Below are 57,671 nucleotides of genomic sequence, written 5' to 3'. Positions count from 1 at the left end.
GACAAGGTTGAAGGCCGGCCCCCTACAAGGCGGCTGCGGGCCTTACGACGCCCAGCCTGCTTTGACGCAGTTCTGGTAGTGCTCGTCTGCGGTCTTGGCGTAGAAATACTGGCCTGCGACGTCGGTGTCAGGGTGGCCTGTGACGAAGAAGAAGTAGCCCTCGTCCAGATACTCCTGGTTGGGGTTCAGCGCGGCCTCGATGGCGGCATAACCCGGGCAGGAGATGGGGCCCGCTGGCAGGCCGCCGATGGCGTAGGTGTCGTACAGAGCCAGCACATCGTCGGGAATTGCGCCATCCTCCGGCCAGCCGAAATACTCAGCCGTCGGGGAGTTCCAGAGATAGTTGTTCTCGCTATCCTGCATGATATAGCTGCAGGCGTTGGATTCCAGCTTATGCTCCGACCACTGCGGGTCGCTGGATTCCAAGCGGTTGTGGAAGCAGGCGCTGACCTTGGCATCCTCGCTCTCCAAACCAGCCTCCTCCTGGATGAAGCTGGCCAGCTTGACCACATCGTCCAGGCTCGTACCCTTGGCGGCAATCGTGTCGGTCAAGTCAGCAGTCTTGTTGGCGAACTCCCCGTAGAGCTGGTCTACATAATAATAGACGTCCTCGTCGGCGTAGAGGTTGTAGGTGTCCGGGAAAAGGTAGCCCTCGCACTTCATGAGGCGGTCATTATCGGGGATGGCGTTCCAAAAATCGTACTTGCTCCAATCTGAGCCGTCGTTGCCATTGGCGCAGGACAGGAAAGTATCCACATCGTCCACCAGGCCTGCATCCACAAAAATCTGTGCCACACCGACGGCAGTCGTGCCCTCGGGAATCGTGACGTTGACGGTGGCGCGGCGGGTCACGACGGACAACGCCTTGATGATATCATTGTAGGCCATACCGGACTGAACCTCGAAGTCGCCGTACTGAATCTCACCCGCCTTGCCGCTGTACTTGACATACTGCTTGAACAGCCAGTCATACTGGATAACACCTGCATCTTTCAGCTGGGTGGCAATGCTGGCGACGGAGGCTCCTTCCGGCACGGTGATGGTCTGGGCCGCGCCCAGCGTGCCCTGGCCGTCCAGCTCCGCATAGAACTGGCTGACCTTGTAGCCGCCAAAGCCCACCAGCGCCAGAAGAATGAGCACAATCAGGCAGCCAAACGGGAAACGGCGCTTGCGCGGCTCTTCTTCGTCGTCCTCATACTCGTCATATTTTTCGTGCTTGGGTTTCTTTTTGGGCTTTTCCTTTTTCGGTTTGGGCGGCTCCTGCTTGGGCGGCTCACGCTTGGGGGCCGGTTTGGGGGCCGCAGGCGCAGCCTGGGGCTGTGCCTGCGGCTGCTGCATCGCGGGCTGATCCGGGTTGGAACGATTAATCCTCATGGGATACTCCTAACTTTTTGATTCCTGGTTGATTTTTTAACGCCGGGTAGGGGCCGCATATGTGCGGCCCTCAACGAAACGAGAAACGTTCTTTATGGTTGAGCTGCGGGCCGGGCGTGCCCGGTCCCCTTTACAGCAGCATCCTAAAATACGCATCGGTGACCGGGAACGGCTTGCCCAAAAAGGCAAGCATACCGTAACCGCAGCGGCGGCCTGCGCCGAGGTAAAGGGTCTGGCTTTCAGCCAGCAATATGCGCGCGTTGGCTGCGCCGGTCTTTTCCCGCGCGGCCTGCAAAAGGCGGTCGGCGCAGTGATCGTTGTCGGCCTGCAATTCCAGAAATTGCAGCGTATCCCCGCTGGTATAGTATAACCCATATCCGCGCCGATTGGACACTACGGTCAGCCCGCGCCGGTACAGCTGGGTCATGATCTCATTCATGGCCGGCTCCGGCAGGGTGATACAGCCGGGCTGGTAGATATGGCGCATTTCCAGCAATTTATGCACGGTCAAGCTGTCGAAGGATGCCTGGGCCAGCAGGTCGCGGCGGATGGGCGTTTGCAATACCCGCAGCGGCAGCTGGGCGGTGAATCCCAGCTGCTTCAGTGCGTCGGCGTGCTGCGCACCCTCCGGCGTCATGACGGCAAAGTCAAAGCCGCTGGCCCCATAAGCCCGCAGACAGCTTTCCAGCAGTTTGGGCAGCAGACGGTCGAGCGGGACGCCCTGCTCCCCTGCCAGGCCGCAGAGCCAGACGCCGTGATGCTGGCCGTATTCCACCGGCACAGCCGCCAGCATAGCCGCGGGCGGTGCGCCGGATTTTACCAGCAGCAGGATATTTTCCAGCCCGGCCACATTTTGCAGCCAGCCTGCGGCGTCGGTGCGGTTGGTCCTGGCAGCCTTGCAGCGCAGCGCCACCAGCGCAGGCAAATCATCTTGTGTCGCTTTGCGCAGCATGGGGTCACCTCTTTTTTTCGGTTCGTTTTGCAGGTGCAATATCTACACTATTTTACAGGATGCTGTTCAATTTCGCAAGTATCTCGGCGTTGATATCCTCGACAGAGCGCATGGATTTTGCGCCGTTTGCCTCGACGGTGCATTCAATGCGGTGCCAGCCCAGCGTGCGGGCGCAGTACTCGGCGGCGGCGCGGCTGCGGGCCATGTACTCGGTGTCCTTCTCTTGGATATCTTTCTTCGTCTCGTCGCCGTGGTAGCGCTCGGTGATGAGCTTCTGGGAGACATCCGGGTCGACGGCAAGGTAAATCACAGCGTCGGGCGCGGGGATGCCGAACTTTTTATATTCAAAGTCGAACAGCCAGTTCAAGAATCCGTCCCAGTGCATCGGCGGCAGCTTGGAGCACTGATGCACGGCGTTGGAAGTCGTATACCGGTCGGACAGCACCAGGCCGCCCTCGCGGTAGAACTCGCCCCAATCGGTCTTGTAGCTGGCATAGCGGTCGACGGCGTAGAAGCTGGACGCCGCGTAGGCATTGACGTCGTCGGGCTTGTCGCCGAACGCGCCGGACAGGTACATCTTGACCAGTGCTGAGGAATCGCTCTCGTAGTTGGGGAAGGTGACCTGCCGCAGGTCTTTTCCCTGCTCCTGTAAGCGCTGGGCCGTCAGTTTTGTCTGGGTACCCTTGCCGGAGCCATCCAGCCCTTCAAAAATGATAAGCTGTCCCATTTACACTGCCTCCTCTTTGAGTTTGGCGTATTTGGCGCGCACCTCGGCCTGCTGGCCGCAGCACATACGGCCCTCCGGGCAGGGGCCGACCAGGCAGCGCGGGCCTGCACTTGCAAAAATGTGGGGCGCAATGGGCATGACCAGCCGCAGCATCTCATCGGCGACGGCGCGAATTTCCCACTGGGCGCGGTTGCAACAACGCAGGTTGAAGAAGTTCTGCAGACTGCGGCAGTTCATTGTCATGACCATTTTCGTCTCGCAGGCGTTGGGCAACACAAAGCGGGCGTCCTCGTTGGCCTGCTTGCTTGCCTTGGCACGGGCGGCTTTCTCGTTCAGACCCTCAGCCATCAGGCGGGCGGTATGGGCGTTTTCCAGCGTCTGGACCAGTTCCAGGTATTTTTTAGCGTCGTCGTTCATCGAGGCGATAAACTGTGCCCTTGCCTCGGGGATGGCCTCGATCTCCGGCGGGATGACGTAGCGAAAATCTTCCAGCCGCACATAGCGCTGGCTCTGCACGCTGAAACTGCCGATGCGGTGCCGCGTGACCTGCGCAAGAAACGTGCGGGAAACACCCTCAATACCGAAGGTGAAGCTGGCGTGTTCAATGGGGCTGGCGTGGCCTACATCGTTGAGACGCTGCAAAAATGCCTCGGTCTTTTCGGGCGTCAGACCGTCCAACAGCGTTTCAATGTGAGCGTCAGAGTAGCAGAGCTTCGCCGCCGCGGCGATGGTTTTTTCCGGGTCGTTCGTATGGGCAATGAGCTGGACTAACATATCATTCCTCCACTTTTTTCAGCGGTGCATAGTTGGCCATCGTCTTTTTGACGCCGACGCGGTCGAACTGAATCTCAACGATACAGTCCCCTGCAATGGGTGTGGCTTTCAGCACCTTGCCGCGGCCAAAGACGCGGTGGTCCACGATATCGCCGGGCGCATAACTGACGGTCTTTTTCACTTCCGGCTTTTTAGGGGCGGCACCGGGCGCACCCGCCAGTGTGGATGTACCCGCACCGGCCGGGGCGGTATTGCCGCCAGCGCGGCTGCGGCCATAGCCGGAGCCGAACCCGGTGGACTGTACTTGATGGCGGCCGCCGTAGGAGTTGGGGCTTTCGTGCCCGCCACTGACAAAGCCGCTGCTGTATCCGCCGCCGAAGCCGCGGGGGGCGGCGTTATACTCGCTGTTGAGGTACCCACGCGACGCACCGGAGTAACCGCTGCGTCCGCCCGGGACATTGGTGCTGTATGTGCCGTACCCTGCACCGAAGCCGCCACCATAGCCGGCAAGCTCGGGGCTTTGGCTCTCGTCCAGCAGGTCCGGGTCGATCTCGCTCAGGAAGGTGGACGGCGGGTTGCGCCGCGTCTGGCCGAAGATCATCCGCGTGCGGGAAGTAGACAGGTACAGTTCCTTTTTTGCGCGGGTGATGGCGACATAGCAAAGGCGGCGCTCCTCCTCCATGTCCTCCTCATTATACTTGGCCATATCACCGGGGAAGATGCCGTCCTCCATACCTACGACAAAAACGTAGGGGAACTCCAGGCCCTTGGCCGAGTGTATCGTCATCATTGTGACGCTGTCCGCGTCGTCGTCATAGCTGTCCAAGTCGGAGATCAGCGCGACTTCCTCCAAGAAGCCAGAGAGTGTCGCGTCCTCGCCGTTCTGATCGGCGTAGGTCTTGATGGAGCTGACGAGCTGACCCAGGTTCTCGCGCCGGGTCTCGCCCTCCTCCTTCATAGCTTTCAGCATAGCCTCGTAGCCGGTCTTGGCAATGACGTCGCCAACAAACACATCCAGCGGCTCACTAACCGAGAGGTCGCACAGCTCACGGTACATCTCGTAAAAGCGTTCCAGTGCGGCGGCGGCCCGCTGCAATTCGGGATACTCGCGCACATGGGCGATGACCTCCATCATCGGCACACCCTTACCGGCAGCCAGCTCACCGATCTTTTCAATCGTTGTTGCGCCAATTTTACGTGCCGGTTCGTTGATGATGCGGCGCAGGCGCACATCGTCGCGGGGGTTGACGATGACGGCCAGATAGCTGTTGATGTCCTTGACTTCCTTGCGGTCAAAGAAGCGCTGGCCGCCGACGATGCGGTACGGGATGCCCGCGCGGGCGAAGTAAGTCTCGATGGGGTTGGACTGGGCGTTCATGCGGTAGAGCACGGCGTGGTCTTTCAGGGAAGCACCCTCGCGCAGATGCTCGCCGATGATATCCGCGATATGGCTGGCCTCGTCCTGCTCATTGATGGCGGTATAGTGGTGGATTTTCTCGCCGTCGCCGCTCTCGGTCCACAGGGTCTTGCCCTTGCGGCCCATGTTGTTCTTAATGACGCTGTTGGCAGCATTCAGAATATTAGCGGTGGAGCGATAGTTTTGCTCCAGTCGAATTGTCTTGGCACCGGCAAAGACCTTCTCGAAGTTTAGAATATTTTCAATCGTTGCACCGCGGAATTTGTAGATAGACTGGTCATCGTCGCCGACGACGCAGACATTGTTCGTGCCGCCCGCCAGCAGACGCACCAGATGGAACTGCGCCACACTCGTGTCCTGATACTCGTCCACGACGACATAGCGGAAGCGGTTCTGGTAATATTCCCGCGCTTCTGCGTCATTTTGCAGCAGCTTGACCGTGTGGAAGATCAGGTCGTCAAAGTCCATTGCACCTGCGGTTTTCAGACGGTTGGCGTAGGTGGTATAGATTTTGGAGATCAGCTGCGCCTTGGTATTGGCAGGGATCTCGGCAGCCACTTCCTCAGCGGACATGAGCTTATCCTTATAGGAAGAAATCTGCCCGATGGCCGACTTGACCGGCAGGAATTTGTCGTCAATCATCAAATCTTTATAAATCTGCTTGATGACGCGCTGCTGGTCGTCCGAGTCGTAGATGGTAAAGCTTTTGGGAAAGCCGATGCGCTCGGCGTCACGGCGCAGCATCCGCACACAAGCAGAGTGAAAGGTCGACGCATTGACGTCGCCGCCCAGGGTGTCCCCCAGCATGGCGCGCAGGCGCTCTTTTAGCTCCCCCGCCGCTTTGTTCGTAAAGGTGATGGCAAGCACGTTCCAGGGGCGTGCCGGGCGCACGGCCAGATAGGCGGTCTCCCGGGGCAGGTCACGGCCATTGGCGACGGCAGTGCGCAGGTCGTTGAGGTCAGCTTCGGTCACAGTGCGGGGCAGCTCACGGCTGCCGTGGGCCGAGCCAAAACGGATGATGTTGGCAATGCGGTTGACCAGCACGGTGGTTTTGCCGGAGCCTGCGCCCGCCAGAATCAGCAGCGGACCTTCGGTGGCAAAGACAGCCTGCCGCTGTACCGGGTTGAGCCGGGCAAAGCGGGCCTCGATATATTGATCGCGCAGGGCGAGATATTCAGCGGTGATGTCAGGCATGGGAAATCCTTTCGTGGGGTGTTCGCCCCCTTACTTTGTAGGGGCCGGGTATGCCCGGCCCTGCCGTGGAGGGAAAACGACTGCTTATGGGAAGGCCGAGAGCCGGGTATGCCCGGCCCCTACACGGCGGCGTTGTCTCCACAGAGGATATTTTTTATTATACCACACCTCACTCCGCGGTGAAAGGGTCGTGGGTGTGGTTCAGGCGGCGGTTCCAGCTTTTGGGCGTGGCATCGCGGAAACCTGCGGTCAGATATTTTCCTTCGCTCAAACTGATGGCCGTGCCGCGGGCAACGCAGTTCAAGGGGTCGGGCGCAATGGCTACATCGGTGTGCAGCTCACCCGCAATATAACTTGCCAGCCCGCGCAGCAGCGAGCCGCCGCCGGTCAGCAGCACGCCGGTACTGGATACATCGGCTGCCAGTTCGGGCGGGGTGCTTTCCAGCACATTGCGGGCTGCCGTAGCAATGCGGGCGGCCAACTCCTGCACAGGCTCGTAAAGATCGCGGGTGTAGATGAGCCGCCGCGCGGGCAGGTTTGTCTCCCACGAATGGCCGCGCACCTCCATAACACCCTCAAACTCGCTGCGGGTGCAGCAGGCCACCTGCTTTTTCAGCTGTTCGGCAGTCAGCGGCCCAATGGCAATTTGATACTTTTCCTGGATATACTGGGCGATGCAGTTATCAAAGGCGTTGCCCGCCACAGGCAGGCTGGCGGCCTTGACCCGGCCGCCCATGCTGATGACGGCAATATCGGTGGAGCCACCGCCAATATCAACGACCATGCAGCCGTGGGGCTGGCGAATCTGCAGCCCGGCCCCCAGTGCGGCGGCTACAGGCTCATCCACCAAAAACACCTGCTTGGCTCCCGCCGCCATGACGGACTCCACAACGGCATCCGCCTCAATGCCGGTGATGGCCGCCGGCACGCAGACCGCAATGCGCGGTTTGAAGATGCGGGAGCGGCAGACCTCATTGACGAACCGCACGATCAATTCGTTCGTCATGCGGTGATCCTGGATGATGCCATCCCGCAAAGGGCGTACCAGGTCGATATGGGCGGGCGCGCGGCCCACCATTTTCAGGGCTTCGTCCCCCACTGCAATGATGGAGTTGGTGCGGGTATCCACCGCGCCGATGGTCGGCTGGCGGAACACAACGCCCTGCTCCTCCGTTGCAATAATGATGGAGGTCGTCCCCAAGTCGATTCCGATGTCATATTGTTTCATGGGCTTTTTCCTCCGTCGGTGTGGCGGCATCCTTCAGCAAATAGCGCAGCCCGCTGTACCGCATATTCTGGCGCACATTCTCCACCATAGCCTGCTCGGTGCGGGCCGTGCCGGTCAGCACACAGAGCTTGCGTGCGCGGGTCACGCCGGTATACAAAAGGTTGCGGTAGCACAGCCTGGCGGGCACATCGGCCACCGGCAGCACCACGGCCGGGAACTCCGAGCCCTGGCTTTTGTGTATGGTCACAGCGTAGGCAGGTTCCAGTTCATTGAGCTGGTCGGCGGTGTAGGTATACTTGCGGTCGTCCATCATCACGGTCACGGCGCGGGCATCCACATCCACAGCGGTGATGATGCCTAGATCGCCGTTGTACGCGCCGACGCCAGCCTCGGCACCGTCGCGCTCAAAGGTGATGTCGTAGTCGTTTTTCACCTGCATAACTTTGTCGCCCAGACGCAGAATTTTTGCACTTTCGGCGGTGCCGATCTGGGCGCGGCCCTTGGCAGGCGGGTTCAAAATTTCCTGCAATTTCTTGTTCAGCTCCACGCTGCCGGTAGGGCCGACTTTGGTCGGGCAAAGCACCTGAATGTCCTTGACCGGGTCAAAACCGTAGGCCTTGGGCAGGCGCTTACTGACCAGGTCGCAGACGAGCTTTTGGCAGGCAAGGCCGGTGGATTCGATCAAGAAGAAGTCATCTTTGGCCCCACCCTTCTGGGGCATCCGGCCCTCGACAATGCGGTGGGCGTTCTGGACAATGAGGCTTTGCTGCGCCTGGCGGAAGATATCCGTCAAGCGCACCGTAGGCACAACGCCCGCGCGCAAAATCTCGCCCAGAATGTTGCCCGGGCCGACGCTGGGGAGCTGGTCGGCGTCTCCTACCATAATAATACGGCAGTGATACCGCGCCGCCGCCAGCAGCGCCTGGAACAGCTTGACGTCCACCATGCTCATCTCATCCAGGATGATGACATCATATTTTAAAAGGTTTTTTTCGTTATGGATAAAACGCACATTGCCGCTGCTGTAATCCACTTCCAGCAGGCGGTGGATGGTCGAAGCTGCGTGCCCGGTCAGTTCGCTCAACCGCTTGGCGGCGCGGCCTGTGGGGGCGCAGAGTGCCACGCGGTCATACAGGGCCTCGTACAGGCTCAAAATCGCGTTGACCGTCGTCGTCTTGCCGGTGCCGGGGCCGCCGGTCAGCACCATCACGCGGCTGGACAGCGCCAGCTTGATGGCCTGCTTTTGCAACGGCGCGTACTCAAAGCCCTGGGCCATTTCCAGCACGCGGATATCGGCGTCCAGCGTCTTGGGCACCTCTGTCGGGAAGGTGGACAGCTGCCCCAGCCGCGCGGCGATATCTTCCTCGGCACTGAGCAGGTCGGGCAGGTAGATGTACTCGACGCCGTCAAACGTGCGGGTGCGCAGTTCCTCGGCACTGAGCAGTTCGTCCAGGCCCGCTTCAATTTCATCGGGCGGCACGCGCAGGAATTTTGACGTGGAATCTAGCAGTTTATCCCTTGGCAGACAGGTGTGGCCATTGCCCGCATTGTGGCGCAGCGCGTAGAGCAGTCCCGCCGCGACGCGCAGGCGGCAGCCGGTTTCAAATTGCAGCGCGGCGGCAATGCCGTCCACCTGGCCGAATTTTAATTGCAGCGGCTCGCCACAGAGCAGATAGGGGTTCTGAGTCAATGCCTCAACGGTGTGCGGGCCAAAAGCGCGGTAGGCGGTCACGGCCTGCTGGGCTGTCAGGCCATAGCGGGCAAACCAGGCCACGACCTCCCGCACGCCGTACATCCGGCGGAACTCGTTGGAGATGATGGCGGCTTTCTGCTCATTGATGCCCTTGAGCTCACAGAGTTTTTGCGGGGTCTGGGCGATAACGTTGAGCGTATCTTCGCCGAATTTAGCCACCAGCTTTTTGGCGGTGGAAGGCCCGATGTAGGGCAGCACGCCGCTGGACAGGTAGCTTAAAATGGCGCTGGTATCCTCTGGCAGGCTGGCCTCGATAGTCTCGGCCTTGAACTGTTCGCCATAGCTGGGGTGATTGACCATATGGCCGTAGACGGTCACGGACATACCGTTATCCACGCCGCCCACGTTGCCCGCAACAACGACGTCGGTGCCGCCTGCATCGACCTCGAACACGGCATAGCCGGACTCGGCGTTTTCATAGATGACGTGCTCGACGACACCTTCCAGCTTCATCAGCTGCTGGTTCTGTTTTTCAGCCATGGTCTGCCCCCTTTCCTCCAAAATCGCCGCACTTTCACAGATAAAGATATTATACCCCATATGGGGGCGTTTGGCAAATCCCCAAAACACAAAAAATGTCCCTGCACCGTTATGGCGCAGGGACAAAAATATTTTTTATTCAGCGACAGCAGCCTTCAAGGCGTCGGCGCGGTCGGTGCTCTCCCACTTCACGCCCAAGTCCTCACGGCCCATGTGACCGTAGGCAGCCAGCTGCCGATAGATGGGCTTGCGCAGGTCAAGGTCGCGGATGATGGCAGCGGGGGTCAGGTCAAAGACCTTCTCGACAGCCTGCTCGATCTTCTCATCAGCCACCGTGCCGGTGCCGAAGGTATCGACCATGATGGAAACCGGCTTGGCAACGCCGATGGCATAGGCCAGCTCGACCTCACACTTGGTAGCCAGACCTGCGGCAACCACATTCTTGGCGACCCAGCGGGCAGCGTAAGCGGCGGAACGGTCGACCTTGCTGGGGTCCTTGCCGCTGAAAGCACCGCCGCCGTGGCGAGCATAGCCGCCGTAGGTGTCAACGATAATCTTGCGGCCGGTCAGGCCGGAGTCGCCCTGCGGGCCGCCCACAACAAAGCGGCCGGTGGGGTTGATGTAATACTTGGTGTTCTCGTCCAGCAGCTCGGCGGGGATGACCTTCTCGATGACCTCGCGGCGGATGTCCTCATGCAGCTGCTCCTGGCTGACGTCGGGGCTGTGCTGACTGGAAATGACCACGGCGTCGATGCGGACCGGCTTGCCGTCGTTATACTCGACCGTGACCTGGCTCTTGCCGTCCGGGCGCAGATAATCCAGGGTGCCGTTCTTGCGGACCTCTGTCAGGCGCTTGGCCAGCTTGTGGGCCAGGCTGATGGGCAGCGGCATCAGTTCGGGCGTCTCGTTGCAGGCGTAGCCGAACATCATGCCCTGGTCGCCCGCACCGGCAACCTCATCGTTGGTGCCAAGGGCAATGTCCGGGCTCTGGCCGTCGATGTTGGTGATAACGCCGCAGGTATCGCAGTCGAAGCCGTACTTGGCACGGTCGTAGCCGATGGAGCGGATGACCTCGCGGGCGGTGCCGGGGATGTCAACGTAGCAGCTCGTGGTGATCTCGCCCATGATGTGGACAAGGCCGGTGGAGCAGGTCGTCTCGCACGCTACACGCGCACCGGGATCCTGGGCCAGGATGGCATCGAGGATGGCATCGGAAATCTGGTCGCAGATTTTGTCGGGATGCCCCTCGGTGACAGATTCGGACGTGAAAAGAACTTTGGACATGGGAAAAAGCCTCCTATAAAATATTCGGCAGAAACGCAACCCTGGAAACAAAAAAGCGCACAGCCGGAAAGACTGTGCGCGTAAACGCTTATCTTTCGGTTTCCCGCAGGACTTGGCACCTTGCGTTTGCACGCAGGTTGTCGGGCTTCATCGGGCCTGTTCCCTCAGCCGCTCTTGATAAGTTGCTATTCTGTTGTTGTGTAGTTAGTGTACCATAGACTTTAGGCAAAGTCAACGATAATTGGTTGTGCAGTTCGGCAGGTTTGCACAAAAGTGGGGCAGATTGCGTGGCGTGTGTGGTTTTTACTTTCTGCCATGCAAAATCGGCGACAAGGGCTTATAAATAAGGAAGCAGAGCGCCGCATCCAGCAGACCCTTAAAAAGGGTGAACGGCAGATTGAAGGTCAGCAGGCAGGCCAGTAGGCCGTCCACGCTGGGATTGATAGCCTGGTACATCCCGATGATGGCCTCCAGCGGCAGGTGGTACATGACCACATAGGCCGGGTAAACGATGAAATAGTTGTACGGCACGCTGACGACGGCCATAACCAGCGCGCCCAGCCCTGCGCCGATGAGAGCACTTCGGCGGGTCTTGCTGCGCTTGTAGACAAAGCCCGCCACGCCGACGAACAGCGCACCCATGACGAAGTTGAACAGCTCACCGACAGCGGCCGTGCTGGTGCTGGGCAGCTTGATCAGGTTCTTGATCAGGCAGACCGCGATGCCGGACAGCGGGCCGTAGGCATAGGCCGCCAACAAGGCGGGCAGTTCGGATACATCCAGCTTGACGAAGGACGGCATGATGGGAATGGGAAATTCCAGGTACATCAATACGGCAGCGACAGCACCCAGCATGGCGGTACCGGTGAGTTTGCGGACATTGGTTGTAGAGTTTTGCATGAGATTTACCTCCCGAAAATAGTGTGAAAGTCAGCTCACGAACCCGGGAGGCTCTGCCCTGCCCTTTGCAAAAGAAAACGCCCTGCCGTACAAATATACAGCAGGGCGCAGAAAAGCAAAGCAGTCAGCTTTCCGTTTCTTTCATCCGGACTATACCGTCGGCCCCGGAATCGCACCGGGTCAGCGGCTGCCAAAACAGCCGGTCGCGGGCTTACGGCTTGCGTCGTTTACCGCCGGTGGGGAATCACACCCCGCCCTGAAACAGACTTTCTGTGCAATAGTATAGCACAGTTTTTGCAAAATGCAAGAGGTTGTGGTATAATCAGCGCAGAAACTTATGCGCGAGGTATCCTATGTTTGATTTTTCGTTTGATTTGGGCTCGCTGGTTCCTTCTCTGGTGCTGGCGCTTCTGGCCGTTGTGCTGCCGATGCTCTTCCGCCGCATTGCCGATGGCTTTCTAAGGCGTACCAAGTCCCACATGGCATCGTGGCTGCACATTTTGCTGGAAAGTTACGTTTTTCCGCTTGCTATGATACTGCGTGTTTTTCTTTTCTTGCTGGCTATTTCCATGCTGCCATTTGTATTTGTCACAGATGCCAAATTCCAGAATGTATTGGATGTCGGCTCCGATCTGTTGGTCATCTTTTTTCTTGGGCTTGGCAGCTGGCGCGCTGCGCCGGTTTCCCGTTTGCTGCTGCACAGTGCGGAGAATCGTCTTGACTTGCAGACCCACCAAACAATGGGCCACTTTTTTGAGAATATCTTTCACGCGCTGGTCGTGGTGTTCACCGGCATTGCGACGCTGGACCGCCTGGGTGTGCCGGTCAGCGGTCTGCTGACCGGTGCCGGGGTTGCCGGCCTCGCTGTTTCACTGGCTGCGCAGTCCACACTGTCCAACCTGATTGCCGGCATCACGCTTGTGCTGGAGCATCCTTTTGGTATTGGGGATTATGTGGTTTTCGGAGACTATGAAGGAACCGTCGAGGATATCTCCTTCCGCTCTACACGGATACGTACCCCGGATAATGTTGTTATTACGATAGAAAACTCGAAGGTTGCCGCCGAGTATATTCAAAACTGTGATTGCCGCACAAGCCGCCTGTGGAGTTTTACCATCGGCCTTACCTATGATACCCCCCGCGAAAAGCTGGAACATCTGACAACAGACTTGACAGGTCTGCTGCTTGCCCAGCCTGATGTGAAGGAAAACGGCGTAAGTGTCACGCTTGATAAATTCAATGATTACAGTATCGACCTGCTGTGCCGCGTGTACATAACTAAAACTTCTCTGCGCGATTATTTGCAGGTCAAGAACCGCCTGAACCTGCTGATTCTTGATAAAGTCCGCGCGGACGACTGCGAGTTTGCTTTCCCCACCACGACGCTGGATATGCCAAAATCTTAATGTATAAAATACCTGCCGCAAGTGACATCGTTCACTTCCCCTGCGGCAGGCATTTTTTATTGAATATCGCTTCTCCGGCTCACGACCAGATATTGATCCTCACCCTTATCCGTCGTGACCGTAAACTCAAAATTGTACGCGGTGTCCAGCTTGTAGGAGACATAGCCGTCGCCGTCGATGCGCACGTAATCCAGCTTTTCCTGCGGTGCCACGCGGTCGTAGTCCACATAGAGGTAGTCGCCGATGTTTTCAAGATAAATCAGCTTCACCTCGTCCGCCGTCACGCCGTAGAAGGTGACGACCGGTGCCCCTTCCGCCATGACAGCGGATATCTCGTGCAGGTTGTTGTAAAAGGCATCCTCCCGCGTCTGCGCGTAGTAGGCAGGGTCAAAGCTGATGTCATCGGTGTTGCTCAGTTCCATATGTACGCCGGTGGTGGGCAGGTCAGTCTGCCACACCGGGGTCATATCTGCTTTTTGCTGGCAGCCGCACAGCATAGCCGCCAGCACCACCGTCGCAGCGGCAGAGAAACACTTCATAAAAACCTCTCATTCGTATGGGTCGTAGGGCGGCGTCGGGAGTTCCTCACTCACCTTCAAAATGCGCGGGCAGAGGCCGGTCTCGGCCTCGACAAAGCCCATCAGCATTCCCATGTGCATATATAAGTGACGATACTGCGATAAAATCAATGTGAACCGTGTCCACTCGCAGTTCTCGGGCCGCTGCAATAGATCCTCATCATGCAGCGAAGTCAGATAAATAGACAGTTTTGCTTTTATCGTATAAAAATAGTCATCCATGTCCCGGCGCGACAAGTGCGTGGCCGGGTAGATATCCAACTCCTGCAAGTGCGGCGTGTGGACCGGCGGTTCTACAAAATCGTTGTCACGCGGGTTGATGAACCACTGATCCAGGTGGTGCAGCGTGTGGTACAAATGCTGCCACAGCGGTGCGCCGCCGTAACAGTGATCCCACAGTTCGTCGGGGATGCAGTCCATGACGTTCTGCATCTCCCACAGTGCTCGCACGGTCATCTCCCCGATGACCGCATGATACGATGTTTCCCGCACGGCACAGCCCCCTTTCAGGGGCTAGTATACCCGCAGCATCGTCGATTATTCGTTATAACTTTCCGTTTCACGGATGGTTTTCCGTTTCATGACCAGTGCCATGAAGGGATCCAGCAGGGCGCGTTCCTCCTGGGAGGGTGTGCGGCTGCGGGCCTGCATCAGCAGCCAGGTCAGCTCACTGCTGATGGGCTTACCGTAAGCCAGCGCGTTGAAGCCGTCCTTGCAGACCGCCAGCTTGGCCGTGGTGATATCCAACGTCGTGATGCCCGCGTAGTGCCGCAGCACGTTTTGCAGCGCGGCCGGGCTGCCGAACACAGATTTGACCAGTTGGGCGTAGGCCGCAATATAGCGCGGCGGCATGCTGTCGGCGGCACGGAGTTCAATGCGGGATTTAAGCCGCACATCGTAAAAGAAATTGGACAGGATTTGTGCGGCTTCCCTCTGGCTGAGGTGGGCGGCGTACAGCTCCGGGGCCGTCTTGCTGCCCACAGCCTTTACCCTGCCGGTGCGCCAGGCGGTAATTTGCGGCTTGGTCAGCACATTTTCCGCATAGCGGGCAAAGCCGAAGTCCAGGTCCATCAGGTGCGGCACAACGCCACAGCGGTCGTGGTCCACATCCTGCCAGATACGCGTGCGCACACTGCACATGGAATTGCGGCTGCCCTGGTAGATGGGCGCATTGTCGCAGAGCAGCGCAAAGAATGGTGTAAGCAGGCTGGCCACACGCATTTTGCGCACAAAATCCATCTCATCAAAATAGTCAATCGAGAGCAGTGTCGCCGCTGTGCCGCGCATCACCTGCGTTCCACAGGAGCCGGTATTTTTGAAATACCGGTCCATGGCTTCATCCCGGGTGCGCGGCACCAGAGGCAGGGCCTCGGCGCGGGTGGTGGGGTGGCAGCCCAGCGCCCAGGCACGCAGGCCATGCGCCGCCAGCGCCAGCCCTATTTGCAGATACAGGCGGTTGTACAGGTCCATCATGTCCTGCACGTCCCGCTGCGCGGCCAGCGTCAGGCAGAGCTGGCACGCAGGCCCCATCGTGACCGACGCGGCCAGGCCGCTGTACCCCATGTAGGTGCCGTCTACGATGATTGGCGCGTCGGCCTGCTGCTGCATATCCTGCACGGCTGCCTGCACGGCAGCAAAGTTTGCCGCGCGGCCATCTGAACAGGTGATGAAGTGCTCCACTTCCAGCACAAGCGAAAGTCTACCGTCAGCCTCGCAATCCGCCGCGAAGTAGCCCGCCATGGTCTTGATTTGTTCATCCAGCTTTGCCATAAAAGTGATGGTTCTCCCCTGTCGATTCTCGTGTTGGATTTATTATACCGCGAAATCGGGCGGTGTGCAATGGCTGCGGGAGAGCGGGTTTTCTCTATTCCGTGTATATCTACCATATATGGTGGCCAGTCTCCTGGCCACCGTTGGTATCGCCCTGTTGTAGAGGCTACGTCCCCGACGCCCCGCCTTACGCCGGTAATTTATCTTATGGCAATACCGCATAATTCTAAGTGCCGATACGGCGAGCGAGGTGCGGCAGTTGCTAAGCCAAAAGCGCAGATAATACTGGATGTCTTATCGAGCATTTTGGCAACGCAGATGCCGTGCCGCAGCCGCCGGAGCGGTGCTTAAGCCGTAAGGTGGGAATTGTGCGGTGTTGCCTTATAGATCCCGCGCTGCCGGGAATCCGTAGGCTCCCTCAGCCGCCTGCACGCCGCGCAGAATTGCTTTAGCCATTACCCGGGCCGCCAGCACGCCCACTGCATCCTGGTCAGCTGCCACATCCCCCAGCGAGACCGCGTAGATGCTGTCCCCATCTGCCGAGGTGTGTACCGGGCGGATAGCGCGGGCGTAACCGTCGTGCGCCATGCCTGCGATCTTGCACAGCCGTGTTTTGTCAAATTTAGCGTTGGTAAATACCACGCCTATCGTTGTATTGCCGACGAATTTATTCTCCTGCACGTCGGTTTTTTCCAGCATCAACTGCTCAGAGTCCAGGAAAGTCTCGCCATCGTCTGCCCGCAGACCTGCGACCTTGCAGCCGTTTTCGTAGTCATAAATGTCGCCTGCCGCGTTCACGGCCACAACCGCACCGACTTTCAGCGGGCCGACCTGCACGGCATAACTGCCGATGCCGGATTTCATGCAGTGATCCATGCCCAGCAGTTTGCCCACAGTCGCGCCGGTGCCCGCACCATAGTTGCCGTCGCAATAGTTGCCGCCGTTCTCGGCATTGGCACAGGCTTGGTACGCCATGGCGGCATCGGGCCGGGTGCGGGCATCCGCCACGGTCAAATCGAAGAGATCTGCCTGACAGACAAGTGGCACTTTCGTCACACCTACGTCATAACCGATATTGCGTTCTTCCAGATAGCGCATCACACCGCCCGCGGCGTCCAGCCCGAATGCGCTGCCGCCCGCCAGCACAATGGCGTGGATGACCTGCGCCGCCGCCAGCGGTTTGAGCAGCTCGCTCTCCCGCGAAGCAGGCCCGCCGCCGCGAACATCCAGTCCCGCCGGGGCACCGTCTTTGCCCAGCAGGAACACCGTGCAGCCGGTCCCCGCTGCTGCGTTCTCTGCCTGGCCGATTTGGAGATTGTCAAAGGATGTGATGGAGATTTCTTTCATGGTCGTGCCTTCTTTCCGCTTTTATTTTATTGTACATCATCCGCCCCAGCCGCGCAACAAAAATTCCCGCCGGGCGGGCACCCGGCGGGTAGAGGAATCATTCAAATTCGAAGGTATAGATATTTTATAGCCGTTTTCTGTTCACTGCATAGCAGAATCTCAATATTTTTGTCAAACTCACAATATGCTTTCTTCGGCGTCCTCCCTGTTCACCTTAGTCGAAGAAGGAAATCACCAGCGCCACAAGAAATCCAACGCCGTCGACCAGCGTTTACGATAGGCATCATCAACGCCATAGGTCATCATTGGCAGTGGACCACGCTTGCCTAAACGATAGTATTATCCCATATAATCCGTTCGCAGTGCTTCTACCAGATCACATTTCAAAATTTTCTTGCCACCCAGGTAATATGCCAGTGCGACAAAGCCAAAAAGTGCCGCGATAAAAAGCAGGATAGGAACAATGGGAGCCACTGCTAAAAATTCCATTGGATTCAAGTAGCTTGCCGTTATCATCAGCCACACAAACACAACCGTAATCGGCAGCGCAATCAGAACGGGGCGGCCCGCTATAACGAGGGCTTCAATCCAAAACATTTTTCGCATACCTTCTGGCGTCATGCCAATGGACATATATCTCGCAAATTCTCTTTTCCTTTGCCGGATAAATCCCAACGTGTTGGAAAATACGTTAGCAATCCCGATGAAGGCCAGCAGTACACATAGCGCCCCAATTATCAGTTTGTATCCGTTCAGCATGGCATCATTGTCTATCTTTTCCTGAATCCGGTTTTGCACCTCGAAAGAAATATCATGCCCCAGCACATTCGTCAGCTCGGTTTCAATCATACTCAGTTCTGTCAGGGTTCTTTCTTTTTCTGAGAGAATGCGGATATAGGTATCTGGTTCAGCATTTCCAATCGTCTCTTCGATTTGTTTCCAGGTGGAAAGGGACACAAATTGAACTAAAGCATAGTTATCATATTCTTCTCTCAAAACCGGCGGCTCCTGTGTAAAGCCCAAAACCGGAATTTCCACAGTTGCAGCCGCATCTTCCGGGTTTTGTAAAGTCATCGTGTCCTGGTTTTCTGACAAAAACGGAACATATTCTTTGTATCTGAAATTGCTGTTTATGTTGTCCCAAATACGGTTCAAAACAACGCTCCCGTTTTCCGCTGAGGAAACGCCGATCTGCTCACAATACGTGGCAAAGCTGCTGTCGTCCATGATTACAATAGGAGCCTGAATGGTATAAATCCCATCTGCCATACTGACATCACTTCCGGCGACTGTTTCAAGACCACCCAGACTTTTTACTTCTTCGCTAACAGCGTCCGCCCCAATAGAACAAACGGCGTTTGCCCTTTGATAAATCACACTGTCTGTATCAGGCAAAGCATGGATTTCATCCGTATGAGAAAAGTCCTCGATCCTTGTGTCCTCAAGAGTTGCCATCACATCCCAGGCATCCTGGTAGCGTTCAAAATAGGTATGGTTTGTACTGATTCCAGAGAGAGTAAAAAAGCTCAGCATTAGAGCGAAGCCCAAAAAAGAAAGAGTCAATGACAGCGTAGCGGTTCGCAGAGATTTCTTCTGTGCTTTCAGCGCATTCCCGGCAAGCTCTCCTTCGATTCCAAACAAAAGCGCAAGAATAAGGGATTTTTTTCTCCGTTTTAGCTGCAATTCCTCCGTATTTTTTATGGCTTCCAGTGGGGTCATTTTGCTCAATTTCCTGGCTGGCAGCCAGGTGGAAATCAGCACCGTCAAAAACGAGGTTAGAATCGTGACTGCAAATACCAGAGGATGATAAGTAAAGACAGCTTCATGCCTGCCGACAATACCCTCTGCGAGGACATTGGCTGCCTGGATGGTTCCAAACGTCAAAGCGATTCCGAAAAAACTTCCAAGCAAAATAGGAATGACGCAAAGCATCACCGCTTCCTGTAAAAGACAGATCCGAATTTGCCCCGGCGTTGCCCCAATGCTGGAAAAGATACCAAACTGATGTACACGGGCATTCATAGATACAGCAAACGAGTTATGAATGATTAAAATCAAAGACACCGACACAAGCAGGAGTACAAAGAGATAAAAAGCCATCAATAATGGCGGATTGCTGTCCTGCGGATCGTTGATGAAATAACTTGACAACAGTGATTCATGATACGATACGGAAGTTTCAGGAATACCTAACTGCTGGGCGATAAGAGGCATATCCTGATACACAGCCTTCATGTTATCAAAGCAAATATCAACTACAAGAGTTTGATCGTCTGATAAATCCTCATTGATTATAGCCGTTTTTACATTGGCGAAATTTTCAATTTCGGACACTTCATCTTCTTCGAACGCCCCGCTGATGCGTCCCTGCCAGTTTCCTTCTTCTAAAACAACAGATTCTATTTCATAATTCCAGAGGTTATAAAACAAACCGCACAGCAAAGAAAGAAATAGAGTAGAAATAAACGCCGCAACCATAACGGATACGCTGGAAGCCCGATTCTTTTTGATGAATCCTATCGAATAGTCTTTCCACATATTCTTACCTCCGTTTCTGATCGCCGACAATTTTCCCGTCCTCTATGGTAATAACGCGATCCGCCTCCAATGCGATTTTTTCATCATGGGTAATCAAAAGAATCGTCTGTTCCAGGTTACGGTTAGATAATTTTAGCAAGTCAATAATTTCCTCTCCGTTTTTCCGATCCAGGTTGCCGGTCGGTTCATCAGCAAGCAACAGCGCCGGGCGATAGATCAAAGAACGGGCGATAGCAACACGTTGTTGCTGTCCGCCAGATAGTTGGCTGGGCAGTGCTTCCAGCTTATCTTCAATCCCCAACGAATGTACGATCTTCTCAAAGTATTCCTTATTGGGGTTGCGCTTATCTAGCAGAAGCGGCATGAGAATATTTTTTCGGACAGTAAGGGTGGGGATGAGATTATAAAACTGATAGACCAGCCCGACCTTCCTGCGCCGAAAGATGGCTGCCTGTGTTCGGTTCATGGTGGAAATATCCGTTCCCTCTATCAGGACTTTCCCATCTGTCGGCTTATCCACACTTCCCAAAATATGCAATAGGGTAGATTTCCCGGAACCGGATGCTCCTACGATTGCTACAAATTCTCCTTTTTGTACGGACAGGTTAATGTGATCCAGCGCCACGACCTGATTGTTTCTAGCGCCATATACTTTTCGGACATTTTCACATTTTAGTATTTCCATGTCACTTTTTCCTCTCTGCTAAATGGTCTTGCGTACAGTATAACAAGCAGCGCTGATGTCGTTGTTATTGTTCCATCTTCAATACCGTTTAGAACCTGTTCACAAGATTCCTGTGCCTTTTCTATTTTAGTCATCTTCGTGTTTTCTCCACATATATCCTTATTTATTTTGGTCGTGCTGCAAATAGAACATTTCTTTCTGCGTTTCAATCTCTGCGCGCAGTTCTTCTTCTGTGGGCAAGTACAGCTTGTACTTGCTGGCAAAAAGCTGCTCATTGCCATGCAGGACGGAGTATTTAGCAATATCCTCGTCCGTATCGGAGCAAAGGACGATGCCGATGGTCGGGTTATCACCCTCGCCGCGCTTCAGTTCGTCATACATACGAATATACATATCCATCTGACCTACGTCCTGATGGGTAATTTTGCTGGTTTTCAGATCCACCAGCACAAAGCACTTAAGGATATAGTTGTAGAACACAAGGTCGATATAGTAGTCCTCTTTTTCTGTGTGGATATGCTGCTGGCGGGCTACAAAGGCATAGCCCTTGCCCAATTCCATGAGGAATTTCTGAATGTTCGTGATGATGCAGCTCTCCAGCTTGCTTTCGGTAAAATCTGTGCTGCCGGAAAGTCCCAAAAATTCCGTAATCATCGGGTTCTTGATGAACTCCAGCTTGTCCGCTTGATAACCGGCTGTCAGCTTTTCCATTTCCTGCTTGACCGGCTCTTGGTTCTGGGATTTCAGCAAATGGTAGTAGTATTGGGAGGAAATATTGCGTTGCAACGTACGGACGCTCCATGTTTGATTGGCCGCTTCTTTCGTGTACCAATCGCGGGCTGTTTTGTCCTCAACTTGCAATAATACACGATAGTGCGTCCAAGATAGTAGCGCACCAGATTGTGGACTCACTGAGTCCACAATCTCAGGGTACAATTTATAGAAACGAAAATACTTATACAGACTGCTGTAATCAAATCCTTTACCATACTCAGCAGTCAATTCCTTTGCCAGTTTTCTGATAACCGCCGTACCGTATTCAGAGCGCCCCTCGCCCTTTAATTCTTCCTGTGCGATACGATACCCCAACAGCCAGTTGCGCTGCACCAGCGCCAGATTTACGGCTCTGTATGCAGCCTTTTGGGATACCTCAATAATCTACTTTGCATCATTGAACAAATTATTTGTATCCGTACAGCAAATTCAGTTCTTCTTTTATAGCATTCTCCACATAAGAACGTCTGATTTTATAATACCTTATTCAAATTCAAACTGCAACAAAATTATTCATAAGCAGTATCATTTGGTATCATAATTTCGATGCAAGAGGGCCAGCAAAAAAGAAAGAGCCTATATATTGAACGATGATACGTTTAATATATAGGCTTCATTTAGCTTTCGCGATTATTCAAACTCGGTAAGTTTTGATTTTTACTAAACATATATGTTTAGTTTTTCATGAACATTTTCATTACTATTTCCCCAGATTCATGGCGTGTCCTGTTTTTGCTGATTTTTTAGTATCAAAATAGTATCACTCAATTGGGTCATGCAAGGTGGGCTCAATATCCAAATCGAAATTAATTGCTTTCAGATAGCGTTGCTCCACATCAGCCACCTACTTGTTGCTTACGGCGATAATGCAGCAGCAAATCTTCCTCGCTGCAATCGTTCAGATTATCGGAATCCTCGCTATCATACAAGCGCCATACCGACACATTCTCCATAAACCACGGTTGCTTTTTCAGTGCGTTGACCACCTTGCCAAAGCGTCCATAATCGCGGGCGTTGCCGCTGTCACGATAAAGCAAAGCGCCGGAGGCATCTTCCACTTTACGCAACTTCATCTGTGCAAATGCAGACTCAATAGTGCGGTTGATGGCAGATATCGTATAGCGCTGTTCTGCCTGAATCTTGTCTGCGTTCATTTCGATTTTCATCATCAGCATAAGTAGACCTTCCTCCTTTATGATAATATCTTACATGATATTTTTTAAAAACGCAACTGATTTTCCGTTTTGATATGGTATCTTTAAATTTCTATTATATACTCTTTAAAAACACCGACAAAGAATGCCCTTCTGACGTTCCAACTCCCGTGTGCGGCGCAATAGGTCGAGGATCTGCGCATCGTCATAGACGCGCACACTGCTATCACCCGCGTCCTCGCCGTCCATCAACTCCGAAAGTGTCACATGAAGCGCGGTGCAGAGCTTTTGAATGATGCTGTAATCCGGCATACACTTCCCGTTCTCCCACTTGGAGATGGTCTTGTTCGACACACCGAGTTGTTCTGCTAACTGTTCCTGCGTGAGATTCTGCGCCCGCCGCTTCTGTGCAATATAGCTGCCTATGGTTGTCTGATTCATAGTTGAATGCCTCCTCGTCTTTTGGGTGTCTCAAGCATACAGTGAAAGATGGAAAGATGACATCCCTCTGTGGTAGAAAACGAGGGGAATTGGTCAGTGAAGTGCTTTTGTGGGACAAACTTTCGTGCACTCATAGCAGAGAATGCACTCCGTTCCGTTTTTCCGTTTGCGGGATTCTTTGTTGACCTCCACGTTCATGGGACAGACCCTCAGACACTTCCCACAATGAATGCACTTATCCTCATCGCAGTGGACGCGCAGTAGAGAAAAATAGCTCCCGGGCTTGAGAAAAACCGTAACCGGACACAGATACTTGCAGAACGCACGATTATCTTTGAATAGGTAAGCAAACACAAACCCGGCAATGTAATAAAGCGCATCCCCGGCAAGGAAAAGCCAGAACATAATTTGCTCCAAATGCGCCACCTTCATCAGAAACAGTCCAGACACTAATGCCAGAGACAGAGCAAACATCACATAGCGAAGGATGCCCAGTTTTTCTTTTCGCGGCTTCTGCGGCTGTTTGTAAGGCAGAAAGTCCAGCACCATAGCTGTCCAACAGGCGTAGCCGCACCAGCCACGCCCAAAAAGCAACGGTCCAAAAATCTTTGCAACCGCGTAGTGGATGGTCGCTGCTTCAAAAACGCCAAGAAACAGGTAGTACCAGAACCCTTCAATCTGCATATTCTCACGGGAAATCACGCCAAGGTATATCAGCATATAGCTGCCCACTGCCAACTGGACAAAACGGCGGGCATAACGTTTTCCGGCAGTAAAAAGTGCTGTCCCCATCCCAAGGCATCCTCCGATGTAGCTGAAATTCAGCAGATAGAACAGATTATCCTTTGTGAGCCACAACGTAACCGCCACTGCTTCAAACAGCAGAAACAGCATCATGGACGGCACATATCTGCAAAGTTCGTTATTGCTTTTCATCGTCGCTTGTTTGCTCCCCTGTTTTCTGATTTTTCCGTAGCACACCGACTGCCGGGCCAATGCAAAGTCCCACAGCAACGCCCAACATCATGCCAAGACCGATGTCGTCTATGATGATTCCAATGAGTACGCCAAGGCTCAGCCCGATGGAAAGACTGCTGCCGATGCCGTTGGATGAAACCGCCTCTTTTTGTGCTTGATTGTCCGGAGCGCTTTTATCTGGTTTCATTGTCAATTTCCTCCGGGATAGATTTTCTCTGCTGCTGGGCAGCATTCGGCAAACGAAATACCAAAATCGCCTTGGCAGAATTTGTGACCGAAAACGTCATCAGCTCCCATCCTTCCTGTGCGCGTTCATTCACTGTTCTTTCAATAGCTGCCGCCATTTCCTTTGCCTTGGGTGCATAGTCGATCATGAATGTCTTGTAGGTCATGCTGGTCATCTCGATTCACAGAATTTCCTCAACCACACAAAAACTGTTGTATTTTTATATTCGTAACTAAGCGTAGCAGACAAATGAAAAAAGTGCAACCACATTCTCGTTAAGCATCGGTAAAGCATCAGTAAAATCCGAAATGAGCCTCTGTCGATACCCGGTTTGGGTGTCGGCAGAGGCTTTTCGATTTCACAACACCTTAGCGCCATTGGCAGTCAATTTGAAAGTCGCATCCAACAGTTCAGCTGCACCACGGCACATCAGCATACGTCCCAGAAATATCTCAAAATACTCATACATAGAACAGATTCCCGTGTCCAGTTGAAGATTCAAAGAAATCACGCGCTTTTCGGCGTTGATTTTCAAAGTCTGATCCGTGACCGCGTAGTTCACCCGATCATGAATGTCAAAGGCTGCTTTCGGTTTTTGACGCACACGGCTGCGGCGCACATCGGTTTTGTCCGCAATGATAAGCGCGGCAGATATGGCATCCACTGCGCCGCCCGTGGATTCATCGTGGTTCGCTATCGCGGAAACGATCGTGATGCGGTCTTGCGCAGAAAGGTCACTGCAGCGTAAAATCTCATTGGCAAGCAAACTTCCGTATTCGGCATGATGAGTACGGTTGATGGCATTGCCGATGTCGTGCATATACCCTGCAATTTTTGCCAATTCAATGTCGTGAGCATCATAATTGAATTTTTTCAAAATATGCCCCGCCGTTTCCGCAACATGGGTACAATGCGCCTTTGAGTGGTCCGTGAATCCAAGCAATCCCAGATTCTTGTTGCCCTTATCCAATAAGGCGTTGACTTCTTCGTTTGCACGTATTTCTTTGTATGTCATAGCACTTCCATTCCAATCATTTCATGGTGATTCTGTGGGGGGATGCAAAATTCGGACTGTGATAGCGCAGCACCTGCGAAAAATTGTTTTTTTCTGCCAATACCCTGCATTGCGTTTCATTCAGATGCACCGGATAGCGCCAAAATTCCATTTTCTTTTCGGCCAGCAGTGCAGAGCTGAAACTTCCTGCATCCGGCGTGCCGGTCATTATGCCCATTGCGCCTTGTTCTAACAGTTCTTTGGCACGCTCCCCCACTGCGCCGCGTAGCTGTGGGTCGCTCAAAAACACCACGCCTTCGTTTTCCGCTGCGTCCGGCCGCACACTGCGGAGTATTCGCTGCGGCAACGGTTTATACCACTTTCCGTCAACAAGAGCTATCTCTGTCTGCTTGCAAAAATGTGCGTCTCCATACATCGGAACATAGGGTAGTCTGTGTCGTATCTGTAAAAGAAGATCAAGACCACGTCCATATTTCGGCACAGGCAAAAAGACGATTGGATTTTTTTCCAGCAGATTTTCTACTGCCGCAGCTGCTGCGGTCACGCTGTCATTCCACGGGGTAGAGTCATGCCCATACGCGCAGTCCAGTACGGCAAGGTCAGCCACTTGATGGCGCAGAACGTCACAGGGATAAACCGCACTTTGCTCAGTATAATCGCCCGAGAAAAGAATCGCCTTATCATCCCAATCCAATTTCAGCCACACACTGCCCTCGCAGTGCCCGGAAAGTCCCCACGTTATGCCATTACATTTTTCATTGCGAGGGGCTACCTGCTCCAACGCCACTGCATTTTGTACAATAAACGGTAGCTGCTGCAATGTGGGTGTTGTGGAAATGATTGGTCCTGTATACCCCTGCCGAAGCAGCCACGGCAATGCTCCTGTATGGTCGGCATGACTATGCGTCAGAAATACCGCTTTTAGTTTACGAATTTGACTTTCTGTCAAGCGCGGCAGCGGGTCATCACTACCCGCCATCAGACCACAGTCCACAAGAATCGCGTCTCCCCCATTTTGCAGGAAAAAGCAGTTGCGACCGTGTTCTCCAACGCCTCCGGCAATATACAGTTCCATGGCTTATTCCCTTTTGCTGCTGCGGTCTATGGCTGCGTTCAGTGCCAGCAGTGCCGTTGTAGTAAACAGCACACACAGCACCGCCATAGCCATCCCTACCGAAACACTGCCCTGCTCAAACTCGCGCATGATATACGTAGACACCACCAGCGTGTTGGGCGGCGCGATCAGGCTGGCCGTGACTAGTTCACGGAAAGCAATTATAAAAGTCATCATCCAGCCGGTTGCAATACCGGGGCTGATAAGTGGCAGTGTGATATGCCGTAAGATATACAGTGGTTTGCCGCCAAATACACGCCCCGCAGCAATCAGGCTGTCGCTTATCTGTGTAAACGAGGATGTGACATATTGCACGGTGTACGGCAAGAAAAGCACAACATAGGCCAGCACCATAATGCCCATCGTATTATACAGCGGCAGGACATGATAAATTTGATTCCAGAACAGCATGATGCCGATAACCAGCACGATACCCGGCAGCATTTCCGGCAAAAGGCCGATAGCCTCCACGACTTTGCGCAGGCGCGAACGTGAACCGCGCACGGCTAGCACCAGCAGCGTACCCAATACCGCGCATATTGTAGCAGACGTAACTGCCAAGAAGATGCTATTTTTCAGTGCGCTGATGCCTTTTGTGTTCTCGGTAAACAGTTCAGCATAGTGCGCCAGCGTAAAGTTGCCCGGTGTCAGGCCGTACCCGCGCAGGTTGATCAGCGATGTCGAAATGACTGAAAAGTATGGGATGCCCACGGCCACAGCCAGCACCAGCACAATGTATCCCCACGCGGCGGCTGTCGCAGAATGGCTTAGCTTCTGTTCCACGCGGCGGCTGCCCTTGCCGCTGACAAGATTGTAGCTTTTACGCGTAGTGATGTAGTTCTGCAAGAACCACATACACAGACAGATGCCCACCAGTACGCTGGACAACGCTGCAGAACCACCGAAGTCGATGGGCGCAACGGTGGCATGGCGATGGATTTCCGTAGTAAACACTTCAAAACCGATACGTTTCCCCAGTGTCGCCGGTGTGCCGTATTCAGAAAGCGTTTTGACAAATACCAGCAACGCGCCGATGGCATAGTTGCCGCTGAGCAGCGGCAGAAACACCTTGCGAAGCCGCGCACCAAAGCCTGCGCCAAATACCGCCCCGGCTTCTTCCAGACTGGACGGAATGTTGAGCATAGCATTTTTAAGGATCGTCAGCATAAACGGGAAAACGTGCAGGCTCATAACCATCACCAGCCCGCCCAGCGTGAAGAACACGTTCTCCGAACCCGCTGCGGCGGGAATCAGCTGCTGCAAAAGTCCCTTTTTCTGCATGAACAAGATCCAGCCCATAGAGGCAATATAGGGCGGCGTCATAAAAGGAATCATAAAGATAATGTCAAAGACACGGTACTTTGCAAACTTCGTGCGCGAGAACAAATACGCCAGCGGTGCTGCAATAACCGTGGACAGCAGCACAACCAACACGCCCAGCAATAAAGAGTTGGCAATCATCTGTGCATTTTCACTTTGGGAAAGCGTCTGCCATGTACGATAAAGGTCAAGGCGGCCATCATAGATGACCGCCTTGGCAAAAATCGAAACCACCGGGCAGACGATCAAGAATACCAGCAACAGGGCCAGTACAGCCAGCAGGAGTTCCCTGCGGGGGCGGATCATCTTTTTCATATACTTTTACCCGTTATTGGCGCTGCACAGTTCATTGACCTTTGCCGAATCCTCGCTGGCTTCGGCCATCATCTTTTCCCAATCCGGCTTAATCTGGGGAATGTCCTCCAGATTGCTGCGGCTGTCGCACTTCACATCACTGCGGCCCGGCAGCAGATAAGCCTTGGCAACAAGCTCCTGTGCCTCATCGCTGAACAGGTAATCCACGAACGCCTTGGCGTTGTCCATATTCGGGGCAGTCTTGAGGATCATAGCTGGACGAGGGTTGACAACCGTACCGCCTGCCGGATAGTAGATGTCGATGGGCTCGCCCTTCGCCTTGGAAGAATAGGCATTGTAGTCTACACCGGCAACCAGTGCGCCGACCTCACCGGTAGTGACAGCCTCCAGAGCCGCTTTGTTGGCGCCGGGGACTTTCATGCCGTTGGCAGCCATTGCTTCAAAATCTGTCCAGCCGTTATTCGTAACATAACCGGCCACAAAGTCCTTGCAGGCGCCGGACTTTTCCGGGTCGGGAATGGCAAGCTGATCCTTGTATTCGGCATTGCCCAGCTCGCTCCAGTCGGCGTCCATCGTGGGGAAAACCGTCGTATTGTAGATGACACCGACAGCCGATGCGCTATAACCGAAGAGCTCATTGTCTGCATCGATCCAGCCATCCACGATTTTGTCTGCATTGGTAGGCGTATAGCTTTCCAGCTGCCCGTCAGCCTTCATAGAGAGACCGTCCGACCAGCTTGCCAGAATGACGACATCGGCTACCGGGTTTGCCTGCTCTGCTTCCAGACGGGCAAGAATCTCACCCGTTGTTCCCTGGAACTGTTCGACCTCAATTCCGGTCTTAGCGGTAAAGCCTTCTGCCAGTTTATCCGCCAGTCCTGCGGGGGAAGGCATATAGACAGTCACTTTTCCGCTGCCGGTAGTTTCAGCAGCAGATTCTGCCGGTGCAGCCTCAGAGGTAGCCGCAGACTCTGCTGCGGTGCTTTCAGAAGAAGCAGCAGCACCGGACGCTGCGCCGGTGCTGCCGCAAGCGGCAAGACTGACACAAAGTGCTGCGGCGGTAAGGGATGTCATCATTTTCTTACAATTCATAACTTTTCCTCGTTTCTTTCTCACAAATCATCTATATAATGCCGCACCTGCGGCGGAAAGCAAATTCATACGGTAACAATCGCCGCTTTGGGCAGATACAGCGAAAGGACCGAGCCTATAGCATTTTTTTGGTGGCTGATGTACGACCATTCTTTGCCCTTATATTCCAGCTGTTGCTGATAACTGCTGCCCAAAAACTGCACTGATTTAACAGTCGTATCAAATCGAACCGTATCATCCTGCGGCAAGGTATCTGCCTGTTCCGGGCGGAACATATGATGCTCATCGATCCAGTTGGAAGAACCGATGAATTTTGCCACAAACTCGGTAGCCGGTGCGGCATAGACATCCTCCGGCGCGCCATACTGTTCTACTTTTCCAGCATGGCAGACAGCGATTGCATCACTCATACTCATAGCCTCGATCTGGTCATGCGTGACGAAAATGCCTGTGATTCCGAGATTGGTAATCAGATTTCGCAACTCTATGCGCATTTCTTCCCGAAGCAGTGCATCCAGCGCAGAAAGCGGTTCATCGAACAGGATGCAGGATGGCTGAATGACAATGGCGCGTGCAAAGGCCACGCGTTGCTGCTGTCCGCCGGAAAGCTGGTGCGGGAACCTGTCGGCGAAGTCATCCAGACGAACCGCGTGCAGGGCATCACGAACCTTTTTATCCAAGCCGTCGGTACGATTGGCCGCGCGCAGACCAAACGCAACATTTTCGTATACATTCATGTGTGGCCAAAGCGCAAAGTCCTGAAAGACAAAACCCAAACCACGCTGTTCCGGGGGAATGTTGAGCTTCTTCTGTGCAGAGAACACGCAGCGTTCCCCAAACAATATTTCGCCGCTGTCGGGTGTTTCCAGTCCTGCAATCATGCGCAGCAGTGTAGTCTTTCCGCAGCCGGAGGGTCCCAGCAGCGTGGTAAGGCTGCCGCTATGGATAGTCAGGTCCGTTGGCTGTATCACAGTCTTTACGCCGAATGCTTTTGTTATGTTTTTTAAAACAATTTTCATTTCTTGCTCCTGTGTTGTAATCACTTTTATTAAAATACTCTCTTACCTGCGCAAAAACAACATAAGCGCCGTAAAGCCTCTGTAAAGTTTATGTTTGTGGTGAAAAGCTTGTATTCTTATTTTGACTTTTGACAAATAAAAAAGCCTTCACCGCACTTTTTGTGTAACGTGAAGGCTTACATATAGCTCTATAAATAGTAGAACTTACATATCGGTCTCAGATTTTTCCTGCAAATAGAACATTTCTTTCTGCGTTTCAATCTCTGCGCGCAGTTCTTCCTCTGTGGGCAGATACAGCTTATATTTACTGGCGAAAAGCTGCTCATTGCCGTGGAGGACAGAATACTTGGCGATGTCCTCGTCCGTATCGGAGCAAAGGACAATGCCGATGGTCGGGTTATCGCCCTCGCCGCGCTTCAGTTCGTCATACATTCGGATATACATATCCATCTGACCCACGTCCTGATGGGTGATTTTGCTGGTTTTCAGATCGACCAGTACAAAGCATTTGAGGATATAGTTATAGAACACGAGGTCGATATAGTAATCCTCTTTCTCTGTGTGGATATGCTGCTGGCGGGCTACAAAGGCATAGCCCTTGCCCAATTCCATGAGGAATTTCTGAATGTTCGTGATGATGCAACTTTCCAGTTTACTCTCGGTAAAATCCGTGCTGCCGGAAAGCCCCAAGAACTCGGTAATCATCGGGTTCTTGATGAACTCTAGCTTGTCCGCTTGGTAACCGGCAGTCAGCTTTTCCATTTCCTGCTTGACCGGCTCAGGGTTCTGGGACTTCAGTAGCCGATAGTAATACTGCGAGGAAATGTTGCGCTGCAACGTGCGGACACTCCACGTTTGCTCTGCGGCCTCTTTCGTGTACCAGTCACGGGCGGCTTTATCCTCGACCTGTAATAATACACGATAGTGCGTCCAAGATAGTAGCATACTAGATTTTGGACTCACTGAGTCCAAAATCTCAGGGTACAATTTGTAAAAGCGGCAATATTTATAAAGGCTGCCGAAATCAAAGCCCTTACCGTAGACAGCCGTCAATTCGTCTGCCAGATTCTTAATAATACCTTTGCCGTACTCGGAACGGTCTTCTCCATTTAATTCTTCCTGTGCGATACGATACCCCAACAGCCAGTTGCGCTGCACCAGCGCCAGATTTACGGCTCTGTATGCAGCCTTTTGGGATACCTCAATAATCTGCTTTGCATCATTGAGCAAATCGTTTGTAGGGGTGTATCCGTCCAGTAAATTTAGCTCTTGTTTCATAGCATCCTCCACATAAGAATGTCTGATTTTATAATACCTTATTCAAATCCAAACTGCAACAGAATTATTCGTAGACTAATTCATTCGTTACGATTTCTTCAACGCGGCTGCGTATGTTGTTCATACGGCATACCCATTCAAGCTGATCCTGCCGTTTCAGTTCATCAGTGATGCCCTCTGCCTGACGCATCTGTTCCTCAGTTAAAATCAGCGTGTCTTGCACTTGGCGGTCAAATTCTACCAAGTAGCTGTGCAACTTATTTTCTTTCAGTAGGCTTTGGTACAGTTGCGGGCGGTACTGCTTGATAAATGCAAGGCGCATATTTGCCCAGCAACCTAAATCGTTATAAGTCATGTTGAACTCCTTATCTTTCGTCACGTTCCTGTTCGCGGGTTCTTTCTTTTGCAGGGTCAATACCGTACCGTTGCAAAAGGTTCATCAAGCCTTTTTGCTCACGCTTCAGCATAAGATTTTCACGGCGTACTTCCCTGCTCTCGGATTTAACTTCGTCCAGTTCTCGCTTATGCCAAAATTCAATATTGCTAAGTTCGTCTACCAACCCGGAAACTTTTCGCTTCAGTTCGTCAACAACGCTTTCCAACTGCATGATTTTAGCATTTGCAGCGTCCAGAAGCCCTTGTAGACGATCATCTTGACGGCGGTAGACAACATACTGCTTGGCAGCGTTCAGCAGATTTTCAAAATCACTGCGTGGGAGCGTTACCTTGTCGCTTAGTAATGCCTTTTTCACGCTGATATTCTCGATTTTGTCAATGTCAATGACCTGTTTTTGCACCGATTGCAGCGTCTGCTCGATTTCGTCTACCTGCGTTTGCTTTTCCGCGATGGTAGTGTCCAATGCTCGAACCTCTTTGGCGCGCTCCTGCTTTTTATAGTCCAGAACGGATAGATGTTCCTCGTGCGTTCCAAGCTGCTCCCACTCAATACCGTGTTCCAACATAATCTCTGCCAGCACTTGTTTTTCACTCTGCGCCCACTGGTTCCACTCGGTAGCGCTGCGCGTACCGCCCTTGAAGCCAAGTTGCGAAAGCGCCTGTTTAAGCGACACGCGCGTATCCATGCCGCGTTTGCTGCCCGTGATATGCGGCACGAAATCTATATGTATGTGGGGCGTTGCTTCGTCCATGTGCAGATGACTCCAGAACACGCGGAGCGTTGGGTTGCGTGCTTGAAATCTGTTCGCATATTCAATCAAGCACTGTTTAGCCGTTTCTGCCAGTTCCGTATGGATGCCTGTATCGTCCTTATTTCCAATCTGTAAGACAATTTCATGGAAAGGCTTTTCCTGTTTTGAGGAACAGATTTTCTCGTAGTAATCCTCAATCCTACGGTCATTTCGGGTCTGTTTAGCATTGAATCTTTCCTGCGCATCATCGAACAGTTCGTGGTAGACGTTTCGTATATCCTCGCGGCAAAACTCTATATTCAGATGGCTGCGGTTGGGATCTACGTTGGATGCGTAAAATTCACGGCTGTTATGGTTGAGGGAGCCTTTTCCCACCATTGCACTGATTGTCCTTTTCAAATCCACTCCTTATCTCCGGCGCAAGCCGGCACGGTTCTGTTACTCTTGCCAAGAGTAACGCAAAAGCACTTTTGACACTTCGTATCAAAAGCGCCTTTGCGCCCTGCGGGGCTACCTGTTGGAAAAAGAATATTTGCTACCTCTTCCGTGTCGGTCGTGACGATGGTGACGGTATTTTTGCTGTCGGGCTTGCGCCCCAAAATACCGTCACGACCGTCACATATCGTCACGCTTTCGGCTGTTCCAATTTCAGGCAGACCGTGCGTCCATCATGTGTGCGTTTACTTTCATAGCGGATTCCATAGTCATTGTAAAGACGGTCAGCACTCACATTTAATTTTCGGGTCAGAACATTTGCTTGGATTTTCACGTCCGGCAGCAGAGCCAACAACTCCGTTGGTGTTCCACACCATGCAGAGCCTGCTGAAAGGAAAATCTTTGAAACAGCTTTCAGCACTGGGTCTGGCGGTTGTTTCCAGAGTTGCGTTTCCGCACCTTGGAAATTCCACACGCACCGTTCCCGGTCAAACTCCAGCGTCAGTTCCTGATCCGGCTGGTCGCGTCCGACAACATCGAGTGTGGCAATATTATCCGTTCGCCGCTTTTTCTGCATAATGAACGCGCCGTCCGCTGCGCCCAGCAGACCATTCGTGCCGGAGATCATATCGAAGCTATCCCCTGCTTCCATCTTCCGCGTATGGTGTACGACCAACAAGCAGATACCATGACTATCACTGAATTTTTTCAGCCTTGTCACAATCTCATAGTCACTGGCATAACTGTAACACTCACCGCTTACCTCGCGGACTTTCTGCAAGGTGTCAATGATAATCAGCCTGACAGTGGGGTGAGCCTTGACAAATTCTTCAAGCTGTTCGTCCAAACCACCGACAACGGATTTTGCCTGTGTTGCAAAGTATAAATTGTCGGTTTCCTCTACGCCGAACATTCTGGATAACCGCCGCTGCAATCGAGCATAATCGTCCTCCAATGCTAAATATAGAACGGTTCCTTGGTGGACTTCGTATTCCCACAGGATCAACCCGGTTGCTACTGTGTACGCAAGCTGCGCCATAAAAAACGACTTTCCAATTTTGGGAGCGCCCACGAACAGGTAGGTTCCGCTGTACAGCAAATTGTCTACGATAGGTCTGCGCGGCGGGTAAACTGTATCATACAGTTCTGTCATGGATATGGTTTTCAGATTGCAATTGTTGCTAGAGTCTGTTATACTATTGGTGCTATTTTTTAGTAACGGCTGCACCGCATCTGCGCCAACAGATGCATTCGGTGTGGTCGTTTTCTTTGTTTCGGTCATTCGCCGTCCTCTTTCATACCGTTCAGTGTGATTGCGATCATCTGCAATGTTTCTAGCATATCCGGCGCGACTTCCTGTGCTGATGTAAGGCGCTGCAACTCTGCATAAATGTCCGCCATCTGATTTTTCAGGGCTTTGTAAACTCTCGGATTTCCAACCACCCGAATTTCTCGATCTGTCAGCCGACTAACGATATAGTCCTGCTTTGTCAGTCCGGAAAGACGTACTTTAATTTCGATTTGGTTGTTTTCCTCCGGCGATACGCGGAAAGCTACAGTCTTGCTGCGCCAGCGCCCTTGTCGGTCTAAAGTTTTTTCCATTACTGTTCCTCTCTTTCTATGTTCAATTTGGCCGCCATTTCCTGCTGCTTTGACGGGAATAGGTGCGCGTACTTGTAGGTAATATCAATGCTTTCATGCCCCACTCAGTCCGCAATGGCTACCGCAGAAAATCCCATCTCGATCAGCAGCGACACATGAGAATGCCGCAAATCGTGGATTCTGATACGCTTGACCCCGGCCTCTTTAGCGCCCCTGTCCATTTCATGGTGTAAATAATACTTCGTCACATCAAAAATTCGGTCAGTCGGCTTCACCTTGTAGATTGATTTCAGATAATCTCGGATTTCCTCTGTCAGAAAATCCGGCATCTGAACGACCCGAACGCTTTTTGGGGTCTTGGGGTCTGTAATCACATCTTTGCCGTTCAAACGCTGATAGGATTTTGTGATAGAGAGTAGCCCTTTGTCCAAATCGAAATCGGCAGGTGTCAGCGCCAGCAGTTCTCCCTCGCGGATACCGCACCAGTAGAGGATTTCAAACGCATAGTAAGATAACGGCTTGTCCATCATCACTTCTGCAAATTTGAGATATTCCTCTTTTGTCCAGAACAACATCTCTTGGTGCTTGGAAGAACCCATATTGCCCGCAGTCGTTGCTGCATTTTTGTTCAACCCATAGAATCGTACCGCGTGGTTCAGAATCGCACTGAATTGACTGTGCAGCGTTTTCAAGTACGTTGGAGAATACGGTTTTCCGTTTTTGCCGCGGTAGTTCAGCAATTCATTCTGCCACGCGATGACATCCTGCGGTTTAATATCGCAAAGTCGTTTTTCTTTGAAGTACGGCAGTATCTTAGTGCGAATGATATGCTCTTTAGTAGACCATGTATTCTCACGCAGACGGTTCTGCTTGTCAACAATATAGATTTCTACAAAGGCTTCAAATGTCATGGTCAAGTCAGCAGCCTGCTGAAGAAGAAATGTGCGTTCCCACGCCAAGGCTTCTTTCTTTGTGGGAAAGCCGCGCTTTAATTTCTTTTTCTTGATGCCTTTCCAATCCTGATAGTAAAAGGCTGCATACCATGTACCCTTTTGGGCATCCTTATACGCAGGCATCGGCTTTCTCCTTTTCCGCACCGTAAATCTTTTCGTAATAGTACTGGCGGCTTACACGGCCACCCACAGTGGTATAGCCTTTGGCTTTCAGTTCCTCGTTCCACTGGTTGATCATCTTATAAGCCAATGCCTTAGAAACGTCCAATTCTGCGGCAAGTTCGTCCGCTCTGATAAAAATGCTTTTGTCCATTTTATGTTCCTCATTCAAATATTTATTTCAACTGGCTGAATGATTGACGCTTCACACCTATGTCGCCCCACATAGTCCTTTCCTATTTGAAGCTTGACCTTTTGCCAGTTAAGTCTTTTTTGACTAAGCTTATATGTTTAACGTTTTCTCCATTATACTAAGCATATCTAGTTAAGTCAATTATCTAAGCTCATTTTTCCTAAACTTTTTTGTTAAATTTTTGTTGCGATTTTAATAGTTTAATGGTATAATACTCATGCAGTCGTTCGTGCAATGCTGCGCTTGTACACTCACAGTACGAAGGAGTTATTAACGTTGTCAATTGGTGATCGAATAAAGAAAGCGCGCGTCTTTCGCGGTATGACTCAAAAGGAGTTAGGCGTTGCAGTTGGATTTAATAAACGAGGCGCCGATGTTCGTATCGCACAATACGAAAGCAATACCCGTAAGCCTAAAGATGCTTTACTTCATAAATTTGCGGATGCCTTAGATGTCAGCTTCTATGCTCTTTATGAACCTGATATGTATTGCGCAGAAGATGTTATGTATACTCTTTTCGATCAAGACGACCAACATCCCGGTATTAGACTAGTCGATGTGCTTGATGACAGTGGTTCTCAGCAGCCCCAAAAACGCATCGCTATTATTTATGATTATGACCGTATGGAAGACTATCTAGGGGAATGGAAGTTGCGCAAAGAGCAACTTGCAAATGGAGAAATTACACAAGAAGAATACACCGAATGGAGACTCAACTGGCCTGCAACTGCTGATGCCTGTTATCCTGAAACATACCACAGAAAGTGGCGAAAAGAAAAATAGAGACAAAAACGCCCTCTGAAAAACTTACCGTTTTTCAGAGGGCGTTCTGCGTCTCTCAGTGGCGAATAATTTTCAGTTAGTATCAAAGCAGTATCAAACAACTATCAATGTTTCAAATTTTATCGTTACTGCAATGATTATCAACGATTTCAAATTATTCAAACTCCAGACAGACAGTATGCCATATAAGTGAAAATCATTGATTTTAAGGCATTTTCAGGAACTATCAACCACTAAAATCTATATGAAAACAAATTAAAAATGCAATAAAAATGCAATCGAAGTACATTCAGATTTTATAAGATAGACCAGCAAACCTCAATATCATCCCAAAATAGACGTTCAACAATGGGCGTCTATTTTTTGTTTCAAAATTAAATGGGGCTGAAAACAGCCCCGATGGGAATTGGAGATTTGACCCTCCCGGATTCTTCATGTCATGCCAGCCGTAATTTTTTCCATTGCCCCTGCACACTTTAGCAAAAATTCCCAGAAATTCCGTCGCCCACCATAATGCTTTTTACAGTTGTTATTATTGTCATAAGCGTACCTCCTGATATTATAAATCTCCACTGAAATCTACTTTTAAGTTGTTGGGAGTACATGACAGAGCTACATGAAAAAACACAAGCTAACAATCCTAACCATGACGATTTAATTTTTAACACCTAGATAATATCACAACCCTGTAATTTCTTCAATAGTCCCAGAAAGGATGTGATACCACGAAGAAATCACCACCGCCGGAGCGTTCACCTCCGACTTTCAAACCGGAACCTAAAACTAACCATCAAACACAACATTCAGAAAGGACAGGTATATCTATATGGAATTAAAATTCGTTATCCCCAACATGGAAAAGACATTCGGCAACTTGGAGTTTGCCGGAGAAGACAAGACAGAACAGAGAAGAATCAATGGACGCATGACGGTACTCTCCCGCAGCTTCAATCTTTATTCAGACGTACAGAGGGCGGATGATATTGTGGTTATCCTCCCTGCCGAAGCCGGAGAGAAACATTTTGACTTTGAGGAACGTGTGAAGCTCGTCAATCCACGTATCACCGCAGAGGGCTATAAAATCGGCACAAGGGGCTTTACCAACTACATTTTGCACGCTGACGATATGGTAAAAGCATAAGGAAAAGGAGGACATCAGACTATGAGATTAGCAAACGGAATCGTGATTGACAAGGAAGCAACTTTCGGGGCATTGAAATTTTCTGCCCTCCGCCGTGAGGTTCACCTCCAGAATGAAGACGGCTCGGTATCAGAAGAAATCAAGGAGCGTACCTATGACTTAAAATCCAGAGGACAGGGGCGTATGATTCAGGTTTCCATCCCTGCCAGCATGCCATTAAAGGAGTTCGATTACAATGCAGAGGTGGAACTTATCAATCCTGTGGCAGATACCGTGGCAACGGCTACCTTTCAGGGAGCAGAGGTAGACTGGTACATCAAGGCGGAGGATATTGTTCTGAAAAAAGGGGCTGCCATGAATCCGCAGCCACCAAAGAAAGACGTTCCCCCTGCAAAATAACAGGAACATAAAAAAACGAAAGGAGGATTGTTCCTATGAAGCAGCTTTTCCCCCGTGGAAAACGTATCCGTCCCACGGATAAAGACCTTGTATTCTATACTGCCCTTGCTTCTCTGCTCCCTGTCTTCCTGCTGGTTGTCCTGCTGTTTCATATCGGGCAGATTGCCGGAACCAACTGGCAGGAAGTGTCCCTCTCCCAGATAGTACAGGATGTAAATATCCCTTATCTGCTATTTAGCATGGGCGTGGCAGGGCTGGTGTGCCTTACAGCAGTTCTTCTGTTCTGGCGATACCGCAGGGATGAAGTAAAGCAGCTCATCCACCGCCAAAAGCTGGCAAGGATGGTGTTGGAAAACAAGTGGTATGAATCGGAGCAGAGAAAGGAGGACGCTTTTTTCAAGGACTTGTCTTCCAGCCGTTCCAAAGAAACCATCACTTACTTTCCCAAAATCTACTACCGGATGAAACAAGGCTTGCTCCATATCCGTGTGGAAATCACCTTGGGGAAATATCAGGAACAGCTCTTAAACTTGGAGAGAAAGCTGGAAAGCGGCTTGTACTGTGAGCTGACGGATAAGGAATTAAAGGATTCCTATGTGGAGTACACCCTGCTCTATGATACCATTGCGAACCGTATCTCCATTGAGGATGTACAGGCAAAGGACGGCAGGCTCCGGCTCATGGAAAATGTCTGGTGGGAGTATGACAAGCTCCCCCATATGCTCATTGCCGGAGGAACCGGCGGCGGAAAGACCTACTTCATCCTGACCCTCATTGAAGCCCTGCTCCGCACCAACGCCGTCCTGTTCGTGTTAGACCCAAAGAACGCCGACCTTGCGGATTTACAGGCGGTTATGCCGGATGTGTACTACAAAAAGGAAGATATGCTCGACTGCATTGACCGTTTCTATGAAGAAATGATGAAACGCAGCGAAGACATGAAGCTCATGGAGAATTACCGGACAGGGGAAAATTACGCTTATCTGGGGCTTCCTGCAAATTTCCTTATCTTTGATGAATATGTGGCATTTATGGAAATGCTCGGCACAAAGGAAAATGCCGCTGTCCTCAACAAATTAAAACAAATCGTTATGCTTGGGCGGCAGGCTGGCTTCTTCCTGATTCTCGCCTGCCAGCGTCCAGACGCAAAGTATCTGGGGGACGGAATCCGTGACCAGTTTAATTTCCGTGTGGCTCTGGGGCGGATGTCGGAAATGGGCTATGGGATGATGTTCGGGGAAACCACAAAGGATTTCTTCCTAAAGCAGATAAAAGGGCGTGGCTATGTGGATGTGGGAACCAGCGTTATCTCGGAATTTTACACGCCCCTTGTGCCAAAAGGACACGATTTCCTCAAAGAAATAAAAAAACTGATAGACAGCAGGCAGGAAGTGCAGGCGGCGTGCGAAGCGAAAGCCGCAGAAACGGACTGACCTGCTGTAGCTGGTGTGCCGCAAGGCACGCCAGCATGAACCCCTCGTATCTAACAGAGGGGTACAAATCGACAGGCAACAATCAAACAACAGGGCAGAATCCCACGATACACAAGGGATTCTCCCATATCCGGCGTATGTCAACAAGACTCTGAAAGTTGACATACGCTTTTTTAGACAGGAGGGATTTTCACTGAATGAAGAAACATGGGTACAGGACATCAAAGAAAAACGGGAAGTTTACGGTATCTCACAACAGAAACTTGCGTTAGCTGCCGGAATCACCCGTCCGTACCTGAGCGATATTGAAACGAGCAAGGCTCACCCATCCGAAGCATTACAGGAAGCCATCTCAGAAGCTCTGGAACGCTTCAATCCAGACAATCCCCTTGAAATGCTCTTTGACTATGTTCGGATTCGCTTTCCTACTACGGATGTGAAGCATATCGTGGAAGACGTGCTGCGGTTAAAACTCCCCTACTTTATCCATGAAGACTACGGCTTCTACTCTTACACAGAGCATTACTATCTGGGGGATATTTTCGTTCTAGTATCGCCGGAGCTGGAAAAAGGGGTGCTGCTGGAACTGAAAGGGCGTGGCTGCCGCCAGTTTGAAAGCTATCTGCTGGCACAGGAACGGAGCTGGTATGAGTTTTTTATGGACGTTCTCATGGAGGACGGCGTGATGAAGCGGCTTGACCTTGCCATCAATGACAAAACAGGAATCCTGAACATTCCCCATCTGACAGAGAAGTGCCGGAATGAGGAATGTATCTCGGTCTTCCGCAGCTTCAAAAGCTACCGCAGCGGCGAACTGGTACGGAGTGGGGAAAAAGAATGTATGGGGAACACCCTGTATATCGGCTCCCTCCAAAGTGAGGTGTACTTCTGCATTTATGAAAAAGACTATGAGCAGTACAAAAAGCACGATATTCCCATTGCGGACGCAGAGGTAAAGAACCGCTTTGAAATCCGGCTGAAAAATGAGCGTGCCTTTTACGCCATCCGTGATCTGTTAGAACATGACAATCCAGAACGGACAGCGTTTCAAATCATCAACCGCTATGTCCGGTTCGTGGACAGGGACGATACGAAGCCCCGTTCTGACTGGCGTATCAATGAGGAATGGGCGTGGTTTATGGGGGAACACAGGGGAAGCCTGAAACTGACAACCAAACCGGAACCCTATTCCTTTGAACGCACCCTGCACTGGCTCTCCCATCAGGTAGCCCCCACGTTAAAGCTGGCTCTCCGTCTGGATAAGATGAACCACACCCAGATTGTCCATGACATCATCACCCATGCAAGGCTGACGGAGAAGCATGAAAAAATCCTGAAGCAGCAAGCCGCCGCTGCAAATGAGGTGGTGCTTTAACGGCGGCAATTTTAGAACCTAAGAAATCTTACAGGAAAGAAAGGAGCTTTTATGAATTTCGGACAGAATCTTTACAACTGGTTTTTATCCAACGCCCAGTCCCTTGTGCTGCTGGCAATCGTGGTGATTGGACTGTACCTCGGATTTAAGAGGGAATTTTCCAAACTTATCGGCTTTTTAGTAGTTTCCCTCGTAGCGGTCGGTCTGGTCTTCAATGCGGACGGTGTAAAGGACATCTTACTGGAACTGTTCAATAAGATTATCGGTGCATAGGAAACCCATTTTACACTTCCGTTATGGAGCAAGCTCTGATTGCTTCATGGCGGAAGTCCACTAGGGGCTTGGGGAGCGTAACTCCCCAAAAGAAAGAAGATGTAATATGATAGTGTATGATAATTGAGATAAACTAAGAATGGTGGTATAATTTCTTTAATAGTAATTGAAAGTGGAGGAAATGTATGAAGGATTTTATTGATTTTTTGAAATTACCACCGAACATTTTAGGAGCTTTATCTATTGCCAGTGGTACATTATTATTATTGCCTCAAAAGTTAGCCCAAAAGTTTTATATTATAAATTTTCGAGAAAAATATGGTTTTACAATAGGCATTGTTTTTGTGATTTCCACAGCTTTACTAATCGTTTTATTACTATCTAAAATTTTTCATTTCTTTTATGACAAGTATGCTTCTAAGAGATTAGGAACTGCTCAGATTAAATATTTGAAAAATATGACACCAGAACAGGTGACAATCATTCGGGAGTTTTTACGTGAACCAACTCACACCCTGCCATTACCCATGAACAATGGATTAGTAATAGAACTTCAACATTTACAAATATTAACCCCTGCCGGACAAACTCATTTAGTAAGTATGTTAGACCCACAAATCAATTATTTTTTACAACCTTGGGTAATTAAAAAAATCAATAGTGATGAAGAATTAAAGCGAATATTTTATTAGAAAAATGGCAACTGACAAACAAAGTTAGTTGCCATTTTTTGTTCTAAGAAAGGACGTGATACTGATTGAGGAAATGAGAATCTACATCCTGAACACCACACGGTTTTACCATGAAGATTTTGAGGAATATCCTGGGGCATGGTTTTCCTGCCCTGTGGATTTTGAAGAAATCAGGGAACGTCTTGGGGTTCAGAGTGAGGAAGAAATCGAAATTGAAGACTATGAGCTGCCCTTTCCATTGGAGGGCAACACAAGGCTCTGGGAAATCAACGCCCTTTGCCGGATGGTACAGGAAATGCAGGGAACGCCCCTCTATTATGAAATGGATGTGGTACAAAAGCGGTGGTTTCCCAGCTTTACGGAATTTATCGACCACAAAGACCAGATACGCTGCTATCCGGTGCAGGACGGGGAATCCCTCGCCCGTTATCTGGTGCAGGAGGTACAGCTATTTGGAGAAGTACATCCAGACCTGTTGAACCATATCGACTACGCTGCCATTGGTCGGGAACTGGAAACCAGCGAAAACTACCTGTTTACGGACAATGGTATCTTTTATTACCGCTAAAAGGAGGTAGAAGAACTTGGAGGAAATGCGGATTTACATTGCCAACTTAGGAAAATACAATGAGGGCGAACTGGTCGGGGCATGGTTCACGCCGCCTGTGGACTTTGAGGAAGTCAAGGAACGTATCGGTTTGAATGATGAATATGAGGAATACGCCATCCATGATTATGAGCTGCCCTTTGAGATTGACGAATATACCCCCATTGAAGAAGTCAACCGCCTGTGTGAAATGGTGGAGGACTTACCGGAGTACATTCAGGAGGAACTATCAGAGCTGCAATCCTACTTTGGCAGTATCGAAGAACTCTGTGAGCATGAAGACGATATTATCTGCCATTCCGGCTGTGATGATATGGCGGATGTGGCTCGCTGCTATCTGGAAGAAAGCGGACAGCTTGGCGAACTTCCGGCACACTTACAAAACTATATCGACTACGCCGCCTATGGGCGTGACATGGAATTGGAGGGAACCTTTGTTGTCACAAACCACGGCGTATATGAAATCTTACGGTAGACCCGTCTGTATCTCTTTCAGGAAATACAGGCGGATTTTTTGATTCAGGGGCAGCTCGTTTGCTGCCCCCATCTTTTAGAAAGGACGGACAACATGAAGAAAATACGAAGCTATACCAGTATCTGGTCGGTGGAAAAGGTACTCTATTCCATCAATGATTTTAAGCTGCCATTCCCCATCACATTTACGCAGATGGCGTGGTTCGTGGTATCGGTGTTTGCAGTGATACTCTTAGGGAACCTCCCTCCCCTTTCGTTCATTGACGGGGCATTTTTGAAATACTTCGGCGTACCCTCTGCCCTCACTTGGTTCATGTGCCAGAAAACCTTTGACGGGAAAAAGCCTTATGGCTTCCTGAAATCCGTACTGGCATATCTGGTACGCCCGAAACTGACCTATGCAGGAAAGCCCGTGAAGCTGGAAAAGGAATATCCGGCACAGCCCATCACGGCAGTAAGGAGTGATATTTATGGCATATCCGATTAAGTATATCGAAAATAACCTTGTGTTCAACCATGACGGGGAGTGCTTCGCTTACTATGAACTGCTTCCCTACAACTATTCCTTTTTAAGCCCTGAACAGAAGTATCAGGTACACGATTCATTCCGGCAGCTTATCGCCCAGAACAGGGACGGGAAGATTCACGCCCTGCAAATCAGCACGGAATCCAGCATACGGGCGGCACAGGAACGCTCCAAACAGGAAGTGACAGGCAAGCTAAAGGACGTTGCCTGTGCAAAGATTGACGCACAGACCGAAGCCCTCATTTCCATGATAGGGGAAAATCAGGTGGACTACCGTTTTTTTATCGGCTTTAAGCTGCTTGTCAATGAGCAGGAAGTCACCATGAAGCAGTTTCGCAGGGAAGCAAAGACCGCTGTTTCCGACTTCCTCCATGAAGTCAACCACAAGCTCATGGGGGATTTTGTTTCCATGAGCAATGAGGAAATCTGGCGGTTTCAGAAGATGGAAAAACTGCTGGAAAATAAAATCTCACGCCGCTTTAAAGTCCGGCGGCTTGATAAGGACGATTTTGGCTATCTGATTGAGCATTTATACGGGCAGACCGGAACCGCCTACGAAGATTATGAGTATTACCTGCCGAAGAAGCGGTTTCAGGAGGAAACGCTGGTGAAATACTATGACCTCATCAAACCCACCCGTTGTCTGATAGAGGAAAACCAGCGGTATCTGAAAATCGAACAGGAAGACGGGACAGTTTATGCCGCCTACTTTACCATCAACAGCATTGTGGGGGAACTGGACTTTCCATCCTCGGAAATCTTTTACTATCAGCAGCAGCAATTTACCTTTCCCATTGATACCTCTATGAATGTGGAGATTGTCACAAACCGGAAAGCCCTCTCCACGGTACGGAACAAGAAAAAAGAGCTGAAAGATTTGGACAACCACGCATGGCAGAATGACAGTGAAACCAGTACAAACGTGGTGGACGCTTTAGACAGCGTAAATGAACTGGAATCCACCTTAGACCAGAGCAAGGAATCCATGTACAAACTGTCCTATGTAGTGCGTGTGACGGCTCCCGACTTGGAGGAACTGAAACGCCGCTGCAATGAGGTGAAAGATTTTTATGATGATTTGAACGTGAAGCTGGTTCGCCCCTTTGGGGATATGCTGGGGCTGCATGGGGAATTTCTCCCTGCCAGCAAACGGTATCTGAACGATTACATCCAGTATGTCACCAGCGACTTCCTCGCTGGTCTTGGATTTGGGGCAACCCAGATGTTGGGGGAACCGGAGGGTATTTATATTGGGTACAGCCTTGATACAGGAAGAAATGTGTACTTAAAGCCTGCCCTTGCCAGTCAAGGGGTAAAAGGCTCCGTCACCAACGCCCTTGCTGCCGCTTTTGTCGGCTCCCTCGGCGGCGGAAAATCATTCAGCAACAACATGATAGTCTATTATTCCGTATTGTTTGGGGCACAGGCACTCATTGTTGACCCGAAAGCGGAACGGGGACGCTGGAAAGAAACCCTGCCGGAAATCGCCCATGAAATCAATATCGTAAACCTGACTTCGGAGGAACAGAACAGGGGCTTACTCGACCCGTATGTGATTATGGAGAACCCAAAGGATTCCGAATCACTGGCAATCGACATCCTGACCTTTTTAACGGGCATTTCCAGCCGTGACGGGGAAAAGTTCCCTGTTCTTCGGAAAGCCATTCGTGCGGTGACAAACAGTGAGGAACGGGGACTTTTCAAAGTGATTGAGGAACTTCGGGCGGAGGGAACCACCATCAGCACCAGCATAGCCGACCATATCGAATCCTTTACGGACTATGACTTTGCACACCTGCTCTTTTCGGATGGGGATGTCACACAGTCCATCAGCCTTGAAAAGCAGCTCAATATCATTCAGGTAGCGGATTTGGTGCTGCCGGATAAGGAAACCTCATTTGAAGAATACACCACAATGGAGCTGCTTTCCGTGGCAATGCTCATTGTAATCAGCACCTTTGCCCTCGACTTCATCCACACCGACCGCAGCGTGTTTAAGATTGTGGATTTGGACGAAGCATGGAGCTTCTTACAGGTAGCACAGGGCAAGACCCTCTCTATGAAGCTGGTTCGTGCCGGACGTGCCATGAACGCAGGCGTTTACTTTGTCACCCAGAACACGGACGATTTGCTGGATGAAAAGCTGAAAAACAATCTGGGCTTGAAGTTTGCGTTCCGTTCCACGGACATCAACGAAATCAAGAAGACCCTCGCCTTTTTCGGGGTAGATTCCGAAGATGAAAACAACCAGAAGCGGCTCCGTGACTTGGAAAACGGACAGTGCCTTATCAGTGATTTGTACGGGCGTGTAGGAGTGATACAGTTCCATCCTATCTTTGAAGACCTGTTCCATGCCTTTGATACCAGACCGCCCGTGAGAAAAGAGGTGGAATGATGGTGATACATAGAACTTCCAACGGGCAGCAACTCCCTGTTCCCCATCACGCAAAAAAGAGATTGTCTTGGAAGATGGCAGGAAAAGTGATTGGCAGGGTGCTTCTGGCACTCCTGCTCATCCTCCTGCTGCTGGCAGTCTTCGGCACAGCCGCCCATGCTGCCGGACTGGTGGATGATACGGTGGACGCTGCCAACGAATACAGCAAATATCCTCTGGACAACTACCAGCTTGATTTTTATGTGGACAGCGGATGGGACTGGCTCCCGTGGAACTGGCTGGACGGTATCGGAAAACAGGTGATGTACGGGCTGTATGCCATCACAAATTTTATCTGGACAATCAGCCTGTACCTTTCCAACGCCACGGGGTATCTGATTCAGGAAGCCTACTCGCTGGACTTCATTTCCTCTACGGCGGATTCCATTGGGAAAAATATGCAGACCCTTGCAGGCGTTACCACAGGCGGCTTGTCCTCGGAGGGATTTTATATCGGGTTCCTGCTGATTCTCATTCTGGTGGTGGGGATTTACGTTGCCTACACAGGGCTTATCAAACGGGAAACCACAAAAGCCATCCATGCCGTTGTGAATTTCGTGGTGGTGTTCGTGCTGTCCGCTGCCTTTATCGCTTATGCTCCTGATTATATCGGGAAAATCAATGAATTTTCCGCAGACATCAGCAATGCCAGCCTGACCCTTGGCACAAAGATTGTGCTGCCGAACTCGGAAAGTCAAGGAAAAGACAGCGTAGATTTGATACGGGACAGCCTGTTTTCCATACAGGTCAAGCAGCCGTGGCTCCTGCTGCAATACGGCAACTCGGATGTGGAAAACCTTGGGGCTGACCGCGTGGAACGCCTGCTCTCAACCAGCCCAGACGAAAACAACGGGCAGGACAGGGAAGAAATCGTGGTGGAGGAAATCGAAGACAGGGAAAACACCAACCTTACCATCACAAAAACCATCAACCGCTTGGGAACCGTATTCTTCCTGTTTATGTTCAATATCGGTATCTCCGTTTTTGTATTCCTACTCACGGGGATAATGATTTTTTCACAGGTGCTTTTTATCATCTACGCCATGTTCCTGCCTGTGAGCTTCCTCCTCAGCATGGTTCCCTCTTTTGAGGGGATGTCCAAACGTGCCATTACAAAACTGTTCAATACCATCCTTACCAGAGCCGGAATCACCCTGATTATCACGGTAGCGTTCAGCATTTCCACCATGCTCTACAACCTGTCTGGGGAATATCCGTTCTTCCTAACGGCGTTCTTGCAGATAGTGACCTTTGCCGGAATTTATTTCAAGCTGGGGGATTTGATGGGGATGTTCTCCTTACAAAGTGGGGATTCCCAAAGCATGGGGAGCCGTATCATGCGAAGACCCCGTATGCTCATGCACGCCCATATGCACCGTTTACAGCATAAGTTAGGACGTTCTGTGGCGGCTCTTGGGGCTGGTACGGCTGCCTACCACGCAGGAAAACAGGCTGGCTCAGACCAGAGAACTGCTTCCAGCTCCGGTTCTTCCAAACGGACACAGGCAGACCACAGCAGACCAGATGGGCAGGCAGCACCGGAAAAGGAATCCGCATGGAAACGGGCTGGTTCTGCGGTAGGTGCGGTGGCAGATACCAAAGATAAGATAGCCGATACTGCCGGACAGCTTCGGGAGCAGGCAAAGGATTTGCCTGTCAATGCAAAGTACGCTCTTTACCACAGGAAAACACAGGTATCAGAGGGAGTACGGGATTTTACTTCCAGCGTGACCCAGACCCGAACTGCCAGAACCGAACAGCGGAACGCACAGGCAGAAAGCCGCAGACAGACCATTGCAGAACGCATGGCGGAACTGGAACAGGCAAAACAGCCGCAAAAGACAGCTTCCGAAGTACCCAAAGGGGCGGCTCCTGTCCATGAACGCCCTGTTACTGCAAAGCAGCCGGAAGATTTCCGACATCATGCAGATACCTCTCATACAGGAAAGCCAGCTATACAGCCAACTTCCCCATCCATCAGGGAACGGGGACAGGTTTCTTATGGGGGAACTGTGGCAGAACGGTCTTCGGTTCCGGTGGTAAAAGCGGCTTCCATCCACCATGAACAGACGCCGCCTGTAAGGACAGAACGCCAGATAGACCCTCCGGCTTCCCCAGACAAACCAGATGAAAGACAAAAGACAACTACTACACCTGCTGCTCCCCCTCCGACAAGACCTGTCCAGAATGATACGGCTCCTGTGATACCGGAAAGAAAACGGGCTGCCCCTGCGGTAAAAGAATCCAACTTTACCATCCGGCGTACCACCGCCAGAAAGGAGTGGACAAAAACAGTAACAGCGGCGTCCAAACAGAAGAAAGGGGAGAAGCCATGAAGTTAAGACACCTTTTCTTTGCCTGTTCCGGCGTGTTCGTGATGATGTTCTCCCTGCTCCTTTTGGTGGTGATTGTCTTCTCGGATGAGGAAGACGGAGGAAGCGGCGGAAACCTTATCTATGGGGGCGTGAGCGTATCACAGGAAGTCCTCGCCCATAAGCCTATGCTGGAAAAGTATGCAAGGGAATATGGCATAGAGGAATACTTAAATGTGCTGCTCGCCATCATTCAGGTGGAATCCGGCGGCACGCTGGAAGACGTTATGCAGTCCTCGGAATCTCTGGGGCTTCCCCCGAACTCCCTTAGTACAGAGGAATCCATCAAACAGGGCTGCAAATATTTCTCGGAACTGCTCGCAGCGGCAGAAGCAAAGGGCTGTGACTTAAACAGTGTGGTTCAGTCCTACAACTATGGCGGCGGTTTCCTAGACTATGTGGCAGGACGTGGGAAAAAATACACCTTTGAACTGGCAGAGAGCTTTGCAAGGGACAAATCCGGCGGAAAGAAAGTCACCTACACCAACCCTGTTGCCGTAGAGAAAAACGGGGGCTGGCGGTATTCCTATGGAAATATGTTCTATGTCCTCTTGGTATCGCAATACCTGACCGTGGCACAGTTTGATGATGAAACGGTACAGGCTATCATGGAGGAAGCCTTAAAGTATGAGGGCTGGACGTATGTGTACGGGGGCGATTCCCCCTCCACTTCCTTTGACTGTTCGGGACTGGTGCAGTGGTGCTATGGCAAGGCAGGAATCACCCTGCCACGGACAGCACAGGAACAGTACAATGTGACGCAGCATATCCCCCTGTCCGAAGCAAAAGCAGGGGATTTGGTCTTTTTCCATTCCACCTACAATGCTGGAACCTACATCACCCATGTGGGGCTGTATGTGGGAAATAACCGGATGTACCATGCCGGAAATCCCATTGGTTACGCAGACCTGACAGGCTCCTACTGGCAACAGCACCTTGCCGGAGCCGGACGAATCAAACAATAAGAAAGGATGAACCGATATGATTCAGATTAGAAAAGAGGAAAACCAGAAAAAGCAGAAAGAAAAGAAACTGAAAGTCTACAAAGTCAATACCCATAAGAAAACCGTGATTGCCCTGTGGGTGCTGCTGGCAATGAGCTTCCTGTTTGCCGTCTATAAGAATTTCACGGCGATAGACATTCACACTGTCCATGAAACGAAAGTGATTGAGGAACAAATCCTCGACACTCACAAGATAGAGAATTTTGTGGAGAATTTCGCAGAAGTCTACTATTCATGGGAACAGTCCGCCGCTTCCATTGACAACCGGACAAACGCTTTAAAAGGGTATCTCACCGGAGAGCTGCAAGCCCTGAATGTAGATACTGTCCGAAAGGACATCCCCGTATCGTCTGCCCTGACCGATTTTCAGATATGGGAAATCACAGAAGAAAAGGAGCAGCATTATCAAGTGACCTATACGGTGGAACAGCGTATCACAGAGGGGGAATCCAGTAAAACCGTCCGTTCCGCCTATCAGGTGACAGTCTATGTGGACGGCTCTGGAAACCTGACGATTATCCAGAATCCAACCATTACCAGTGTTCCCGTAAAATCCGGTTACACTCCCAAAGCGGTACAAAGTGACGGTACGGTGGATTCCATCACCACAGAGGAAATCAACGAATTTCTCACCACCTTTTTCAAGCTGTACCCTACGGCAACCGCAAAGGAACTGACCTATTATGTAAATGAGGGTGTGCTGAAAACTGTGGGAAAAGAGTATATTTTCTCGGAACTGGTAAATCCGGTTTATAACCGAAACGGAAATCAGGTGACAGCTTCCATTGCAGTAAAATATCTGGATAACCAGACCATGACAACACAGGTATCACAGTTTAACCTTGTACTGGAAAAGAACGGGGAAAACTGGAAGATTGTGAAATAAGCTATATAAAACAGAAGACACATTGTATTTCTCAAAAAATTACAATGTGTCTTCTCATTTTAAAATTCTGTTCTGGACATTCACCTGTCCTCTGCTTCGACTTCGGCTATCTCTTTTGCTGTGGCGGTGACTACCCGTATTCCTTTCTCACTCATACTATCAAGCAATGTATCAAGTTGTCTGCGTTGTGTATCTTTTTCCGCGGATTTATTCGGAAAAAAGAATTGGTCTACGGATATATCATAACGTGTTACAAGCTCATAAAAAATTTGTAAACTCGGCTGTTGCCCTTTATTCTCAATATTAGCAAGATAACGTGGTGAGATATACATTTCATCACTTACTTTCTTGCGGCTCTCTTTTCGTTCGGTTCTCGCTGCTTTGATAGCTTGTCCGAAAGCCTTAAAGTCATATTTAGCTGTTGGTCTTTTTGCCATATTTATTCACCCATATACATTCTACTGTTCCTCTTTCATACTGAATACGTCTATACAGTTCCTATTTGTAGCCATAATAATTCATATGTTTGCACTTGCTATTATTCGTATGTCCGACTATAATTATGATAATATAGTTTATAGAAAGGACTGGGACTGTTATGGAATATATGTCTTGCCCCGAAGCAGCTAAAAAATGGGGCATTTCTGAACGACGAGTACAGATTCTTTGTAAGGAAGATAGAATACCGGGAGTTTCAAAAATCGGTTATATGTGGTTGATACCAAAGGATGCAGAAAAACCTGTTGACGCAAGGAGAAAGGAGTTTAAGCATGAGTAACTTATTACTTTTAGAAGATGATATTAGCTTAATAGACGGGTTGCATTACTCTCTAAAGAAAAATGGTTTCTACGTTGATATTGCCCGTACTGTTGAAGAAGCAGAAAAGCAATTAGCACAAATCGAAAAATACGATTTGCTTATTCTTGATGTGACACTGCCGGACGGAACAGGCTTTGAGGTTTGCGAAAATGTGCGGAAACATAACAAACAGATACCGATTATCTTTTTGACTGCTTCTGATGAAGAAGTCAATATTATTCGTGGCTTGGATTGCGGCGGGGACGATTATGTTACAAAGCCCTTTAAGTTGGGGGAACTATGTTCCCGTATTCGTGCCTTGTTACGACGTGCAGGAGTAACACCGCAGGACAAGGCAAGTGTATTGAAATGCGGGGACATTTCGATTGACTTTTTAAGTTGCCGCGTAATTTTGAACAATAAAATACTAGAACTGACAAACGCAGAATACCGTCTGCTTTGTCTGTTAGTACGAAATGCAAATCGCATTGTTTCCAGAGATATTATTCTAAATGATTTATGGGACGGTACAGGAAATTTTGTTGACGATAACACCTTATCGGTTTATATCCGGCGGCTTCGCGAAAAAGTGGAAACTGACGCTTCCCACCCGCAGCGCTTAATAACCATTCGCGGCTTTGGTTATCAGTGGAAAGAGGTGTAAGTATGAATATTTTTCGTGACAAGCAAATAAAACATTTTTCTCTTTTTATTGCTATATACAGTATTTTACTTGTGGGAGTTTCTACATGGTTTTCTATAAATCAATTAAATACAGCAAAGTCTATGTATCTGGAACATGATAGAGCTATTGTATCTGCCTTGTTGGAACAGGAGGTTTCAAAAGAAGTAATTGCCAATGCTATTTCTTCCACAGATATAAGTACCGCGGGAATGGAATTTTTAGATAATTTGGGAATTACCACAAATACGTTTGGTAGCTTGTTGCCACATTTTTCCCAGTTTCAATATCACTTTTTGCGTATAGCATTAGGAGGGGGAATTTGTCTAGTGATAATTCTTGTCATTGGGGTTATTTCTTTCCTACAAATTAGAAATAATCTATATCGACAGTCTGGAAAAATTATAGATAACTATATTAACAATGACTATTCTTGTCATTTACCGCAAGACAGTGAGGGAGACCTTTTTCATTTATTTGCATCTGTTGAACAGCTTGCAACTATGCTTAAAGCCAAAAGTGAAACAGAACATAAAACAAAAGAATTTTTGAAAAGCACAATTTCAGATATTTCACATCAACTGAAAACTCCATTAGCAGCTTTGATGATGTATCAAGAAATTATAGAAGCGGAACCGGATAATACTGAAACAGTAAAAAAATTTTCGCAAAAAACCGGAACCGCCTTAAAACGAATAGAACAGCTTATTTTGTCTATGCTTAAAATCGCACGTTTAGATACTGGAAATATTCTTTTTGACAAGCGTACCTGTCTTATACAGGAATTAGTTAAAAACGCTATCAGTGAACTTACAATAAGAGCTACACAAGAAAAAAAACAGATTATTGTAAATGGAACATCTAATCAAGTTATTATGTGTGATATGGATTGGACAAGTGAAGCGATTGGAAACCTTGTAAAGAACGCGTTAGACCATACAGAAATAGGAGGAATAGTAAAGATTACTTGGGAAAGTACACCAACTATGATACGAATTTTAGTTTCTGATAATGGAAGTGGAATTGCCCCGGAAGATATACACCATATTTTCAAACGCTTTTATCGCAGTAAATATTCCCTCAACACTCCGGGAATTGGATTAGGACTTCCTCTTGCAAAATCTATTATAGAGGGACAAGAGGGGCTCATTTCTGTTCAAAGTGTTTTACATGAAGGTACTACTTTTTCAGTTTCTTTCCTTACGAAATCGTAAGGTGAAATTCACCGGATTGTAAGCTGTTCCTGTTATCCTTTAAGAAAGGAGGTCTATGATTTATGGAAATTTTAAAAGTTGAAAATTTATGTAAAACTTACGGGAAAGGCGAAGCAAAAGTAAATGCTTTAAAAAATGTGTCTTTCTCACTTGAAAAAGGGGAATTTGCTGCTGTTGTAGGTGAATCTGGTTCTGGAAAAAGTACTTTGCTTAACTGCATCGGTGCTTTAGATACGCCGACTTCGGGTTCTATTTTTATTGACGGGCAAAATCTGTTTTCTATGAAAGAAGAAAAACGGACAATTTACAGACGACGCAACATAGGATTTATTTTTCAGTCTTTCCAGCTTGTGTCTGAGCTGAATGTAGAACAAAATATTATTTTCCCTCTACTGTTAGATTATCAAAAGCCAGACCCTAAAAAAGTAAACGAAATCCTCAATTTACTTGGATTGGCAGAACGCCGCTATCATTTACCGAGACAATTATCCGGAGGACAGCAACAACGAGTAGCGATTGGGAGAGCTTTGATAACACAGCCAAAACTAATTTTAGCCGATGAACCGACGGGAAATCTCGACAGTAAAAATAGTCAAGACGTTATTGATATGCTTATCAGTGCGTCAAGACATTTTAAACAAACAATTTTGATGATAACGCACAATAATAATTTAACATCTTCGGTTGACAGGGTGTTTCGTGTGAGCGACGGTATTCTTACAGACTTAGGGGGGACAGCAAATGAAGCATTATCTTAAACTTGTCCCTATATCAACCAAAATCCACCGCAAGCAAAGTAGAATGACCCGTATTTGTATTACTCTTGCGGTTATTTTGGTTGCTGTCATGTTTGGTCTTGCCGATATGTATTTACAGGGTGTTACGCAACACGAAATAGAGAAAAGCGGAAACTGGCATTATGCGTTTCATGCTATTAATTCGCAGACAGCTTCCTTTATTTCAGCTCGTCCAGAGGTAAAAATTTCCGGGTGGCATAATACAGTTTCTTCCGAAGCAGGATATTTTATTAAAGAACAGCCTATTACTATCAGCGCGCAAGATAAAGGGGTTTTTGAAGATATATTTCTGAACGGGATTGCAGAGGGAAAATATCCAGACGCGCCAAACGAGATTGCAATATCTTCTTCACTTAAAGATACTGCCTCTGTTTTGTTGAATGATACAGTTGAATTGTATAATCTGAACGGAAGTGTGGCAGATTATCAGATAGTTGGCTTTTTAGACGATACAAAAACTTCACACTTGATTGCTGAGAATTTGCCGATTGTAGTAATGACACCAGAGGGCTTAGGAACGCTTGCTGTTTCTAACGCGAATGAAAGTTATGTCGCCCAGTTTTCACATTTATGTAATATACCGGACGCAATCAATGATATAAAAGCAGCCAATCATCTGACTGATGAACAGATAACCGGAAATACACCTCTTTTGAGCATACAAGGGCAAATAGAGGGGAAATCAGGTGTAAATCAGATTTATCAAGTAGCCTTTATTCTTTCCCTTATTGTCATGCTGACTTGCATTTTGATGATTTCAAGCAGTCTAAACAGCAATGTCGCAGAGAGAACAGAATTTTTTGGTATGCTCCGGTGTCTGGGGGCAACCAAAAGACAAATAATGCGATTTGTATGTTTAGAGGGGCTGTATTGGTGTAAAACGGCTATTCCCATTGGAATTATATTCTCCATTGTGATTGTTTGGATTTTGTCTGCCGCCATGCGGGTAATAAGTCCAGAATGGTTTTCTTCAATGCCGATTTGGGGTATTAGTTGGATAAGTATAGTTGCAAGTATTTTGTTAGGATTGCTGACCGTTTTACTGGCTGCTCGTTCTCCGGCAAGAAGAGCCGCAAAAGTTTCTCCGCTTACCGCTGTATCAGGAAATGCTGGACAAATAGCTACATTTCACAAAGCAGCTAACACAAAGACATTTAAAATTGAAACCGCATTGGGTATTCATCACGCAAAAGCAAAGAAAAGAAATTACATTTTAATGACAGGGGCATTTGCTATCTGTATTACATTGTTTCTCACGTTCAGTACACTTGTTGATTTTATGCAAAATGCTTTTGTGCCCCCGGTTTATACGCCGGAATTATCCATAGCAAGTGAAACTAATACTTGTTCGATTGAGAGCGAAATGTTAGCACAGATTAAGAAAAATGATGATGTCAAGCGGGCATACGGGCGTATGTTTGCTTATGATGTTCCATCAGAAAATAGTGGAAAAAGCTACAATGCAAATCTTATTTCCTATGAGGAAAATCAATTTCAATGGGCGGCGGACTCTTTGGTAGCAGGTTCCATAGAAACAGTTATGCAGCAAGAAAATCAAGTGCTATTCGTACAGACGGGAAATGTTAATGTACAAGTTGGCGACAAGATAACTTTATCTATCAATAATACGAAAAAAACTGTTACGGTTGCAGGAATTTTGTCTGATAGCCCCTTAGCCCGTGTAAAGGGTACGGAAACCTTTTTCTGTTCGGAAGCAACCTTTAGCGCACTGACCGGAGAAACTGGCTATACTATTATCGACATTCAATTTGAGAACAACGCTTCCAGTGAAGATGTAAACGCAATTAAAAACATATTTACTAATGGTGGCGTAATATTTTCAGACAGCCTTTCTCAAGTGCAGCAGCAAAGAAATCTGTATTATACTTTTGCAGTTCTTGTTTACGGCTTCCTATCTATTATCGTTGCGATTACCATTTTCCATATTATGAATACAATCAATCTGGGAGTTGCCGCAAAAATGAAAGAATACGGAAGTATGCGAGCGATTGGAATGAGCAATCGCCAACTTATAAAAATGATAATCGCAGAAGCAGGAACCTACGCAATAAGCGGAGTGATTTGGGGTTGTATCATTGGACTTCCTATGCACTGGGTTATCTATGTAAGTCTTATAACAAATATTTGGGGAACAGCATGGAGTGTTCCGTTTATTCCCCTTATACTCATAATCGCTATTGTACTGTTGACTTCTCTTTTGGCAGTTAAAGGACCTGCAAAACGGTTACAGCGAATGTCTATCGTCGAAAATATTAGTGCACAATAATCTTTTGAGAGGGGGAATTTCAAAAGTGCCCCCTCTTTTTCTATCTTACAAATCCGTAAGCTAAAATTCATCTTAAAGTAAGTTGATATTGATAAAATAAATCAAAACATAATATTTGTTTGTTATCTGCCGGACGACGGCAAAAGAAAAAAAGCCGTCGTAACGCAGACAGATTTTCACGTGCTTTTGAAGCGGTGGCTTTGATTTTTAGAGCCGCCGCTTCTTTTTGTCTATTACTGAACCAACAATGACGCAGAATATAAATAGCGGCATTTAGGAGGATTGCCGCTATGGGGATTTCTTTGCTGCTATATAACGTACATAGGCTACATTCATTAAAAAAAGTATAGCTCCTCCACTGTGGAAGTCCAACTTTGAATATGAACTGACAAGTCATATTTATTCTACTGTTATTTCTCATGCACTCATTTTTATTTTAAAATGGGTGTATTTTTTTATTCAAAAATGCAACTGTGCCCCCTGTCCTGTCGGGACTAAGAGCGAAAAGGGGGAAAGAAGCAGAAATTCCTATCAACTCGCTCCCTTTCAAGGCTGGAAAGGGGGTGAGCAATGATGAAGCCATCTGAATTTCAGACAACCATAGAGAACCAGTTTGATTATATCTGTAAAGTCGCTATGGACGATGAACGCAAAGACTATTTCAAAGCGTTGTCCAGACAGTGTAAACGGGAAACCCTGTTCTGTGATATGGACAATTACACCGTCAATCTGTTTTCTTCCGAAGACACCTATCCCTCCCATTTCCATACTTTTGAAATGGATGGATTTACTGTCCGCATTGAAAACAGCCTATTAGCAGAAGCATTAGAAAATCTGGATGGAAAGAAACGTGACGTTATCCTGAGATATTATTTTCTTGGATTTGACGATACGGAAATTTCAAAAATTCTGGAAGTCAACCGTTCTACCATTCAGAGAAGAAGACACGCCGGACTGAAATTTATCAAAAAATTTATGGAGGACGAAGCATGACAGCAAAGCACCCTATGATTCCGTTTCCTGTGATTGTAAGGGCTGCGGACGGCGATATTGAAGCAGTCAACCAGATTGTACGCCATTACAGCGGTTTTATTGCCAGCCGTTCCATGCGTCCCATGAAAGACGAATATGGGAATACCCACATGGTTGTAGATGAAACCCTACGCCGCCGGATGGAAGCACGTCTGATTGCAAAGATTTTATCTTTTGAAATCAGGGAACCAAACTAAAAATAACGCTCTCCTGTGGAAGCATGGACAAGCCCATGCTTCCCAGACAGAGCTTGCCAGTCTATTAAAGTGCATTATCACCAGTGCACTTTAACAGGCTGACAAAGCCGGATTGTTCCTTGAAAAAGAAAGCGTCTAATCAACGCAGCATAAAGCAGCCGAATACGTTTCGATAGAAAGAGAGCCGTTGGGCTGGCACGCCGTGACCCACCAAAGGAGGGATGAAACCGGATAGCGATTCCTGCCAGCGTTCCATAAGCAGCTTACCGCAAAAGCTGCCGCCATGACCTTTCTATCGTGATAATGATACTTCCGTACAGCCTTAGTCTGTGTGATGATGTAGCACCGCTGACAAAGGGTACGGCTGGATGAGAACCATGCAGGGGTGAGATTCCCATGAGCTTTAGCGAAAGCTGTTCGGCTTGCTTATATACTATTTTGAATTATAATTTTTCATTCAAAATCAAATAACTATTTGCAGGAAATACAATCTTAATATTACTTTTGCCATAAAATCTGATATAATATAGACAGATATTGAGGGTTCCATATCTGGTCTATGGAAAGACTAACTATTAAAAGTCAAGCCCCAAAACAAAATTTTCGAGAGAAATTTTAAGGTGGTGAAAATTGGTATAGCA

General features: G+C 49.6%; 56 protein-coding genes, 1 pseudogene and 2 riboswitches. Of the genes and pseudogenes, 22 read left to right on the top strand and 35 right to left on the bottom strand.

The window, feature by feature from the left end; all coding sequences use genetic code 11:
• Window positions 1–42 precede the first annotated feature (42 nt).
• The 9 genes from mltG to GPK89_RS15295 all read right to left on the bottom strand — a co-directional run bounded on the left by mltG (window position 43) and on the right by GPK89_RS15295 (window position 12,083).
• Window positions 43–1,374, bottom strand: coding sequence for an endolytic transglycosylase MltG (gene mltG / locus GPK89_RS15335; protein ID WP_215694456.1), 1,332 nt, complete (start codon window positions 1,372–1,374; stop codon window positions 43–45).
• 130 nt (window positions 1,375–1,504) lie between these two features.
• A complete protein-coding gene (locus GPK89_RS15330; protein ID WP_215694454.1) occupies window positions 1,505–2,326 on the bottom strand; it encodes a hypothetical protein in 822 nt (273 codons plus the stop codon).
• A 52-nt stretch (window positions 2,327–2,378) separates the two neighbouring features.
• Window positions 2,379–3,053, bottom strand: a complete 675-nt coding sequence (locus tag GPK89_RS15325; protein WP_215694453.1) for a dTMP kinase — start codon at window positions 3,051–3,053, stop codon at window positions 2,379–2,381.
• Window positions 3,054–3,827, bottom strand: coding sequence for an FAD-dependent thymidylate synthase (gene thyX / locus GPK89_RS15320; protein WP_215694450.1), 774 nt, complete (start codon window positions 3,825–3,827; stop codon window positions 3,054–3,056).
• A gap of 1 nt (window position 3,828) precedes the next feature.
• Entirely contained in the window at window positions 3,829–6,438 is a 2,610-nt protein-coding gene (locus GPK89_RS15315) for an ATP-dependent helicase (RefSeq protein WP_215694448.1), read from the bottom strand.
• 169 nt (window positions 6,439–6,607) lie between these two features.
• A complete protein-coding gene (locus GPK89_RS15310; protein WP_215694446.1) occupies window positions 6,608–7,666 on the bottom strand; it encodes a rod shape-determining protein in 1,059 nt (352 codons plus the stop codon).
• On the bottom strand, window positions 7,653–9,899 hold the full coding sequence (gene recD2, locus GPK89_RS15305) for an SF1B family DNA helicase RecD2 (protein ID WP_215694444.1): 2,247 nt from the start codon (window positions 9,897–9,899) through the stop codon (window positions 7,653–7,655). The genes GPK89_RS15310 and recD2 overlap by 14 nt, the downstream gene beginning before the upstream one ends.
• Window positions 9,900–10,034: 135 nt before the next feature.
• Window positions 10,035–11,183 (bottom strand): methionine adenosyltransferase, encoded by a 1,149-nt coding sequence (metK, locus tag GPK89_RS15300; protein ID WP_215694442.1) that lies wholly within the window; start codon window positions 11,181–11,183, stop codon window positions 10,035–10,037.
• An 85-nt stretch (window positions 11,184–11,268) separates the two neighbouring features.
• A riboswitch (SAM riboswitch) is annotated at window positions 11,269–11,367 on the bottom strand.
• A 119-nt stretch (window positions 11,368–11,486) separates the two neighbouring features.
• On the bottom strand, window positions 11,487–12,083 hold the full coding sequence (locus tag GPK89_RS15295) for an ECF transporter S component (protein ID WP_215694440.1): 597 nt from the start codon (window positions 12,081–12,083) through the stop codon (window positions 11,487–11,489).
• Window positions 12,084–12,212: 129 nt separating this feature from the next.
• Window positions 12,213–12,351: riboswitch (FMN riboswitch) on the bottom strand.
• An 85-nt stretch (window positions 12,352–12,436) separates the two neighbouring features.
• On the opposite strand from GPK89_RS15295, the gene GPK89_RS15290 reads away from it, so the two are divergent.
• On the top strand, window positions 12,437–13,489 hold the full coding sequence (locus GPK89_RS15290; RefSeq protein ID WP_215694438.1) for a mechanosensitive ion channel family protein: 1,053 nt from the start codon (window positions 12,437–12,439) through the stop codon (window positions 13,487–13,489).
• A gap of 56 nt (window positions 13,490–13,545) precedes the next feature.
• Here GPK89_RS15290 and GPK89_RS15285 read toward each other — a convergent pair whose 3' ends face one another.
• From GPK89_RS15285 to GPK89_RS15170, 24 genes and pseudogenes are all read right to left on the bottom strand, one after another.
• Window positions 13,546–14,028 (bottom strand): hypothetical protein, encoded by a 483-nt coding sequence (locus tag GPK89_RS15285; RefSeq protein ID WP_215694436.1) that lies wholly within the window; start codon window positions 14,026–14,028, stop codon window positions 13,546–13,548.
• Between the two features lie 9 nt (window positions 14,029–14,037).
• The gene (locus GPK89_RS15280; RefSeq protein WP_346344866.1) at window positions 14,038–14,559 is read right to left on the bottom strand and encodes a hypothetical protein; all 522 of its coding nucleotides are present in this window, start codon (window positions 14,557–14,559) and stop codon (window positions 14,038–14,040) included.
• Between the two features lie 45 nt (window positions 14,560–14,604).
• Complete coding sequence (locus GPK89_RS15275; protein ID WP_215694434.1) at window positions 14,605–15,837, bottom strand: glutamate-cysteine ligase family protein; 1,233 nt, start codon at window positions 15,835–15,837, stop codon at window positions 14,605–14,607.
• A gap of 381 nt (window positions 15,838–16,218) precedes the next feature.
• Window positions 16,219–17,184, bottom strand: coding sequence for a P1 family peptidase (locus tag GPK89_RS15270; protein ID WP_215694432.1), 966 nt, complete (start codon window positions 17,182–17,184; stop codon window positions 16,219–16,221).
• Between the two features lie 339 nt (window positions 17,185–17,523).
• Window positions 17,524–19,722: an ABC transporter permease gene (locus GPK89_RS15265; RefSeq protein WP_215694430.1), complete on the bottom strand. Its 2,199-nt coding sequence runs from the start codon at window positions 19,720–19,722 to the stop codon at window positions 17,524–17,526.
• A gap of 4 nt (window positions 19,723–19,726) precedes the next feature.
• Window positions 19,727–20,407: an ABC transporter ATP-binding protein gene (locus tag GPK89_RS15260; protein ID WP_215694428.1), complete on the bottom strand. Its 681-nt coding sequence runs from the start codon at window positions 20,405–20,407 to the stop codon at window positions 19,727–19,729.
• 159 nt (window positions 20,408–20,566) lie between these two features.
• Window positions 20,567–21,562 (bottom strand): PDDEXK nuclease domain-containing protein, encoded by a 996-nt coding sequence (locus GPK89_RS15255; RefSeq protein WP_346344867.1) that lies wholly within the window; start codon window positions 21,560–21,562, stop codon window positions 20,567–20,569.
• A gap of 455 nt (window positions 21,563–22,017) precedes the next feature.
• Complete coding sequence (locus GPK89_RS15250) at window positions 22,018–22,356, bottom strand: hypothetical protein (protein WP_215694426.1); 339 nt, start codon at window positions 22,354–22,356, stop codon at window positions 22,018–22,020.
• A gap of 105 nt (window positions 22,357–22,461) precedes the next feature.
• A complete protein-coding gene (locus GPK89_RS15245; RefSeq protein WP_215694424.1) occupies window positions 22,462–22,776 on the bottom strand; it encodes a helix-turn-helix domain-containing protein in 315 nt (104 codons plus the stop codon).
• A gap of 93 nt (window positions 22,777–22,869) precedes the next feature.
• Window positions 22,870–23,712, bottom strand: a complete 843-nt coding sequence (locus GPK89_RS15240; RefSeq protein ID WP_215694422.1) for a 4Fe-4S binding protein — start codon at window positions 23,710–23,712, stop codon at window positions 22,870–22,872.
• Complete coding sequence (locus GPK89_RS15235) at window positions 23,699–23,941, bottom strand: hypothetical protein (protein ID WP_215694419.1); 243 nt, start codon at window positions 23,939–23,941, stop codon at window positions 23,699–23,701. The genes GPK89_RS15240 and GPK89_RS15235 overlap by 14 nt, the downstream gene beginning before the upstream one ends.
• Window positions 23,928–24,146, bottom strand: a complete 219-nt coding sequence (locus GPK89_RS15230) for a hypothetical protein (protein WP_215694417.1) — start codon at window positions 24,144–24,146, stop codon at window positions 23,928–23,930. Before GPK89_RS15230 ends, GPK89_RS15235 begins: the two co-directional genes overlap by 14 nt.
• A gap of 192 nt (window positions 24,147–24,338) precedes the next feature.
• Window positions 24,339–24,995, bottom strand: a complete 657-nt coding sequence (locus GPK89_RS15225; protein ID WP_215694415.1) for an HD domain-containing protein — start codon at window positions 24,993–24,995, stop codon at window positions 24,339–24,341.
• A 16-nt stretch (window positions 24,996–25,011) separates the two neighbouring features.
• Window positions 25,012–26,070 carry an MBL fold metallo-hydrolase gene (locus GPK89_RS15220; protein WP_215694413.1) on the bottom strand — a complete coding sequence of 353 codons (1,059 nt, stop codon included), beginning with the start codon at window positions 26,068–26,070 and terminating at the stop codon, window positions 25,012–25,014.
• 3 nt (window positions 26,071–26,073) lie between these two features.
• Window positions 26,074–27,744, bottom strand: a complete 1,671-nt coding sequence (locus GPK89_RS15215) for an ABC transporter permease (RefSeq protein WP_252261710.1) — start codon at window positions 27,742–27,744, stop codon at window positions 26,074–26,076.
• Window positions 27,745–27,750: 6 nt separating this feature from the next.
• Window positions 27,751–28,836: an ABC transporter substrate-binding protein gene (locus GPK89_RS15210; protein ID WP_252261709.1), complete on the bottom strand. Its 1,086-nt coding sequence runs from the start codon at window positions 28,834–28,836 to the stop codon at window positions 27,751–27,753.
• A 65-nt stretch (window positions 28,837–28,901) separates the two neighbouring features.
• Complete coding sequence (locus GPK89_RS15205; protein WP_215694411.1) at window positions 28,902–29,855, bottom strand: ABC transporter ATP-binding protein; 954 nt, start codon at window positions 29,853–29,855, stop codon at window positions 28,902–28,904.
• 204 nt (window positions 29,856–30,059) lie between these two features.
• Window positions 30,060–31,133: a PDDEXK nuclease domain-containing protein gene (locus tag GPK89_RS15200; protein ID WP_215694409.1), complete on the bottom strand. Its 1,074-nt coding sequence runs from the start codon at window positions 31,131–31,133 to the stop codon at window positions 30,060–30,062.
• Between the two features lie 64 nt (window positions 31,134–31,197).
• On the bottom strand, window positions 31,198–31,488 hold the full coding sequence (locus GPK89_RS15195) for a TnpV protein (protein WP_215694407.1): 291 nt from the start codon (window positions 31,486–31,488) through the stop codon (window positions 31,198–31,200).
• A 10-nt stretch (window positions 31,489–31,498) separates the two neighbouring features.
• The gene (locus GPK89_RS15190) at window positions 31,499–32,686 is read right to left on the bottom strand and encodes a plasmid recombination protein (RefSeq protein ID WP_430750612.1); all 1,188 of its coding nucleotides are present in this window, start codon (window positions 32,684–32,686) and stop codon (window positions 31,499–31,501) included.
• Window positions 32,687–32,906: 220 nt separating this feature from the next.
• Window positions 32,907–33,998 carry an AAA family ATPase gene (locus tag GPK89_RS15185; protein ID WP_215694405.1) on the bottom strand — a complete coding sequence of 364 codons (1,092 nt, stop codon included), beginning with the start codon at window positions 33,996–33,998 and terminating at the stop codon, window positions 32,907–32,909.
• Window positions 33,995–34,318: a plasmid mobilization protein gene (locus GPK89_RS15180; protein ID WP_215694403.1), complete on the bottom strand. Its 324-nt coding sequence runs from the start codon at window positions 34,316–34,318 to the stop codon at window positions 33,995–33,997. The genes GPK89_RS15185 and GPK89_RS15180 overlap by 4 nt, the downstream gene beginning before the upstream one ends.
• Window positions 34,318–35,394: pseudogene (locus GPK89_RS15175) on the bottom strand (tyrosine-type recombinase/integrase). Before GPK89_RS15175 ends, GPK89_RS15180 begins: the two are co-directional and overlap by 1 nt.
• Window positions 35,381–35,584: a DNA-binding protein gene (locus GPK89_RS15170; RefSeq protein ID WP_215694401.1), complete on the bottom strand. Its 204-nt coding sequence runs from the start codon at window positions 35,582–35,584 to the stop codon at window positions 35,381–35,383. Before GPK89_RS15170 ends, GPK89_RS15175 begins: the two are co-directional and overlap by 14 nt.
• Before the next feature lie 315 nt (window positions 35,585–35,899).
• On the opposite strand from GPK89_RS15170, the gene GPK89_RS15165 reads away from it, so the two are divergent.
• From GPK89_RS15165 to GPK89_RS15100, 14 genes are all read left to right on the top strand, one after another.
• Complete coding sequence (locus tag GPK89_RS15165; protein WP_215694399.1) at window positions 35,900–36,406, top strand: helix-turn-helix domain-containing protein; 507 nt, start codon at window positions 35,900–35,902, stop codon at window positions 36,404–36,406.
• Window positions 36,407–37,232: 826 nt separating this feature from the next.
• Window positions 37,233–37,547: a YdcP family protein gene (locus GPK89_RS15160; RefSeq protein ID WP_025580204.1), complete on the top strand. Its 315-nt coding sequence runs from the start codon at window positions 37,233–37,235 to the stop codon at window positions 37,545–37,547.
• Between the two features lie 21 nt (window positions 37,548–37,568).
• Entirely contained in the window at window positions 37,569–37,946 is a 378-nt protein-coding gene (locus tag GPK89_RS15155; RefSeq protein WP_215694397.1) for a YdcP family protein, read from the top strand.
• Between the two features lie 35 nt (window positions 37,947–37,981).
• The gene (locus tag GPK89_RS15150; RefSeq protein WP_055227200.1) at window positions 37,982–39,379 is read left to right on the top strand and encodes an FtsK/SpoIIIE domain-containing protein; all 1,398 of its coding nucleotides are present in this window, start codon (window positions 37,982–37,984) and stop codon (window positions 39,377–39,379) included.
• Window positions 39,380–39,572: 193 nt separating this feature from the next.
• On the top strand, window positions 39,573–40,754 hold the full coding sequence (gene mobT / locus GPK89_RS15145) for a MobT family relaxase (protein WP_430750613.1): 1,182 nt from the start codon (window positions 39,573–39,575) through the stop codon (window positions 40,752–40,754).
• 51 nt (window positions 40,755–40,805) lie between these two features.
• Complete coding sequence (locus GPK89_RS15140) at window positions 40,806–41,027, top strand: hypothetical protein (protein ID WP_002570387.1); 222 nt, start codon at window positions 40,806–40,808, stop codon at window positions 41,025–41,027.
• Window positions 41,028–41,212: 185 nt separating this feature from the next.
• Window positions 41,213–41,719: a superinfection exclusion B family protein gene (locus GPK89_RS15135; RefSeq protein ID WP_011861920.1), complete on the top strand. Its 507-nt coding sequence runs from the start codon at window positions 41,213–41,215 to the stop codon at window positions 41,717–41,719.
• A 73-nt stretch (window positions 41,720–41,792) separates the two neighbouring features.
• On the top strand, window positions 41,793–42,287 hold the full coding sequence (locus GPK89_RS15130; RefSeq protein WP_055227446.1) for an antirestriction protein ArdA: 495 nt from the start codon (window positions 41,793–41,795) through the stop codon (window positions 42,285–42,287).
• Between the two features lie 25 nt (window positions 42,288–42,312).
• Complete coding sequence (locus GPK89_RS15125; RefSeq protein WP_055227448.1) at window positions 42,313–42,801, top strand: antirestriction protein ArdA; 489 nt, start codon at window positions 42,313–42,315, stop codon at window positions 42,799–42,801.
• Window positions 42,802–42,894: 93 nt separating this feature from the next.
• Window positions 42,895–43,287, top strand: coding sequence for a conjugal transfer protein (locus GPK89_RS15120; RefSeq protein ID WP_055227202.1), 393 nt, complete (start codon window positions 42,895–42,897; stop codon window positions 43,285–43,287).
• The gene (locus tag GPK89_RS15115) at window positions 43,271–45,721 is read left to right on the top strand and encodes an ATP-binding protein (protein WP_055227204.1); all 2,451 of its coding nucleotides are present in this window, start codon (window positions 43,271–43,273) and stop codon (window positions 45,719–45,721) included. Before GPK89_RS15120 ends, GPK89_RS15115 begins: the two co-directional genes overlap by 17 nt.
• A gap of 74 nt (window positions 45,722–45,795) precedes the next feature.
• Window positions 45,796–48,096: a CD3337/EF1877 family mobilome membrane protein gene (locus tag GPK89_RS15110; protein ID WP_235812373.1), complete on the top strand. Its 2,301-nt coding sequence runs from the start codon at window positions 45,796–45,798 to the stop codon at window positions 48,094–48,096.
• A complete protein-coding gene (locus tag GPK89_RS15105) occupies window positions 48,093–49,097 on the top strand; it encodes a lysozyme family protein (RefSeq protein ID WP_055227208.1) in 1,005 nt (334 codons plus the stop codon). The genes GPK89_RS15110 and GPK89_RS15105 overlap by 4 nt, the downstream gene beginning before the upstream one ends.
• A 16-nt stretch (window positions 49,098–49,113) precedes the next feature.
• A complete protein-coding gene (locus GPK89_RS15100) occupies window positions 49,114–50,022 on the top strand; it encodes a conjugal transfer protein (RefSeq protein ID WP_215694394.1) in 909 nt (302 codons plus the stop codon).
• Between the two features lie 80 nt (window positions 50,023–50,102).
• Here GPK89_RS15100 and GPK89_RS15095 read toward each other — a convergent pair whose 3' ends face one another.
• A complete protein-coding gene (locus GPK89_RS15095; protein ID WP_055227211.1) occupies window positions 50,103–50,459 on the bottom strand; it encodes a helix-turn-helix transcriptional regulator in 357 nt (118 codons plus the stop codon).
• Between the two features lie 161 nt (window positions 50,460–50,620).
• On the opposite strand from GPK89_RS15095, the gene GPK89_RS15090 reads away from it, so the two are divergent.
• The 5 genes from GPK89_RS15090 (at window position 50,621) to GPK89_RS15070 (ending at window position 55,801) form a co-directional block, all read left to right on the top strand.
• Window positions 50,621–50,800, top strand: coding sequence for a helix-turn-helix domain-containing protein (locus tag GPK89_RS15090; RefSeq protein ID WP_055227213.1), 180 nt, complete (start codon window positions 50,621–50,623; stop codon window positions 50,798–50,800).
• Window positions 50,793–51,485 carry a response regulator transcription factor gene (locus GPK89_RS15085; RefSeq protein ID WP_055227215.1) on the top strand — a complete coding sequence of 231 codons (693 nt, stop codon included), beginning with the start codon at window positions 50,793–50,795 and terminating at the stop codon, window positions 51,483–51,485. The genes GPK89_RS15090 and GPK89_RS15085 overlap by 8 nt, the downstream gene beginning before the upstream one ends.
• A 2-nt stretch (window positions 51,486–51,487) precedes the next feature.
• Window positions 51,488–52,717: a sensor histidine kinase gene (locus GPK89_RS15080; protein ID WP_055227217.1), complete on the top strand. Its 1,230-nt coding sequence runs from the start codon at window positions 51,488–51,490 to the stop codon at window positions 52,715–52,717.
• A 62-nt stretch (window positions 52,718–52,779) separates the two neighbouring features.
• The gene (locus GPK89_RS15075; RefSeq protein ID WP_055227219.1) at window positions 52,780–53,475 is read left to right on the top strand and encodes an ABC transporter ATP-binding protein; all 696 of its coding nucleotides are present in this window, start codon (window positions 52,780–52,782) and stop codon (window positions 53,473–53,475) included.
• The gene (locus GPK89_RS15070) at window positions 53,459–55,801 is read left to right on the top strand and encodes an ABC transporter permease (protein ID WP_055227221.1); all 2,343 of its coding nucleotides are present in this window, start codon (window positions 53,459–53,461) and stop codon (window positions 55,799–55,801) included. Before GPK89_RS15075 ends, GPK89_RS15070 begins: the two co-directional genes overlap by 17 nt.
• Window positions 55,802–55,868: 67 nt before the next feature.
• Here GPK89_RS15070 and GPK89_RS15065 read toward each other — a convergent pair whose 3' ends face one another.
• Window positions 55,869–56,222 (bottom strand): hypothetical protein, encoded by a 354-nt coding sequence (locus GPK89_RS15065; RefSeq protein ID WP_147335461.1) that lies wholly within the window; start codon window positions 56,220–56,222, stop codon window positions 55,869–55,871.
• A 149-nt stretch (window positions 56,223–56,371) separates the two neighbouring features.
• Between GPK89_RS15065 and GPK89_RS15060 the strand changes: the two genes are divergently transcribed.
• The gene (locus GPK89_RS15060; protein WP_082424893.1) at window positions 56,372–56,794 is read left to right on the top strand and encodes a sigma factor-like helix-turn-helix DNA-binding protein; all 423 of its coding nucleotides are present in this window, start codon (window positions 56,372–56,374) and stop codon (window positions 56,792–56,794) included.
• Window positions 56,791–57,030 (top strand): helix-turn-helix domain-containing protein, encoded by a 240-nt coding sequence (locus GPK89_RS15055; protein WP_055227224.1) that lies wholly within the window; start codon window positions 56,791–56,793, stop codon window positions 57,028–57,030. The genes GPK89_RS15060 and GPK89_RS15055 overlap by 4 nt, the downstream gene beginning before the upstream one ends.
• The last annotated feature ends 641 nt before the right edge of the window (window positions 57,031–57,671 follow it).

It is taken from the genome of Gemmiger formicilis, assembly GCF_018784445.1.
Taxonomy (GTDB): Bacteria; Bacillota; Clostridia; order Oscillospirales; family Ruminococcaceae; genus Gemmiger.
The sequence above is the reverse complement of the archived record's forward strand: the minus strand, read 5'-3'. Positions and strand labels throughout refer to the sequence as shown.

Bases quoted from the DNA above. Each gene is read 5' to 3' on its own strand.
- GPK89_RS15170 (WP_215694401.1), bottom strand. From the start codon at position 35,584: ATGGACAAAAGCATTTTTATCAGAGCGGACGAACTTGCCGCAGAATTG.
- GPK89_RS15075 (WP_055227219.1), top strand. From the start codon at position 52,780: ATGGAAATTTTAAAAGTTGAAAATTTATGTAAAACTTACGGGAAAGGC.
- GPK89_RS15205 (WP_215694411.1), bottom strand. From the start codon at position 29,855: ATGAAAATTGTTTTAAAAAACATAACAAAAGCATTCGGCGTAAAGACT.
- GPK89_RS15130 (WP_055227446.1), top strand. From the start codon at position 41,793: ATGAGAATCTACATCCTGAACACCACACGGTTTTACCATGAAGATTTT.
- GPK89_RS15125 (WP_055227448.1), top strand. From the start codon at position 42,313: ATGCGGATTTACATTGCCAACTTAGGAAAATACAATGAGGGCGAACTG.
- mltG (WP_215694456.1), bottom strand. From the start codon at position 1,374: ATGAGGATTAATCGTTCCAACCCGGATCAGCCCGCGATGCAGCAGCCG.
- GPK89_RS15330 (WP_215694454.1), bottom strand. From the start codon at position 2,326: ATGCTGCGCAAAGCGACACAAGATGATTTGCCTGCGCTGGTGGCGCTG.
- GPK89_RS15065 (WP_147335461.1), bottom strand. From the start codon at position 56,222: ATGAGAAATAACAGTAGAATAAATATGACTTGTCAGTTCATATTCAAA.
- GPK89_RS15290 (WP_215694438.1), top strand. From the start codon at position 12,437: ATGTTTGATTTTTCGTTTGATTTGGGCTCGCTGGTTCCTTCTCTGGTG.
- GPK89_RS15315 (WP_215694448.1), bottom strand. From the start codon at position 6,438: ATGCCTGACATCACCGCTGAATATCTCGCCCTGCGCGATCAATATATC.
- GPK89_RS15090 (WP_055227213.1), top strand. From the start codon at position 50,621: ATGGAATATATGTCTTGCCCCGAAGCAGCTAAAAAATGGGGCATTTCT.
- GPK89_RS15120 (WP_055227202.1), top strand. From the start codon at position 42,895: ATGAAGAAAATACGAAGCTATACCAGTATCTGGTCGGTGGAAAAGGTA.
- recD2 (WP_215694444.1), bottom strand. From the start codon at position 9,899: ATGGCTGAAAAACAGAACCAGCAGCTGATGAAGCTGGAAGGTGTCGTC.
- GPK89_RS15200 (WP_215694409.1), bottom strand. From the start codon at position 31,133: ATGAAACAAGAGCTAAATTTACTGGACGGATACACCCCTACAAACGAT.
- GPK89_RS15180 (WP_215694403.1), bottom strand. From the start codon at position 34,318: ATGGAAAAAACTTTAGACCGACAAGGGCGCTGGCGCAGCAAGACTGTA.
- GPK89_RS15110 (WP_235812373.1), top strand. From the start codon at position 45,796: ATGGCAGGAAAAGTGATTGGCAGGGTGCTTCTGGCACTCCTGCTCATC.
- GPK89_RS15160 (WP_025580204.1), top strand. From the start codon at position 37,233: ATGGAATTAAAATTCGTTATCCCCAACATGGAAAAGACATTCGGCAAC.
- GPK89_RS15100 (WP_215694394.1), top strand. From the start codon at position 49,114: ATGATTCAGATTAGAAAAGAGGAAAACCAGAAAAAGCAGAAAGAAAAG.
- GPK89_RS15325 (WP_215694453.1), bottom strand. From the start codon at position 3,053: ATGGGACAGCTTATCATTTTTGAAGGGCTGGATGGCTCCGGCAAGGGT.
- thyX (WP_215694450.1), bottom strand. From the start codon at position 3,827: ATGTTAGTCCAGCTCATTGCCCATACGAACGACCCGGAAAAAACCATC.
- GPK89_RS15210 (WP_252261709.1), bottom strand. From the start codon at position 28,836: ATGAATTGTAAGAAAATGATGACATCCCTTACCGCCGCAGCACTTTGT.
- GPK89_RS15105 (WP_055227208.1), top strand. From the start codon at position 48,093: ATGAAGTTAAGACACCTTTTCTTTGCCTGTTCCGGCGTGTTCGTGATG.
- GPK89_RS15080 (WP_055227217.1), top strand. From the start codon at position 51,488: ATGAATATTTTTCGTGACAAGCAAATAAAACATTTTTCTCTTTTTATT.
- GPK89_RS15295 (WP_215694440.1), bottom strand. From the start codon at position 12,083: ATGCAAAACTCTACAACCAATGTCCGCAAACTCACCGGTACCGCCATG.
- GPK89_RS15135 (WP_011861920.1), top strand. From the start codon at position 41,213: ATGAAGGATTTTATTGATTTTTTGAAATTACCACCGAACATTTTAGGA.
- GPK89_RS15260 (WP_215694428.1), bottom strand. From the start codon at position 20,407: ATGGAAATACTAAAATGTGAAAATGTCCGAAAAGTATATGGCGCTAGA.
- GPK89_RS15070 (WP_055227221.1), top strand. From the start codon at position 53,459: ATGAAGCATTATCTTAAACTTGTCCCTATATCAACCAAAATCCACCGC.
- GPK89_RS15140 (WP_002570387.1), top strand. From the start codon at position 40,806: ATGAATTTCGGACAGAATCTTTACAACTGGTTTTTATCCAACGCCCAG.
- GPK89_RS15225 (WP_215694415.1), bottom strand. From the start codon at position 24,995: ATGACATACAAAGAAATACGTGCAAACGAAGAAGTCAACGCCTTATTG.
- GPK89_RS15215 (WP_252261710.1), bottom strand. From the start codon at position 27,744: ATGAAAAAGATGATCCGCCCCCGCAGGGAACTCCTGCTGGCTGTACTG.
- GPK89_RS15195 (WP_215694407.1), bottom strand. From the start codon at position 31,488: ATGACTTATAACGATTTAGGTTGCTGGGCAAATATGCGCCTTGCATTT.
- GPK89_RS15085 (WP_055227215.1), top strand. From the start codon at position 50,793: ATGAGTAACTTATTACTTTTAGAAGATGATATTAGCTTAATAGACGGG.
- GPK89_RS15230 (WP_215694417.1), bottom strand. From the start codon at position 24,146: ATGACCTACAAGACATTCATGATCGACTATGCACCCAAGGCAAAGGAA.
- GPK89_RS15150 (WP_055227200.1), top strand. From the start codon at position 37,982: ATGAAGCAGCTTTTCCCCCGTGGAAAACGTATCCGTCCCACGGATAAA.
- GPK89_RS15285 (WP_215694436.1), bottom strand. From the start codon at position 14,028: ATGAAGTGTTTCTCTGCCGCTGCGACGGTGGTGCTGGCGGCTATGCTG.
- GPK89_RS15185 (WP_215694405.1), bottom strand. From the start codon at position 33,998: ATGACCGAAACAAAGAAAACGACCACACCGAATGCATCTGTTGGCGCA.
- GPK89_RS15245 (WP_215694424.1), bottom strand. From the start codon at position 22,776: ATGAATCAGACAACCATAGGCAGCTATATTGCACAGAAGCGGCGGGCG.
- GPK89_RS15265 (WP_215694430.1), bottom strand. From the start codon at position 19,722: ATGTGGAAAGACTATTCGATAGGATTCATCAAAAAGAATCGGGCTTCC.
- GPK89_RS15220 (WP_215694413.1), bottom strand. From the start codon at position 26,070: ATGGAACTGTATATTGCCGGAGGCGTTGGAGAACACGGTCGCAACTGC.
- GPK89_RS15240 (WP_215694422.1), bottom strand. From the start codon at position 23,712: ATGAAAAGCAATAACGAACTTTGCAGATATGTGCCGTCCATGATGCTG.
- GPK89_RS15235 (WP_215694419.1), bottom strand. From the start codon at position 23,941: ATGAAACCAGATAAAAGCGCTCCGGACAATCAAGCACAAAAAGAGGCG.
- GPK89_RS15310 (WP_215694446.1), bottom strand. From the start codon at position 7,666: ATGAAACAATATGACATCGGAATCGACTTGGGGACGACCTCCATCATT.
- GPK89_RS15060 (WP_082424893.1), top strand. From the start codon at position 56,372: ATGATGAAGCCATCTGAATTTCAGACAACCATAGAGAACCAGTTTGAT.
- GPK89_RS15055 (WP_055227224.1), top strand. From the start codon at position 56,791: ATGACAGCAAAGCACCCTATGATTCCGTTTCCTGTGATTGTAAGGGCT.
- GPK89_RS15270 (WP_215694432.1), bottom strand. From the start codon at position 17,184: ATGAAAGAAATCTCCATCACATCCTTTGACAATCTCCAAATCGGCCAG.
- GPK89_RS15250 (WP_215694426.1), bottom strand. From the start codon at position 22,356: ATGCTGATGATGAAAATCGAAATGAACGCAGACAAGATTCAGGCAGAA.
- GPK89_RS15275 (WP_215694434.1), bottom strand. From the start codon at position 15,837: ATGGCAAAGCTGGATGAACAAATCAAGACCATGGCGGGCTACTTCGCG.
- metK (WP_215694442.1), bottom strand. From the start codon at position 11,183: ATGTCCAAAGTTCTTTTCACGTCCGAATCTGTCACCGAGGGGCATCCC.
- GPK89_RS15115 (WP_055227204.1), top strand. From the start codon at position 43,271: ATGGCATATCCGATTAAGTATATCGAAAATAACCTTGTGTTCAACCAT.
- GPK89_RS15155 (WP_215694397.1), top strand. From the start codon at position 37,569: ATGAGATTAGCAAACGGAATCGTGATTGACAAGGAAGCAACTTTCGGG.
- GPK89_RS15095 (WP_055227211.1), bottom strand. From the start codon at position 50,459: ATGGCAAAAAGACCAACAGCTAAATATGACTTTAAGGCTTTCGGACAA.